The 55,871-nt window shown below is 67.6% G+C and carries 51 protein-coding genes and 3 tRNA genes (1 of these 54 running past the window's edge); 21 read left to right on the top strand and 33 right to left on the bottom strand.

Features of this window, described 5'->3' with window-relative positions; all coding sequences use genetic code 11:
* From FB478_RS17545 to FB478_RS17530, 4 genes are all read right to left on the bottom strand, one after another.
* Window positions 1–1,170, bottom strand: the 5' portion of a protein-coding gene (locus tag FB478_RS17545; RefSeq protein WP_018771706.1) for a glycoside hydrolase family 68 protein. The gene continues 426 nt to the left of window position 1, outside the view; only the first 1,170 of its 1,596 coding nucleotides appear in the window; it begins with the start codon at window positions 1,168–1,170; its stop codon lies off the left edge, out of view.
* A gap of 693 nt (window positions 1,171–1,863) precedes the next feature.
* Window positions 1,864–1,939, bottom strand: a tRNA-Phe gene (locus FB478_RS17540).
* A 48-nt stretch (window positions 1,940–1,987) separates the two neighbouring features.
* Window positions 1,988–2,061 (bottom strand) — tRNA-Asp (locus FB478_RS17535).
* Window positions 2,062–2,152: 91 nt separating this feature from the next.
* Window positions 2,153–2,225: transfer RNA gene (locus FB478_RS17530), tRNA-Glu, on the bottom strand.
* A gap of 164 nt (window positions 2,226–2,389) precedes the next feature.
* Between FB478_RS17530 and FB478_RS17525 the strand changes: the two genes are divergently transcribed.
* From FB478_RS17525 to FB478_RS17505, 5 genes are all read left to right on the top strand, one after another.
* On the top strand, window positions 2,390–3,406 hold the full coding sequence (locus FB478_RS17525; RefSeq protein WP_018771707.1) for a PHP domain-containing protein: 1,017 nt from the start codon (window positions 2,390–2,392) through the stop codon (window positions 3,404–3,406).
* Between the two features lie 89 nt (window positions 3,407–3,495).
* Window positions 3,496–4,470 carry a DMT family transporter gene (locus FB478_RS17520; RefSeq protein WP_261377438.1) on the top strand — a complete coding sequence of 325 codons (975 nt, stop codon included), beginning with the start codon at window positions 3,496–3,498 and terminating at the stop codon, window positions 4,468–4,470.
* Window positions 4,471–4,479: 9 nt separating this feature from the next.
* Window positions 4,480–4,908: a metallopeptidase family protein gene (locus FB478_RS17515; protein ID WP_018771709.1), complete on the top strand. Its 429-nt coding sequence runs from the start codon at window positions 4,480–4,482 to the stop codon at window positions 4,906–4,908.
* A 10-nt stretch (window positions 4,909–4,918) separates the two neighbouring features.
* A complete protein-coding gene (locus tag FB478_RS17510; protein ID WP_134165195.1) occupies window positions 4,919–5,839 on the top strand; it encodes a cation diffusion facilitator family transporter in 921 nt (306 codons plus the stop codon).
* Between the two features lie 192 nt (window positions 5,840–6,031).
* Entirely contained in the window at window positions 6,032–7,534 is a 1,503-nt protein-coding gene (locus FB478_RS17505; protein ID WP_186447831.1) for a C40 family peptidase, read from the top strand.
* Between the two features lie 66 nt (window positions 7,535–7,600).
* On the opposite strand, the gene FB478_RS17500 is transcribed toward FB478_RS17505, so the two are convergent.
* The 5 genes from FB478_RS17500 to FB478_RS17480 form a co-directional block, all read right to left on the bottom strand.
* A complete protein-coding gene (locus FB478_RS17500; RefSeq protein WP_134165196.1) occupies window positions 7,601–8,485 on the bottom strand; it encodes an ABC transporter permease in 885 nt (294 codons plus the stop codon).
* A complete protein-coding gene (locus FB478_RS17495; protein WP_261377437.1) occupies window positions 8,475–9,530 on the bottom strand; it encodes an ABC transporter ATP-binding protein in 1,056 nt (351 codons plus the stop codon). Before FB478_RS17495 ends, FB478_RS17500 begins: the two co-directional genes overlap by 11 nt.
* Window positions 9,531–9,575: 45 nt before the next feature.
* Window positions 9,576–10,691 (bottom strand): hypothetical protein, encoded by a 1,116-nt coding sequence (locus FB478_RS17490; protein ID WP_144601247.1) that lies wholly within the window; start codon window positions 10,689–10,691, stop codon window positions 9,576–9,578.
* A gap of 60 nt (window positions 10,692–10,751) precedes the next feature.
* Window positions 10,752–13,595 carry a PEP/pyruvate-binding domain-containing protein gene (locus FB478_RS17485; protein WP_144601204.1) on the bottom strand — a complete coding sequence of 948 codons (2,844 nt, stop codon included), beginning with the start codon at window positions 13,593–13,595 and terminating at the stop codon, window positions 10,752–10,754.
* A gap of 63 nt (window positions 13,596–13,658) precedes the next feature.
* A complete protein-coding gene (locus tag FB478_RS17480; protein ID WP_056392273.1) occupies window positions 13,659–14,699 on the bottom strand; it encodes a universal stress protein in 1,041 nt (346 codons plus the stop codon).
* A gap of 428 nt (window positions 14,700–15,127) precedes the next feature.
* Between FB478_RS17480 and FB478_RS17475 the strand changes: the two genes are divergently transcribed.
* Entirely contained in the window at window positions 15,128–15,766 is a 639-nt protein-coding gene (locus tag FB478_RS17475) for an NAD(P)-binding protein (RefSeq protein WP_018771717.1), read from the top strand.
* Window positions 15,767–15,815: 49 nt separating this feature from the next.
* Here the strand turns inward: FB478_RS17475 and FB478_RS17470 are convergent, their stop codons facing one another.
* Entirely contained in the window at window positions 15,816–16,469 is a 654-nt protein-coding gene (locus FB478_RS17470; RefSeq protein ID WP_018771718.1) for a copper resistance CopC family protein, read from the bottom strand.
* A gap of 111 nt (window positions 16,470–16,580) precedes the next feature.
* Here FB478_RS17470 and FB478_RS17465 point away from each other — a divergent pair, with 111 nt between their 5' ends.
* Window positions 16,581–18,020, top strand: a complete 1,440-nt coding sequence (locus FB478_RS17465; RefSeq protein ID WP_056392274.1) for an NCS2 family permease — start codon at window positions 16,581–16,583, stop codon at window positions 18,018–18,020.
* A gap of 32 nt (window positions 18,021–18,052) precedes the next feature.
* Here the strand turns inward: FB478_RS17465 and FB478_RS17460 are convergent, their stop codons facing one another.
* Window positions 18,053–19,357 (bottom strand): sodium:proton antiporter, encoded by a 1,305-nt coding sequence (locus FB478_RS17460; protein ID WP_018771720.1) that lies wholly within the window; start codon window positions 19,355–19,357, stop codon window positions 18,053–18,055.
* 229 nt (window positions 19,358–19,586) lie between these two features.
* Here FB478_RS17460 and hutG point away from each other — a divergent pair, with 229 nt between their 5' ends.
* Window positions 19,587–20,576, top strand: coding sequence for a formimidoylglutamase (gene hutG / locus FB478_RS17455; RefSeq protein WP_144601203.1), 990 nt, complete (start codon window positions 19,587–19,589; stop codon window positions 20,574–20,576).
* Between the two features lie 19 nt (window positions 20,577–20,595).
* Here the strand turns inward: hutG and FB478_RS17450 are convergent, their stop codons facing one another.
* Complete coding sequence (locus FB478_RS17450; RefSeq protein WP_018771722.1) at window positions 20,596–21,264, bottom strand: response regulator; 669 nt, start codon at window positions 21,262–21,264, stop codon at window positions 20,596–20,598.
* Window positions 21,261–22,841, bottom strand: a complete 1,581-nt coding sequence (locus FB478_RS17445) for a sensor histidine kinase (protein WP_144601246.1) — start codon at window positions 22,839–22,841, stop codon at window positions 21,261–21,263. The genes FB478_RS17450 and FB478_RS17445 overlap by 4 nt, the downstream gene beginning before the upstream one ends.
* Window positions 22,842–23,150: 309 nt before the next feature.
* Between FB478_RS17445 and FB478_RS17440 the strand changes: the two genes are divergently transcribed.
* Genes FB478_RS17440 through FB478_RS17425 form a run of 4 tightly spaced genes read left to right on the top strand, consistent with a single transcriptional unit; the run spans window position 23,151 to window position 26,653 of the window.
* Complete coding sequence (locus FB478_RS17440) at window positions 23,151–24,161, top strand: tripartite tricarboxylate transporter substrate binding protein (RefSeq protein ID WP_018771724.1); 1,011 nt, start codon at window positions 23,151–23,153, stop codon at window positions 24,159–24,161.
* The gene (locus FB478_RS17435) at window positions 24,158–24,661 is read left to right on the top strand and encodes a tripartite tricarboxylate transporter TctB family protein (RefSeq protein ID WP_144601202.1); all 504 of its coding nucleotides are present in this window, start codon (window positions 24,158–24,160) and stop codon (window positions 24,659–24,661) included. The genes FB478_RS17440 and FB478_RS17435 overlap by 4 nt, the downstream gene beginning before the upstream one ends.
* Complete coding sequence (locus FB478_RS17430) at window positions 24,662–26,200, top strand: tripartite tricarboxylate transporter permease (protein WP_018771726.1); 1,539 nt, start codon at window positions 24,662–24,664, stop codon at window positions 26,198–26,200. It begins immediately after the preceding gene.
* 57 nt (window positions 26,201–26,257) lie between these two features.
* A complete protein-coding gene (locus FB478_RS17425) occupies window positions 26,258–26,653 on the top strand; it encodes a universal stress protein (RefSeq protein ID WP_018771727.1) in 396 nt (131 codons plus the stop codon).
* A 2-nt stretch (window positions 26,654–26,655) separates the two neighbouring features.
* Here FB478_RS17425 and FB478_RS17420 read toward each other — a convergent pair whose 3' ends face one another.
* Window positions 26,656–27,537: a fumarylacetoacetate hydrolase family protein gene (locus tag FB478_RS17420; RefSeq protein ID WP_144601201.1), complete on the bottom strand. Its 882-nt coding sequence runs from the start codon at window positions 27,535–27,537 to the stop codon at window positions 26,656–26,658.
* Window positions 27,538–27,743: 206 nt separating this feature from the next.
* On the opposite strand from FB478_RS17420, the gene FB478_RS17415 reads away from it, so the two are divergent.
* On the top strand, window positions 27,744–28,004 hold the full coding sequence (locus FB478_RS17415; protein WP_144601200.1) for a hypothetical protein: 261 nt from the start codon (window positions 27,744–27,746) through the stop codon (window positions 28,002–28,004).
* A gap of 70 nt (window positions 28,005–28,074) precedes the next feature.
* Here FB478_RS17415 and FB478_RS17410 read toward each other — a convergent pair whose 3' ends face one another.
* The 4 genes from FB478_RS17410 to FB478_RS17395 form a co-directional block, all read right to left on the bottom strand.
* The gene (locus FB478_RS17410; protein ID WP_018771730.1) at window positions 28,075–28,320 is read right to left on the bottom strand and encodes a hypothetical protein; all 246 of its coding nucleotides are present in this window, start codon (window positions 28,318–28,320) and stop codon (window positions 28,075–28,077) included.
* A gap of 162 nt (window positions 28,321–28,482) precedes the next feature.
* A complete protein-coding gene (hutH, locus tag FB478_RS17405) occupies window positions 28,483–30,075 on the bottom strand; it encodes a histidine ammonia-lyase (protein WP_056392285.1) in 1,593 nt (530 codons plus the stop codon).
* 3 nt (window positions 30,076–30,078) lie between these two features.
* Complete coding sequence (gene hutU, locus FB478_RS17400; RefSeq protein WP_144601199.1) at window positions 30,079–31,776, bottom strand: urocanate hydratase; 1,698 nt, start codon at window positions 31,774–31,776, stop codon at window positions 30,079–30,081.
* A gap of 139 nt (window positions 31,777–31,915) precedes the next feature.
* Entirely contained in the window at window positions 31,916–32,758 is an 843-nt protein-coding gene (locus FB478_RS17395; RefSeq protein ID WP_018771733.1) for an IclR family transcriptional regulator, read from the bottom strand.
* A gap of 334 nt (window positions 32,759–33,092) precedes the next feature.
* On the opposite strand from FB478_RS17395, the gene FB478_RS17390 reads away from it, so the two are divergent.
* Window positions 33,093–34,580, top strand: coding sequence for an amino acid permease (locus tag FB478_RS17390; protein WP_186447830.1), 1,488 nt, complete (start codon window positions 33,093–33,095; stop codon window positions 34,578–34,580).
* Between the two features lie 48 nt (window positions 34,581–34,628).
* Complete coding sequence (locus FB478_RS17385) at window positions 34,629–35,264, top strand: LysE family translocator (RefSeq protein ID WP_144601198.1); 636 nt, start codon at window positions 34,629–34,631, stop codon at window positions 35,262–35,264.
* A 144-nt stretch (window positions 35,265–35,408) separates the two neighbouring features.
* Here FB478_RS17385 and FB478_RS17380 read toward each other — a convergent pair whose 3' ends face one another.
* Entirely contained in the window at window positions 35,409–36,272 is an 864-nt protein-coding gene (locus FB478_RS17380; protein WP_018772207.1) for an SDR family oxidoreductase, read from the bottom strand.
* Window positions 36,273–36,411: 139 nt separating this feature from the next.
* Between FB478_RS17380 and FB478_RS17375 the strand changes: the two genes are divergently transcribed.
* Window positions 36,412–36,798, top strand: a complete 387-nt coding sequence (locus tag FB478_RS17375; protein ID WP_018772206.1) for a helix-turn-helix domain-containing protein — start codon at window positions 36,412–36,414, stop codon at window positions 36,796–36,798.
* A gap of 166 nt (window positions 36,799–36,964) precedes the next feature.
* Window positions 36,965–37,231 carry a hypothetical protein gene (locus FB478_RS17370; protein ID WP_018772205.1) on the top strand — a complete coding sequence of 89 codons (267 nt, stop codon included), beginning with the start codon at window positions 36,965–36,967 and terminating at the stop codon, window positions 37,229–37,231.
* A gap of 22 nt (window positions 37,232–37,253) precedes the next feature.
* Here the strand turns inward: FB478_RS17370 and FB478_RS17365 are convergent, their stop codons facing one another.
* Together FB478_RS17365 and FB478_RS17360 are read right to left on the bottom strand one after the other, a co-directional pair.
* Window positions 37,254–38,003: a 3-hydroxybutyrate dehydrogenase gene (locus FB478_RS17365; RefSeq protein WP_018772204.1), complete on the bottom strand. Its 750-nt coding sequence runs from the start codon at window positions 38,001–38,003 to the stop codon at window positions 37,254–37,256.
* A gap of 63 nt (window positions 38,004–38,066) precedes the next feature.
* The gene (locus FB478_RS17360) at window positions 38,067–39,446 is read right to left on the bottom strand and encodes an MFS transporter (protein ID WP_018772203.1); all 1,380 of its coding nucleotides are present in this window, start codon (window positions 39,444–39,446) and stop codon (window positions 38,067–38,069) included.
* A 127-nt stretch (window positions 39,447–39,573) separates the two neighbouring features.
* On the opposite strand from FB478_RS17360, the gene FB478_RS17355 reads away from it, so the two are divergent.
* A complete protein-coding gene (locus tag FB478_RS17355; RefSeq protein ID WP_018772202.1) occupies window positions 39,574–40,470 on the top strand; it encodes a LysR family transcriptional regulator in 897 nt (298 codons plus the stop codon).
* Here the strand turns inward: FB478_RS17355 and FB478_RS17350 are convergent.
* The 11 genes from FB478_RS17350 to FB478_RS17300 form a co-directional block, all read right to left on the bottom strand.
* Window positions 40,467–41,378, bottom strand: a complete 912-nt coding sequence (locus tag FB478_RS17350; protein WP_018772201.1) for a spermidine synthase — start codon at window positions 41,376–41,378, stop codon at window positions 40,467–40,469. The genes FB478_RS17355 and FB478_RS17350 overlap by 4 nt on opposite strands.
* A 32-nt stretch (window positions 41,379–41,410) precedes the next feature.
* Entirely contained in the window at window positions 41,411–42,943 is a 1,533-nt protein-coding gene (gene rfaE2 / locus FB478_RS17345; protein ID WP_144601197.1) for a D-glycero-beta-D-manno-heptose 1-phosphate adenylyltransferase, read from the bottom strand.
* Window positions 42,940–44,400 (bottom strand): aldehyde dehydrogenase, encoded by a 1,461-nt coding sequence (locus tag FB478_RS17340; RefSeq protein WP_144601196.1) that lies wholly within the window; start codon window positions 44,398–44,400, stop codon window positions 42,940–42,942. The genes rfaE2 (FB478_RS17345) and FB478_RS17340 overlap by 4 nt, the downstream gene beginning before the upstream one ends.
* 95 nt (window positions 44,401–44,495) lie before the next feature.
* Window positions 44,496–45,212, bottom strand: a complete 717-nt coding sequence (locus FB478_RS17335) for an SDR family oxidoreductase (RefSeq protein ID WP_142069206.1) — start codon at window positions 45,210–45,212, stop codon at window positions 44,496–44,498.
* Window positions 45,213–45,256: 44 nt separating this feature from the next.
* Entirely contained in the window at window positions 45,257–46,672 is a 1,416-nt protein-coding gene (rfaE2, locus tag FB478_RS17330) for a D-glycero-beta-D-manno-heptose 1-phosphate adenylyltransferase (RefSeq protein ID WP_144601195.1), read from the bottom strand.
* Window positions 46,669–47,379, bottom strand: coding sequence for an SIS domain-containing protein (locus FB478_RS17325; RefSeq protein WP_134165211.1), 711 nt, complete (start codon window positions 47,377–47,379; stop codon window positions 46,669–46,671). Before FB478_RS17325 ends, rfaE2 (FB478_RS17330) begins: the two co-directional genes overlap by 4 nt.
* Window positions 47,376–48,641 carry a glycosyltransferase gene (locus tag FB478_RS17320; protein WP_018772195.1) on the bottom strand — a complete coding sequence of 422 codons (1,266 nt, stop codon included), beginning with the start codon at window positions 48,639–48,641 and terminating at the stop codon, window positions 47,376–47,378. Before FB478_RS17320 ends, FB478_RS17325 begins: the two co-directional genes overlap by 4 nt.
* A complete protein-coding gene (locus FB478_RS17315; protein WP_144601194.1) occupies window positions 48,638–49,672 on the bottom strand; it encodes a glycosyltransferase in 1,035 nt (344 codons plus the stop codon). Before FB478_RS17315 ends, FB478_RS17320 begins: the two co-directional genes overlap by 4 nt.
* Window positions 49,669–50,757, bottom strand: coding sequence for a glycosyltransferase family 9 protein (locus tag FB478_RS17310; RefSeq protein ID WP_018772193.1), 1,089 nt, complete (start codon window positions 50,755–50,757; stop codon window positions 49,669–49,671). The genes FB478_RS17315 and FB478_RS17310 overlap by 4 nt, the downstream gene beginning before the upstream one ends.
* Entirely contained in the window at window positions 50,757–51,293 is a 537-nt protein-coding gene (locus FB478_RS17305) for an HAD-IIIA family hydrolase (RefSeq protein WP_018772192.1), read from the bottom strand. Before FB478_RS17305 ends, FB478_RS17310 begins: the two co-directional genes overlap by 1 nt.
* 229 nt (window positions 51,294–51,522) lie before the next feature.
* Window positions 51,523–52,470 carry a sigma-70 family RNA polymerase sigma factor gene (locus tag FB478_RS17300; protein ID WP_144601193.1) on the bottom strand — a complete coding sequence of 316 codons (948 nt, stop codon included), beginning with the start codon at window positions 52,468–52,470 and terminating at the stop codon, window positions 51,523–51,525.
* Between the two features lie 151 nt (window positions 52,471–52,621).
* Between FB478_RS17300 and FB478_RS17295 the strand changes: the two genes are divergently transcribed.
* A complete protein-coding gene (locus FB478_RS17295) occupies window positions 52,622–53,662 on the top strand; it encodes an NAD-dependent epimerase/dehydratase family protein (protein ID WP_056392297.1) in 1,041 nt (346 codons plus the stop codon).
* A 56-nt stretch (window positions 53,663–53,718) separates the two neighbouring features.
* Here FB478_RS17295 and FB478_RS17290 read toward each other — a convergent pair whose 3' ends face one another.
* Complete coding sequence (locus FB478_RS17290; RefSeq protein ID WP_144601192.1) at window positions 53,719–54,435, bottom strand: hypothetical protein; 717 nt, start codon at window positions 54,433–54,435, stop codon at window positions 53,719–53,721.
* Between the two features lie 187 nt (window positions 54,436–54,622).
* On the opposite strand from FB478_RS17290, the gene FB478_RS17285 reads away from it, so the two are divergent.
* Both FB478_RS17285 and FB478_RS17280 read left to right on the top strand, forming a co-directional pair.
* Window positions 54,623–55,612, top strand: a complete 990-nt coding sequence (locus FB478_RS17285; protein ID WP_134165217.1) for a hypothetical protein — start codon at window positions 54,623–54,625, stop codon at window positions 55,610–55,612.
* A partial coding sequence (locus tag FB478_RS17280; protein WP_186447829.1) for a phage holin family protein occupies window positions 55,612–55,871 on the top strand: 260 nt, incomplete at its 3' end. The genes FB478_RS17285 and FB478_RS17280, both read left to right, overlap by 1 nt.

Here is a 55,871-nt window from a genome sequence, read left to right as displayed (position 1 = left end):
CTTGTTCTTGCCGTTTTCATTCTGGATGAAGATCTGCGGACGTTCCGTCTGGTCGTTGACGCAGTTGGCCGAAAGGATCGGCGGCAGGAAGGACCACTTGGTGAGGTCCTTGTTGTCGGCTACAGCCAGGCCCACATTGGCGGTCTGGTAGTTTGCGCCGCTGTTCTGAACGTCGCCGACGCTTTCTGCCTGGGGGTCGCCCGGCTGGTAGCCGAGGTCCTCACCCTTGCACTGGTAATCGCCGCGGGTGCCGGCGGTGTTGCCTTCGAAGACCATGAAGGTCTTTCCCGGGTGGGCGGGGTCGGCGAAGGTGTACGGGTCCCGGAACGCGAAGCCCGGGTTCTGCGCCTTGGTCTGGTACATCTTTCCGTCCGGTTCCAGCAGCTTGGTGTGCTCGAAGCCGTCGAAGCTGACGCCGTTCTTGTCAGCGTGGATGTTGCCCAGGGCCTTGGCGATGGCGGCGTCAGGAGCGATCCCGCCGCCACCCGCGTTCCGCTCGGCCACGTCGTGGAAGGTGGTGGCGGTGTAGAAGACGTTGACGTGGTCGCCCTGCATGAGGCGGGTGGAGCCGGACCATTCGGTGTTGCCGATGGAGGTGTTGTCCAGGAAAAGGTGGCCACCGTAGTTCCACTTGTCCTTGGCGGGGTCGGCGTTGGTCTTGCGGAAGAAGTAGCCGATCCGGGCGTTCCAGTGGCGCTGGTCGAAGCCGTAGCCGGCGTGGCGGTCGGCAACAAGGGAGAAGATGACGTCCCAGCCCTTGTAGCTGATCTGGTTGGCGTTTTCATCTGTCAGGGACCAGGTGTCCCAGACCCAGACGTCGTCATTCATGGCGGGGAAATCCTGGGGGATCTCCGGCATGGTGACGTCGGGACTCATGGAGTTCTGGCCGGGAGCCACCGTGGGATCGCTCTGCGCCATGATCTGCTTGGCGTCTGCGCGGGTCCACTTGGAGGTGAAGTCCGACGCCGGGTCGAAGGCCTCCTGCGTGTGCTCGGTGGGGAGGGCGAAACCGGGAGTGGGGGCCGGCAGCTGCCCGACCGTCGGCGGGTCCGACGGCTCGTTGGCTTGGGCAGAGGGGACGGCCAGGAAGGCCGAGGCAGCAACGGCTGCGGCCAGTGCTGCGGCGGCAGGGCGCCACCGCAGCAGCCGGTGTTGGGGGTGCTTGTGCATTTCTTGCTCTTCTCGCGGAGTTGTAACTGTTCGTGGAAGACGGGCATGTGCCCATGACCCCGAAAACAACCGCGGCCCGGTAACACCTCAGGCGTCGCCGGGGACGCCGTTGTGCTGGGGGGATCAGGACCTGGGTGGGGCCCTGCGGCCGATGGAAAGCATGCTTTCCCTCCGCCGCGCTCCACGCTAGAACGGGCGCCGGATGCAGTTCAAACCCTGTTTCACAGCCCAAAAACGGCTACCGCCGAGTAGGGTGCAAGCGCTTACGCAAGCCAACGCGCGCGCGTGCCACATCGGTTTGGCAATAATCAAATGTTTCAGGGCGGCTCGATTTTTTCCTGGCAAGACAAGCGATTTGTTGCGCAGGCCACGCCGCCGCAGGCCGCTCGTCCTGGTGGCGCCGGGCACGCACGATCCCTAAAGGCCGGCCCACCTGAGCATGACGCGCACATTCGCCGGCGCCGCCCATATTCCGTATCGATACGCAAATGTGGGCTGCGCAGGCGACCAAGGGTGTCGGTTTCGATTTTGCGTGTCGATGCCGCGGTTGGTGCGCCGGAGGTGAGGCGGGCGCCGGACAGTTGCTCCGGGGCCATCCACCTGGACAAGGGCACGGAACGCACTTGAAGAGCGGCTGGCCAATGGCGGTTAAGTGAAGAAAAGCACCAGTTCCGAAGAACTGATGCTTCCCAGTGGTGGCTCCGACCGGCGTCGATCCGGTGACCTTTCGATTTTCAGTCGAACGCTCTACCAACTGAGCTACAGAGCCTAGGTGACTAGTCACCATGACAGCCGGAATTTCTTCCAACAATCAGAGCGACCCTGACGGGACTTGAACCCGCGACCTCCGCCGTGACAGGGCGGCGCGCTAACCAACTGCGCTACAGGGCCTTGCGTTTCTTGCTTTCACAGTATCTCTACCGCTTTTTTCAAGGCTTCCAGCCTACCAGACTTTTTTTGCCTGTTTGACCAGTTCCTTGCGTACCCCCAACGGGATTCGAACCCGTGCCGCCGCCGTGAAAGGGCGGTGTCCTAGGCCGCTAGACGATGGGGGCCAGAACCCGTTCGGAACAAAATAAAAGGCGTCAAGCGAGGCTTTCCGTCTTTGTCCTTTGCGTTTCTCCGAACTGGACTCTAAAACTATAGGGCCTCCGCAGGAATTATCCAAAATCGGCGAAAAGCCGCGCCGTTGGGCCGCCGCACGGGTCAAGATGGACGGATGGATGCCGTCGCAGCGCTCAATGAGATTGCTTTCTGGCTGGAGCGCGGACGCGCCGCCACCTTCAAGGTCCAGGCCTTCCGCAAAGCGGCGGCGGCCATCAGCCCCCTTGGCCCTGAGGAAGTAGCCACGCGGGCCCGGACCGGCCGGCTCAAGTCCATGAAGGGCATCGGCGACCGGACCTACGCGGTGATCCGGCAGGCGGTGGACGGCGAGGTTCCCGACTACCTGGCCGACCTCCGGGAGAAGGGCGCCCAGCCGCTGGCCTCCGGTGGGACGGAAATCCGTGGGGCATTGAGGGGCGACCTGCACAGCCACAGCGAATGGTCCGACGGCGGCTCCCCCATTGAGCTGATGGTGGCGGCAGCGGAGGTGCTGGGCCGGGAGTACCTGGCATTGACCGACCACTCCCCCAACCTCACCATCGCCAACGGGCTGTCGGCCGGGCGCCTGCTGGACCAGCTGGACGTGGTGGCAGCGATCAACAGCAACGGCGGGAACACCCGGCTGCTGACCGGGATCGAAGTGGACATCCTGGAGTCCGGCCAGCTGGACCAGGAGCCTGGGCTGCTGGACCGCCTGGACATTGTGGTGGCGAGCGTTCATTCGAAGCTGCGCGCGGACAGGAAGACCATGACCGCCCGGATGCTCGGCGGCATCCAGGACCCGCACACCAACGTCCTGGGCCACTGCACCGGGCGGCTGGTGGAGGGCACCCGCGGAACCCGGCCGCCGTCGGAATTCGACGCCGCGGAAGTGTTCGCCGCGTGCGCGGAGCACAACGTGGCCGTCGAGATCAATTCCCGCCCGGAACGGCAGGACCCGCCCGATGCGCTGATCCAGTTGGCGCTGGATGCAGGCTGCCTGTTCTCGATCGACAGCGACGCGCACGCACCAGGGCAGCTGGATTTCCTGCAGTACGGTGCCGAGCGGGCCGCCCGCAACAACGTGCCTGCCGAGCGGATCATCACCACCTGGCCGGCGGACAAACTGCTGGCCTGGGCCGGTTCGAAGTAGGCCCTGGAAGGCACAGGCACGGTTACCACCGCTGCCGACATGGCCGATTTCCGCCAGCCCGGCGTCCGTTCCGGCCGTACATTTGTCCCATGCCGCCAACCAGCCCCGCCCATGAACCCCTGGCGTCCGCCACTGCAGCAGGAAAGCCCGTGAAGGCCCTCGGCGTGGCGGCCATGGTGGTCACGGTGGTCCTGTGGGCCTCAGCGTTCGTGGGCATCCGGGCCATCGGCCCCCACTTCTCCCCCGGCCCGCTGACCCTGGGCAGGCTGGCGATTGCCGCCGTCGTGCTGGCCTTCCTGGTGGTGCCGCAACTGCTCAGGAGCCGGATGCTGCCGCGGGGACGGGAATGGCTGCCCATCCTCGCCTATGGCGTGATGTGGTTTGGTGGCTACAACGTGGCGCTGAACGCCGCCGAGCACATCCTTGATGCCGGCACCAGCGCCCTGCTGATCAACGTCAACCCCATCCTGGTGGCCATCATGGCCGGCATCTTCCTCAAGGAAGGCTTCCCGCGCTGGCTGCTCATCGGCAGCACCGTGGCTTTCGCCGGCGTCGCATTGATCGCCCTCGGCTCCGGACAGCCACGGACGGGGGAAAGTTCGACGGCGGAACTGGCCGGGGTGGCGCTTTGCCTCCTTGCCGCGGTGCTCGCCGCAGTCAGCGTCATCATCCAGAAGCCGGTGGTGCGGAAGTTCCCGGCGGCGCAGGCAACCTGGTTTGGCATCGTGGTGGGGGCAGTGTGCTGCCTGCCGTTCGCCGGGCAGTTGGTGTCCGAGGTGCAGGCGGCTCCGCCGCAGGCCACGCTGGGGCTGGTGTATCTGGGGGTGTTCCCCACCGCCATCGCCTTCACCACCTGGGCGTACGCATTGTCACTGGTGGACGCCGGGAAGCTGGCCGCCACCACATACCTGGTCCCCGGCACCACGGTCTTCATCTCCTGGCTGCTGCTTGGTGAAATCCCCTCGGCGTTGGGACTGGTGGGTGGGCTGGTATGCCTGGTGGGGGTGGGGCTCACCCGGCGGCGGAGCCGGGTCCACGGCGGCCCGCGGCCGCTTCGGCGCTAGAGTCGGGGTATGCCAGCCAGCCTTCCGCCGGGACTGCCCATCATTCCCGACGGCCCGCACGAACCGCCGGAATTCACCATGTCCCCTGACGAGTTCGAGGCAGCCGTCCAGGATGCCCTGGACAGCATTCCGGACAGGCTGGCCCGGGCCATGGACAACGTGGCCGTCTTCATCGACGACGACTACGTGCCGGGGCCGGGGGAAGATCCGGACACCGTGCTGCTGGGACTGTACGAAGGGGTTCCGCTGACGGAACGCGATTCCTGGTGGGACGCCGGTTCGCTGCCGGACCGGATCACCATTTTCCGCGAACCCATCCTGGAGATCTGCGGTTCCAGGGACGATGTGATCCACGAGGTGGCCGTAACGGTGGTGCATGAGATCGCCCACCACTTCGGGATTTCCGATGACCGGCTGCATGAGCTGGGCTGGGGCTAGCCTTGTAAGCATGGGACACGACCACAGCCACAGCCATGGGATCACCGCCACGGGGCGGCACCGGAAACGCCTTGTGGCCGTCCTGGGAATCACGCTTGGCGTGGTGGTCATCCAGATCATCGGGGCTGTGCTGTCCGGATCGCTGTCCCTGCTCGCCGATGCGGGACATATGCTCTCGGACGCGGCAGGTGTCACCATCGCGCTCCTGGCCTCCTGGATTGCGGGCCGCCCGGCGAGCAACCAGCGGACGTACGGCTACCAGCGCGCTGAGGTCCTGGCCGCCCTCGCCAATGCGCTGATCCTGATCGTGATCTCCGTGGTCATCTTCACGGAGGCGGTCCGCCGGTTCGGTGCGCCGCCGGAAGTGCAGACGGACATCATGCTGTTTGCCGCCGTCCTCGGTGCGGTGGCCAACCTGGTGTCGCTCGTGATCCTGCGCACGGCACAGGATGAGAGCCTGAACATCCGCGGCGCCTACCTGGAAGTCCTTGGCGACCTCCTTGGTTCCGTGGCCGTCATCATCGCGGCCGCAGTGATCATGCTGACCGGCTTCCAGGCGGCGGACACCATTGCCTCCGTCCTGATCGCACTGATGATCCTGCCGCGGGCGTGGAGCCTGCTGCGCGATGTGGTGGACGTCCTCCTGGAAGCCAGTCCCAAAGGGGTGGAGGTGCAGATGATCCGCGAGCACATCCTTTCGGTGGCCGGTGTGACGGATGTGCATGACATCCACATTTGGACCATCACGTCCGGCGTCCCCGTCTTCTCTGCCCACGTCGTGGTGGAGGACGGAGTGCTCAATGCCCGCGGCGCCGACCAGTTGCTGGACAAGCTCATCACCTGCCTGGGCTCCCACTTCGATACCGACCACTGCACCTTCCAGCTGGAACCTGCCAGCCACTCCGAGCATGAGGCGCACCAGCACGCCTGACCCCGGCCGACCACGACACACCGGACAAAAACCGCCCCTAATGACACTGTTGTGGTTTATGTTATTGATGTGACTGCTGTTGCTAATGTGCAGGGGGTCACGTAACCTCGGACTGCTGGGGGCAGCTGAGGGGCATCGTCGTGCCGCATCCAGAACCTCACTCCCGGCCTTAACGTTGCGAGGTCTCTGCAGATGGCTTTATCCGGATCCGGCCGCAGGACGGCCGTGCTGTGCGCCGCCGTCGTCCTTTTTGCATCCGCGGCAACGCCGGCAGCCGCTGTACCGGCGCCGTCCGCTCCACTGGCCGTTCCGGCGTCGCCTGACATCCCTTCGCCGGAGGACATTGCCGCGGCTAAGGCCAGTGAGGCCGCCACGGCGGACCAGGTCGGCGCCATCGAGCGCATCCTTGCCGACGCGTCCGCAGCCCAGCAGGCAGCCTTTGCCGTGGCCATGCAGGCCAACAACTCGTACAGCGAGGCACTGGTGGAGCTGCAGCAAAGGACCGAAGCGGCATCCGTTGCATCAGCCAAAGCCTCGTCCGCCCGTGAACAGCAGGACAAGACCCGGAAGCAGGTTGGGCAGCTTGCCGGGGACCTGTACCGCAACGGCGGCCTGAACCCGACCCTCGGAACCATTGCCAGCGGCAGCGAGAGCCTGCAGCAGGCAGCCACGCTCGAGGCCCTCTCGGCCAGCCGCAGCCGGGCCTTCGAAGCGGCGGACACCGCGGCCACCGCCTACCGGTCCCTGACGGCAGCTGCCGACGACGCCACCAAAGCCGCAGACGACGCAGCGAAGACCGCTGAACAACGGAAGTCCCAGGCGGAACAGGCCAATGCCGCGCAGGCCAAGGCCGTGGCCGACGCGAAAGCGCAGCGGACCATCCTGGTGGACCAGTTGGCGCAGCTCCGCAACACCACTGTGGCCCTTGAATCGGCCCGCGTGGATGCCCTGGAACGGCAGCGTGAAGAGGCGCGGCTTGCCGCCCTGTCCGCCGCCGCAGACAAGGCCGCCCAGGAAAAAGCTGCGCAAAACACCGCCCAAAACCAGGCAGCACAGAATCAGGCAGCTGGCCAGACAGCGAACCAGGCAGCGAACCAGAACAGCCGCGGGCAGGAACTGGCCCCGGCAGCGCCTGCCCCGGCTGCTCCCGCCCCCGCCGCCCCTGCGCCTGCCCCGGCTGCACCCGCCCCCGTTCCTGCTCCGGTTGCCCCCGCACCCGCCCCTGCCGCACCAGCACCAGCACCCGCACCCGCACCCGCTGCACCGGCACCCGCACCCGCTGCGCCGGCACCTGCACCGGCGCCTGCCCCTGCCACCGGCTCGGGCACCTACGAGGCAGCCATCACCGTCGCTTTGGGAAAGGTGGGCGCGCCGTACTTCTACCAGTGGGGCGGTACCGGTCCCTACGGCTTTGACTGCTCCGGGCTGGTGCAGAACGCCTTCGCCGCAGCCGGCAAGTACCTCCCCCGCACAGCTTCACAGCAATATGCCGCCGCGCCGGTCCACGTCCCCATTTCGCAGGCCCGTCGCGGCGACCTGCTGGTCTGGGGGTCGGCACCGAACTTCTACCACGTGGCCATCTACCTCGGGAATGGCCAGGTGGTGCAGGCACTCAACCCGCAGGAAGGCATCACCGTTTCCACCATCAGCTCCATGGTGGGGATGGACCTCTATCCCTACGCGGCCCGCTACTAGGCGGCACGGATGAATTGTGCGGTTGAACGGTGCGGTTGACTTCCACGGATAGATTGCTTGACTGCCTCAGCTCAGGATGTCCTTGGTGACGAACCGGCCATAGGCGAGCGCCCCGAACACTGCCACATACCCGGCCTGCAGGAGCGCATTGCTGGCAAAGGAATCCCACACTAACGGCTGGCGCAACATGTCACCGAAACCAAGCCAGTAGTGGCTGAAGAGCCAGGGGTGCAGCCACTCCAGCTGCGGAAGCTGGTCAAGGACCTGCGAGACCACCGAGACCACCACGGTGGCGGCCATCGCTCCCACCGGCACCACTGTCAGCGTGGACAGGAAAAGCCCGATCGCCGAAAGGCCGGCGAGTGACACCGCCAGGTAGGCAGCGATCAGCACGATGCGCAGGGCAGCTTCGGACGGCTGGACCACCCCGCCGGACAACAGTGTCACGGGACCCACCGGGAAAAGTGCCGCGCCAATGGCAGCGCCGGCAAGACCGACGGTCAACGGGGCCACGATGCAGAAGGCCAGCGCGCCCGCGTACTTGACCAGGAGGAGCCTGACCCGCCCGGCCGGTGCCACCAACAGGTACCGGAGGGTGCCCAGGTTCGCCTCCCCGGCGATCGTATCCCCCGCCACCACACCTACCGCGAGCGGCATGAACAGCGGCACGGAAACCAGCATGGCGGTGAAGGCCACAAACAGGCCGTTCTGGGTGATCCGGTCAAGGAAGGCGGGTCCCCGCCCGGGCGGGACCGCGGAAGAGACCTTCACGGCAACGGCAATCAGGACCGGAATGGCAGCGAGCGCCAGGAGCAGCGCCCAGGTCCGCCGGCGCCCGAACAGGACCTTGAGCTCCGACCCCAACAGGGACAGCCCGGAACTGCGCGGCACTGCGGCCGGCCGGGCTGTTCCGGCAGCCTCCGGTAGATCCGCGGGAACACTACTGGGCAACGTCGAATCCTTCCCCCGTGAGGGCAACAAAGCGGTCCTCAAGGCTTTCACGCTCGACGGCGAATCCCCGGACCCGGACGCCGGCCTGGACCAGGTGCGCCACGACGTCCTCGGGAAGCACCGCGGGCGGCTGGGCACCATCCGCCATGGCCGCAACGATCGTCTCGCCGTCCGGCCGCGCCCGCGCGGGTTGAGCGGGTCGGGGTTCAGTGGGTCCGGGTTCAGCTTGTCGGGGTTCAGTGGGTCCGGGTTCAGCTTGTCGGGGTTCAGCGTGTCCAGGTTCCGGTACCAGCCCCAGCCGCGCCAGGACCTGCCGGGCCGCACCGCCGTCGGGCGTTACCAGCCGGAGCCGGGTGCTGCCGGCCTGCCGCAGCTCAGCCAGGGGCCCCTGTGCCACGAGCTTTCCTGCGCTCATGACGGCAGCGTGGGTGCACATCTGGTCCACCTCGGCCAGCAGGTGGCTGGACACGAAAACGGTGGTGCCCTCATGCGCCAGCGACCGCACCAGGTTCCGGACTTCCCGCGTCCCCTGCGGGTCCAGCCCGTTGGTGGGTTCGTCCAGTACCAGCAGGTCCCGTGGCGACAGCAAGGCGTTGGCGATGCCCAGCCGCTGCTTCATGCCCAGGGAGTACGCGTGCACCCGTTTGCCGGCGGCGTGCTCCAGGCCCACGCGCTCCAGCGCCCGCTGCACCCTCGCTTTGCGTGTGGCGGGCACGGTGTGCGGGCCCGCGGCGTCGAGCCGGTGCAGGTTGGCGGCGCCGGACAGAAAAGGGTAGAAGGCGGGGCCTTCCACCAGGGCGCCCACGCGCGGCAACACATTATGGAGCTTGCCGGGCATCTCCTGGCCCAGCAGGTGAACCGTCCCCGCGGATGCGGCCGCCAGGCCGAGCAGCATCCGGATGGTGGTGGTCTTGCCGGAGCCGTTGGGCCCCAGGAAGCCGAAGACACTCCCGTGCGGGACGGCCAGGTCCACGCTGTCGACGGCGGCCTGCCGACCAAAGTGCTTGCTGAGTCCCCGGGTCTCGATCGCCAACCCCGCGCTCACCGGGCCGGCCCCCGTCCGGCCAACACTCCCCCGTCCACCCAACACTTATTGGGCCGCTGCTGCTGCGGCCTGCAGCCGCTCCGGCGGCACCATTCCTGCGAAGATCCGGCCGTCGTCCGTGACCAGGACGTTGAGCAGGGCGGTGGAGAGCAGCCGGCCGCCGGGGACGGCAACGGCGGCCTGGGACAGCAGCGGGTCCTGCAGCAGCGACTCGGCAGCGGCAGCAGACCCACGCGCCGTGCCCACCACGGTCTCCCATCCGGCGCCGGTTACGGAAACGTCTTTAGTGGCACCGGGATGCATGCCGTCGGGGCTGTGCATGTCTGCGGGCTCATGGGGCTTGTCCGGAACGGGAAGTTCCTTGACCGTGCTGCCCGGAGGCGGGGTAAAGGTGAAGACGGACTGGTCAGGAGCCTCCAGCGAAAGGCTGGTGAACCCGGAACGGAACGCCGGGGTGTCCGCTCCGCGTGCGGTCACCTGCACGGACAGGGGCATGCCGTTTTCACCGTCGACGGCGATGGCCACCTTACCCACCAGGGTCGCGTCGGTGCGCGGCTCAATCAGCAGGTTGTAGGCAGCCCGTCCTGCGACGGAAACGTCCGGCCCCACCGAAACGGCCGTGGTCGGTTCAACCTTGGACAGGAAGCGTTGTGCCAGGTCGCCTGGCGTCGGCATCCCACCTGCCCACTGATGGTCCTTCGCCCGGGATGGATCCTGGGCATGCTCCGGCAGGGTCAAGTGTGCGGCTGTGTTGTCCTTCGACGAATAGACCCAGACGTCGCTGCCGTGGCGGACCACGTCACGTTCAGCCAGTTGGTCCATCACCTGCACGCGGGCGTTGTCCTTGCCGTCCAGGTAGACGCGCGCGGTGTGCTTGCCGGACAGCAGCTCAATCACGGATGCGGCACTCCCCGCGGCCGCGGGACCGGATGGTTTCCCGGTGGCGGGCAGCTCCGGAAGCCCCAGGTCGGCGGACTGCTCCACTGTCCCTGAGAACGTGTGCACCTGGTGGCTTGCCGCCAACTCCAGGACCTGCGCCGGCGTCTTGGCCGGAAGTGGGTTGCTGGCACCGGCCGGAAGGGAGCCGGCCAACGCGCCCGCAGCGATCGCCAGCGGAGCCGCGACGGCGGGCAGCCACCGCAGCCATGCCCGGCGGTTCATTGTGCTGTTTCGTTGCGACGGTCCGCTGGAATCCAGCGTGTTGGAGCCCATAGGTAAAGACTACGCCGGTGCAGGTGGATCGGTGTCACCCGCAGCGCCCCCATCCTGCTGCCGGCCGGGCCGTTCCGGCACTACGGTGCCCGCACCGCCGTCGACCGTTATTTGTTGGCCGGTCCTGATCAGCCCGGTAGCGTCCGCGACTCCGACCACCGCAGGTATCCCGTACTCCCTGGCCACAACTGCGCCGTGGGAATTGGCTCCGCCCATTTCCATCACCAGCCCGCCCGCAGTGAGGAACAGCGGCGTCCAGCCGGGGTCCGTGGAAGGGGCAACCAGGATTTCGCCCGGCTCAAGCCGGGCTCCCACGGGATCCAGGATGACGCGCGCGGCAGCGGTCACTGTTCCTGCCGAGGCTGCGCTGCCTGTCAGCATTCCTTCCATGGTGACGCCGACGGCGGTGCGCACCGCTTCGGGTTCGGTTCCATCCGAGAGCAGAACCCGGGGAATATGGCGGCGCCTGAGCTCCTGGGCGTAATCCTCGCGGCGGCCGGCCACGAGTGCGCGAAAGTCCTGGACGGGCGCTCCGCCGTCGGCGTCCACGGACAAGGCCTGCCTGGTTTCAACCAGGTCCAGGAAGAACACGTCGTCCTGCTGTTCGATGACGCCCGCCCGGGCCAGCTCCCCGCCCACCAGCAGCAGTTGCCGGCGGACTTCCCCGAGGCCGGTCACCAGCTGGTACTTTGGCAGCTCGCGCAGGCCGGCGAACAGCCGTGCCCTGTGCAGCGCGGCACGCACCAGCCTTCCCCGGATCCTGCCGCGGGCGGCGGCGCGGGCAACGAGCCGGTCCACCTGCGTTTCCGCGTCCTCCACGGCCTTGCTGAACTGTGCGTCAGGCGCCAGGGCCGGGTCCTCGAGCCTGAGGTAATTGGCGAGGATGCCCAGGATGTGTGCCGGCTCTTCGGACCATCGCGGCAGTCCAACGTCGATTTCGCCCACTGCCCGGTGGCCGTACTCGTCCAGGAACCGGGTGAGGCCCGCATCGAGGCGTGCGGGCAGCTGTCCGGCCTGGTACGCGGCTGCCAGGACGGTGGGATCGCCGGCCATGAGTTCGGTTCGTGATTGAACGTCTTCCCGGATTTCCTTGGCAAGGTGCCACAGCTCCAGGTCCATTTCGGTGGTGATGTTGTTGGGCAGGCCACGGATCACGGGCTGCAGCTCAGCCCAGGCATTGCCACCCAGCAGTCTTCCCGCAACGCCGAGCATGGCGAACCCCAGGGCGGGAAGGGGAAGAATTGCCGGAACAATCGGGAACAGGCGCTGCCCAAGGAGGGATTCGGCGTGGTCAAGGCGTGCCGGCGCGCCGGCACCGTCTTCGGAGCCCAGGGATGCCTCGAAGTCGCGCGTGAAGCGGTCCAGCCGCCGGAGCGCTGCCCGGGGCCGGACCAGCGCCCGGAGAAGCGTGGCGGGAACCTTGGCGCGGGCTGCGACGGGAACGATGTGATGCAGCAGCCCGAAAGGCGTCCTCGTGGTCACCGAAAAGGCGGGATCGTCGAACAGTTGCCGCATGACCGTTGCTGTCCGGGCCTCCATGATGTCGAAGACGCGGGGTACAAGGCGCCGGCCCACGGTGCTGCGGATGGGAGTGGTGAAGTCGACGTAGATCCGCTGCCCGGCCTCGGCATAGGGCGACGGTCCGCCACGGGGGTCCGGAACAGGGAAGCCTGCAGCCTGGGCGATGGAGGAGGCGACGAGCCGCAGCGCCGCAAGGCCCATGGGCGTCAGCGGGCGGGTAAGCCCCTGGGCCAGGCTGAAACAGAGATACGCCCTGGTACCGCTTGCGGCGGGGCTGCCGTGGGGGACCCTGCCCGCGGCACCGTTGCTCTCCGGGACGGGGTAGAGGGTGGTGATCGGCCTGGACTGGGTGAGCCACAGGGCCCCGGTACGGTCGATGGCCCACTCGGTGTCCTGCGGGGCGCCGAAATGATCCTCGGCCTCGAGGCCAAGGCGCGCCAGTCCAGCCAGTTGGCTGTCCGTCAGGCAGGCAGCATTGCTGGTTGCGGGAACCTTCAGGGTTTGCGTCCCGCCACCGGGAAGGGGGCGTACCGCCACGCCCTTATCTCCCAGTTTCCGTTCCAGGACCCTTCCGGTCAGGGCGTCCACCACGAAGTGGTCCGGATTGACGGCGCCTGAGACGACGGCCTCGCCCAGGCCGGGACTGGCATCGATAACGATCTGCCGCCTGCGGCCGGTCAGGGGGTTCGCCGTGAACATGACGCCGGCAGCGTCCGCGTCCACCATCCGCTGGACCACCACCGCGAGCGCAACGCCGGCCGGATCGATCCCCAGGCTTGCCCGGTAGGCGGTTGCCCGGTCCGTCCACAGCGACGCCCAGCAGTTGCGGACGGCCTCAAGCAGGGCAGGCACTCCGACGACGTTGAGGTAGGTGTCCTGCTGCCCGGCGAAGCTGGCGAATGGCAGGTCTTCTGCGGTGGCCGAGGACCTGACCGCTACCGGAACATCGGGTCCCAGGGCCGCGTACGCCTGTCCCACCTCGCGGGAAACCGCCGCCGGAAGCGGAAGTGCCAGGATCGCGGCACGGGCTGTTTCAGCCAGCCCTGCCACGTCATGCGGTTCCGTAACGCCGGACCGGGCGGCGTCCCCCAGGGTGGCATAAACCCCGGCCAGCGCGGGAGGCAGGGAGTCGGGGGCGCCGGTTGCCTGCCGGTATGCAGCGGTAGTGAGGCAGAAACCCTCCGGGACCGGCAACCCTGCGGACAACAGCTCTCCAAGGTTGGCTGCCTTGCCACCCGCCAAGCCCAGCATTCCGGCGTCGAGCCGGCGCAGGTCCAGCACCAGCCCGGCGTCCGTGCTGGTGCCGACTTTTGACAGCCCTGGCTGCTCCATGTCCCAGATGCCTTATCCGAGCGGCGGTATTCCGGGGATGCCTTGCTGTTTGTCCGGTGCCGGCTAGGCGGCGTCGCCGAGGATCGGACCGAACCGCGCACGGTCCGCCAGGCGGGGGTCTTCCCGGTCCGGGACCACCATGACCGGGCCCTTTGCATGGTGCAGGACGCCATCGGACGTTGAGCCCAGAAGCATTCCGGTGAAGCCCCCGCGGCCGCGGGTACCCACCACCACCAGTTCCACGTGCCGGCTTTCCTCCACGAGCACGTCCACCGGCGAACCGTCCTTCAGCTCGTAGTCAGCCCGCAGGTGCGGGTAGTGGCTGCGGAGCCACGCCATGCCGGCCTCCAGGGTGACCCGGATATCGTCAAACAATGCCTTCCGGTCCATGGGTGCGGGAACCCAGGCCAGGGAACCGCTGTACTGGGGGACGGCACAGATCACGCGGAGCGAGGCACCCAGCCGTTCGGCCTGGTCGGCTGCTTCGAGGACGGCAACGCGTGCCTGCTCGGAGCCATCGACGCCGACCACCACCACGTTCTCCACCAGCCGGTGGCCGGACTTGGCCTGCTCCGCCTTGACGCGGCGGTCCTCGGTGGTTTCACCGAGCCGGTCCGAACAGAACAAGGGGACCGTCACGGTGGGGCATTTTGCATGGGCAGGCAGGGCACTGCTGACCGATCCCAGGAGGCGGCCCACGAAGCCGCCGCGGCCGCGGGTGCCCACCACCAGGAGTTCCGCGGTTTCGGAGATTTCCAGCAGGACTCCTGCTGCGTCGCCGTTCTCTACGGAGGAACTGACATCAATGTCGTAAGCGGAAACCTTTTCAACAGCCTGCTTGGCGATGGCCTCGGCACCTTCACGGATGACGGAATCGTCCACCGTGGCATAGCCTCCGTCCAGTCCGGACGCGGCGAAGATCGGCACGGAATAGGCGGTGACGATATGGAGCGGACGACGGCGGCGCTGGGCTTCCCGCGCGGCCCACACCAAGGCGCACTGGCCATGGTCCGAACCGTCCACGCCCACCACGATGCCGTGGGGAGCGGGTGACGCACCACCACCGTCCCGGGCCTGGTCCGGGTGCAACTCTCGTGAGCCCATGGGGGCCGCCTCCTCGCGATACGCCTGATGTTGCGGCTATTCTGCCAGAAAACGGACCACTCCCCGTGCATCCCGGCCCCCAGCGGCACCGGCAGGAAAAGGGCCGTTCCCGATTCCCACTATTCTCCGTCCCCCAGGGCTTAGCAAGCCTGTTCAGGGGCAGGTAGGCCGGGTTATCCACAGGCCCTCCGGAGCGGCTGGGAAAGCGCCTTCATGTCATCAGAAACGTTTTCCTCATTGGGCTATCCACGACCGCATTTGTTCTGTAGTCTTCAGGACATTGTTGGTCCGGGACGCCAACCGCAACTTCCTGCGCGCACTGTCCCGGGCCATGCGCTGCGGCCGTACTTGGGGGTAACGGGACGCGGGCCGGCGAGGACGCCGGCACCTGCCGAAAGCTTCGAAGGAGGGAAACTGTAGTGTCAAGCATGCCTGGGGATGCCCAGACCGAACAGACCACCACTGTCATCATTGGCACGGGCCTGTCCGGGCTTGCCGTGGCCGCAGAACTGCGCCGCCACCGCGTGGCCTCCATTGTGGTGGACGGGCTGGACATCCTCGGCGCCGGGCAACCCGCAAACACGTCATCGCTGCAGCGCTGCGACGCGGCGGACAGCGACACCCTCCGGGAGCGCAACGAGATCCTGCGCCATTTGCGCAATTACGCCACAAGCCACAGCGTGGACGTCCGGAACACAACCCGCGCGGTCCAGCTGACCATGCTCCAGGGACCCGGGCACGGCGCCGCCCCGCAATGGCAGGTGCACACCCCCACCGGCATCCTGGTGGCCGACCACATCGTCCTGACCAGGTGCGCCCACAGCCAGCTGCGACGCATGCTCAACGACTTCGGGATCGCCGTAGGCCGGAACGTGGCAGCGGCCATGCGGGCCATTGGCATCTACCTGGTGGGAGTGGGTGAGCTGATCACGCCGTCGCCCAAGGAAGTACTGCGCCAGGCCAAGACGGTGGGCCAGGCCATCTCCGCCAAGGTCAATCCGGGCAGTGGCCACCCATCCGGCGGCGCCTTCCCGGCAACGGGCAGCTTTGCGGTGCTGACCTGCTGACAGCCCTGCCCGCCGCCAGGCCGGAACCGGCCGGCACCCCCGGGCCGGGCTACCCCCGGCCGTCCTCCCCGGCATCCATGCCGTCCCCGTCATCCCCGTCGCCTGTGAGCCGGCGCCGGGCCAGGACGCCGAGGGCCACCAGCAGCCCCACGGCAACGGCCGCAAAAATCACGATGCTCCACTGGAAGGGCTCGCCGGCATTGGCAGGCACGGACGGCTCCTCCGTAACCCCGGGCTGTGCTGTACCCATTCCCGGAACTGCACCCGCCGCCGTCGGACTGGCCGGGCCCGCCGTTGCGGACGGGTCGCCTGTGGCCGCGGTGAAAGTGAATGTGCCCTCAATGGGGTGCGAGTCCGAACTGACCACGCGCCATGCCACGGTGTACTTCCCCGCGGGGCCGCCTGGCCGAAGCTTTTGGGTGGCCACGTTGTCCACGATCTGCACGGACCCCTCAGCCCATTCGGTACCGCCGGCGTCCTTGACCGAGAACGACGAGCCGATGCCCAGCGGCTTGTTGCTGAAGGTCACCGAAACCTCGCCGGGCGGCGCCGGCAGCGCCGCACCCTGGGCCGGGCTGGTGGACTCTGCGGCATCATGGGCGCTGGCCGGGCCCGCCAGGCCCAGCATCGCGGCGGCGAGGACAACGGAGAGGACGAAGAAACCGGGCACAAAGCCCAGCAGTCGGCGGCGGACGTGGCGCATGTTTGGGCTGCTCCTTGTGTTGGCTTCCTTACAGACTAGGCGCATTTGCCGGCCCATTCCCTGCCGCCCCCTTAGGATGCAGGTATCCCCACACACTTCCCCGGAGGACTAATGCTTAAGCAAGGCTCTGCCCTGGACCGGTATTTCAGGGTCACCGAGCGCGGTTCCAACCTTTCCCGCGAGATCCGCGGCGGGTTCGCCACCTTCTTCGCCATGAGCTACATCGTGGTGCTGAACCCGCTGATCCTGTCCGGTCCGGACTCGAACGGCACCACACTGGGCTTCACCGCCGTGGCCGCCGTGACCGCGTTCGTGGCAGGCATCCTGACCATCCTGATGGGCGCCTGGGGCCGGCACCCCTTCGCGCTGGCCACCGGCCTCGGCGTGAATGCCTTCGTGGCCGTCACCGTGGCCACAAACCCGGAACTCAGCTGGCCGGACATGATGGGCCTGGTGGTCCTCTCCGGCGTCACCATGCTGATCCTGGTCCTCACCGGCTTCCGGACCGCCGTCTTCAAGGCCGTGCCGGACGGCCTCAAGACGGCAATCGTGGTGGGCATCGGCCTGTTCATCGCCCTGATCGGGCTGGTCAACGCCGGATTCGTGCGGCGCATTCCGGACGTTGCAGGCACCACGGTGCCCGTTGGCCTTGGCTTCGAAGGCAAGCTGCTGGGCTGGCCCACGGCCGTGTTCGTTTTCGGCCTGATCCTGACCATCGCCCTTGTGGTGCGCAAGATCAAGGGCGCCATCCTGATCGGCATCATCACCTCCACCGTGCTGTCCGTGATCCTTGAGACAACCCTGCACATCGGACCCAGCTTCGACGGCAAGAACTTCAACCCCCAGGGCTGGTCCCTGGTGGCGCCGGCGTTCTCCGGCTGGGCCGCCCCTGACCTGTCCCTGATCGGCAAGGCCAATCCCTTCGGCGCCTTCGAACACCTCGGCTTCGTGGCCGCCACCCTGCTGGCCTTCGTAATCCTGCTCAGCATCTTCTTCGACGCCATGGGCACCATGGTGGGCCTGGCCAACGAGGCCGGGACGGTGGACGAGCACGGCAACATTCCCGACGTCGACCGCGTGCTCCAGGTGGACGCACTCGGCGCCATCATCGGCGGCGGCGCTTCCGTCTCCTCCAACCAGATCTATGTCGAGGCCGGCGCCGGCATCGGCGAAGGCGCCCGCACCGGTATCGCCTCGGTGGTCACCGGCCTGCTGTTCCTGGTAGCCATGTTCTTCACCCCGCTGATCAACCTGGTGCCGTTCGAGGCCGTGGCCCCGGCGCTGGTAGTGGTGGGCTTCATGATGGTGTCCCAGGTGGGCAAGATCGACTGGCAGGACTGGGGCATCGCCATCCCGGCGTTCCTGACGTTCACCCTGATGCCGTTCACCTACTCCATCGCCAACGGCCTGGGCGCAGGCTTCATCGCGTACGTCCTGATCCGCACCGTCCAGGGACGGGTCAAGGACATCCACCCGCTGATGTGGGCCGTGGCCGCGGCGTTCGCACTGTTCTTCGCCATCGGGCCCATCGAGGCCGCACTGGGCATGTAGCTAGACCCCTGTATAGCTGCACAGGCATGCAGCTATACAGGGGTGTTCGGCGCGAGTCCCTCGTCGCCGGACACCGCCAGCGCCTTCCTTTCGCGCAGCCGGTCCAGCCGGTTCATGAGGGGCGAGGTGGTGGCGCCATGGATCACGATGGACAGCGCCACCACCAGCCCGATGAAGGACCAGAGCCAGTGTGCCTGGTCCGTGAAGTGGCCTTCGCCCAGCGCAAAGGCCAGGTAGTACACCGACCCGATGCCGCGGATGCCAAAGAAGGAGAGCGCCACGCGTTCCCGCGGCCCGGTCTTGCCGCCCAGCAGGCCCAGCCAGCCGGCAAGCGGCCGGACCACCAGCAGGAATGCCAGCGCCACCAGCACTTCCACCAAGCCAATCCCTTCAAGCAGCCCACGGGCGATTGCACCGCCGAGCAGGACCAGGATCACCACCGTCAGGAGCCGTTCCAGCTGCTCCACGTAGGAGTGCAGCACCCGGTGGTAGCCGTGGGTGCGTTCAGCTGCGCGGATGGTCACGGCGCAGACGAAGACCGCGATGAATCCGTAGCCCGCCACCATCTGCGTCAGCCCATAGGCCAGGAACGTCGCCGCCAGGGCGACGAACCCCTCGGAGTGGTTGGACAGCCTGAAGCTCTCCGCATGGGCGGAGAAGAAGACCCTTGCCAGCAGCTTGCCGGTAAGGAAGCCCACCAGCAGCCCGATGGCCAGCCGCCACAGCACGTCCAGCCCGAACCATTCGCCAAACCAGGCAGTTGGGCTTGCCCCGGCGACGCTGATGGCAATGGCCAGGTACACGAACGGGAAAGCCAGCCCGTCGTTCAGCCCGGCTTCCGAGGTGAGTCCGAACCGGACCTCATCCTCCTTGTCGGTATGGCCATCCTGGTCGGCGGGCTCGCCCACCTGGACTTCGGACGCGAGGACCGGGTCCGTGGGGGCGAGGCTGGCGGCCACCAGCAGGGCCGCGCCCAGCCCCAGGCCCAGGAACCACATGCCCAGCAGCGTCAACCCCAGGATGCACAACGGCATGGCGATGCCCAGGAGCCGCCACGTGGTGGACCAGCGCTTGCGTCCCACCGGCCGGTCCAGGGCCAGTCCGGCGCCCATCAGCGAAATGATCACGCAGACCTCCGCAAGGTGCATGACAAAATCGCCGTGCTCCACCGGGTTGGGGTCCGGCAGCGATGGAATCAGCGCGAACGCCCCCATCCCGGCACCAAGGAAAACCATGGGCATGGACAGCGGCATGTCGCGCAGCAGCTTGGGCAGGACCGCGGCGATGAAGACGGCGATGCCTGCCGCGGCAAAGAGGATGTCTGGGGCTTCGAACATGGGGAAGGCTCTCCAGCCTGGAATGGTTGCGTGGATCCGGAAGCGGACACGTCACGCTTCGATGGGGCGGACTGCTCTCACCATAACCCCTGCGCCCGGCATATCCCCGGCGCAGTAAGAAGTCCGGGTACCTGGAAGCCGGGTCCTGGAGTTAGGGGGTTCTTGGATCCCGGACAGCACGACGGCGGCGTTGCTGGTTTTCGTGCCCCGCATGCGGTGAGCTTGAGTCATGTCCCTCCAGCTCCCCGCCGTCGATGTCCCGCCCCAGCCCTGGACCGGGAGGTTCGACGGCGACGCTCCCGGCCACCGCCGATGGTGGCAGGCAGTTGACACGCTGGACAGCACCACGGCGGGTGCGGGGGACGGGATGGGCGCGCCGGGTACGGGGGGTACGGCGACCGGCAGGCCCGTGGCCCTGCTGGGCTTCGCCAGCGACGAGGGAGTGCGCCGGAACAAGGGGCGCACCGGAGCGTCCGCCGCCCCCGCAGCCTTGCGGAAGGCGCTGGGCCCGCTCGCTTTCCACCTCGACCGGACGGTGGCTGACCTCGGCGACGTGGCGGTGCCGGGGGAAGACCTGGAAGCCGGGCAGGAACGGCTTGGCCGCGCAGTGGCGGCCCTGCTGGACGCCGGCCACCAGACCGTTGTCCTGGGCGGCGGCCACGAAACCGCCTACGCGAGCTACCTCGGCGTCAGCGCCTCGTCGGCGGTCCGCAACGGGCAGCGGCTTGGTGTCCTGAACCTTGACGCCCACTTCGACCTCCGCGACGAGCCGGTGCCCAGTTCCGGGACCCCGTTCCTGCAGATGGCCCATGCGGAAGCGGACGCCGGGCGGGAATTCCGCTACGCCGTCGTGGGCATCTCGGAGCCGAACAACACCCGGGTCCTGTTCGACACCGCCCGGACGCTGGGCGTTCGGTACCTGCTGGACGAGGACTGCGACGCAGAGAGGGTGCGGGACTTCGTGGACGCCTTCCTGGCGGACATCGACGTGCTGTACCTGACCATCGACCTGGATGTGCTGCCCGCGGCCGTGGCGCCCGGGGTGAGCGCGCCCGCGGCCTACGGCGTGCCGCTGCCTGTTATTGCCGCCGTGTGCCGGCAGGTGGCGCGGAGCGGGAAGCTCCTGCACCTGGACGTTGCGGAGCTGAACCCGGCCTTCGATATCGACGGCCGGACCGCCAAAACCGCAGCGCGGCTGGTGGACACGCTGCTGCGCTGAAAGACGCCGCAGCCCGGAATCAGGCTCCCTTCAGGACGTACCGGCGCTCCGGCCGTCCCACGCCGTACTTGAGCCGCACCTCAAGGGTGCCTTCGTCGTGCAGGTATTCCAGGTAGCGGCGGGCGCTGACGCGGGAAGTGCCCAGTTCCTGGGCCACTTCTGCGGCTGACACGTCACCGGCGGCAGCGTTCAATGCCGCCTCCACCAGCTTCAGGGTCTCGATGCTGCAGCCCTTGGGGAGCGGACGTTCGGCGCGGTCCAGGCCGAACACCCGGTTGACGTCCGACTGCTCGGCCACGTCCTTGGACGCGTCAAGGCCTTGGTAGGCATTGCGGTAGTGCTCCAGCCGCTCCTGCAGGTCCGTCTGCGAAAAAGGCTTGATCAGGTAATGGACAATGCCGCCCCGGAGCGCCTTCCGCACGGTCTCCACCTCCCGTGCGGCACTGATGACCAGCACGTCCAGCTCCGGTGCCACCGCTCGCAGGCGCTGCATCAGGTCAAGGCCATTGATGTCCGGAAGGTGGATGTCCAGCAGCACCAGGTCCGGCTGGAGCCGTTCGGTTTCCGCCACGGCCTGGGCCCCGGTGTGTGCCGCACCCACCACGGCGAAGCCCGGCGTGCGCTGGATGAAGCCGGCATGCACCTTGGCCACCATGAAGTCGTCATCGACGATCAGGACCTTGATCATGGCTGGGTACTCCCTCGTTTCAGCACGGCGGTAAAGACAGCCCCATTATCGTTGGCCACCGCCAGGTTCCCGCCACTGCGGCGGCACACCACCCGGGACAGCGCCAGCCCGAAACCGCGGCTGCCGGCCGGGCCCGGTTCCTTGGTAGTGAAGCCCTGGCGGAAGATGTGGTCCGTGGAGCTGCCGGGAACGCCGGGACCATTGTCCCGCACCGTCACCACGACGTCTTTCCCTGCCTTGCCCTCCACCCGCACCGTGACGGCTCCCTGCGGAAGCCCGGTGACGGCGTCGAACGCGTTGTCCACCAGGTTCCCCACCACGGTGGTGAGGTCCCGGGACAACTCGTCATCAACGGGGTCCAGCACGGAGTCGGGGTGCAGCTGCAGGGCCACGCCCCGTTCGGTGGCGAGGCTGGACTTGGCGATCAGCAGGGCAGCGAGCGCGGGATCCTTGATCCGGCCGGTCACTTCGTCATTGAGCCGGGTCCGGTCCACGGTGGCACCGTTGACGAACTGGACCACGGAGTCGTACTCGCCGATCTGGATCAGGCCGGAAATGACGTGCAGCTGGTTGGCGAACTCGTGCGCCTGGGCCCGCAGGGTGTCCGTGGCAGTGCGGGTGGTGCCGAGTTCCTGCTCCAGTTCGGAGAGTTCCGTGCGGTCGCGAAGGGTTGTGACCGAGCCGATGACCCGGCCGCGGGACTGGATGGGCACCCGGTTCATCACCACCAGCCGGTCCCCCACCAGCACCAGCTGGTCCGGCCCGGGCTGGTCCCGGGTGAGGACTTCCTTGAGGGCGGGTTCGACGGCGAGGCCCGCCACGCGTTTGCCCACGCAGTCGGGCGGGAGTCCGAGCAGGGCGCGGGCGCTGTGGTTGGCCACCGTGATCCGATCGTGCAGGTCCAGCGCAACCACACCCTCCTTGAGGCCGTGCAGCATGGCTTCGCGGTTCTCCACCAGGCTGGTGATTTCGCTGGGTTCCATGCCGAGAGTCTGCCGTTTGACCCGCCGCGAGAGCAGCAAGGAGCCGGCAATGCCCAGGACGCTGGCGACGCCCAGGTACGTGAGGAGGTTGGGGACGGCGTCGCCCAGCCGCTCGAGCACGGTGGGATAGTTGCGGCTGATGGAGGCGATCCCGATCATGCGGCCGGTATCGTCCAGGACCGGGACGTGGGCGGAGAGGAGCGGGGCCGGCGTGCCGCCCACCACTCCGGTCCAGGCCCTGCCTTCCATCACCCGGCTGGCGCCGAGCTCCAGCGGCCCGCCCAGCAGGCTGGGGTCCGAGGACGCCACCACGGTGCGGTCCAGTTTCGCGAGCGCGACCCGGGAGGAGCCCGAGACGATCCGGACGGATTCCGCCACCGACGGCAGGACGGCCCCGCCGCGCGGTTCGGCGTCCGGGAGGAGTTCGCGCACCACGGGGTTGCCGCCCAGGGCTTCCGCGGCCGACAGGGCACGCCTGCCTTCGATCCGTTCGAAGGCGGCCGCGGACTGGGCCAGGGAGATGGCCACCACGCCCACCAGGACGGCCAGGACAATGAGCAACTGCAGCAGAAGGTACTGCCCCGCGAGGGACATTCCTCGTCGTCGAGTCACAATGGTCTTCCTGGAGTTGCTGGTTGGGCCGGGAGTTGTCCGGCGGGTTTGGCTGGCCCCTTATGCGCGCAGCAGCGCGGGCCCAGGGCCGGGGTTGGTACCGGGAACTATATCCCAAAGCCCGCGGCCGGGCCGTTGTGGGGGTTTGGAAACGTGAACGCAATGAACACAACTTTCTCTGCGTACACAAGAGTGATCGGCGTCACGGCCGCCCCTAGCATCGGAACCACAAGGCATCGGAACCGCAAGGCAGCCGATGCCGGTCAGATTTGTTCGAGAGAAGAGGAACACATGCGCCAGATCCGCGCATTGCGAATTGCCGCCGTTGCAGCCGGCATCGCCCTGATGGCCACCGGTTGCGGTGCCACCAGCAAGAGCTCCACCGGTTCGGAAAGCTCCGGCGCCGCCGCCGGACCCATCACCGGCCTGCAGATCATGGTTCCCAACACCCCCGGCGGCGGTTACGACACCACCGCCCGCGCCGCCGCGAAGGTCCTCGACGACGAGAAGATCTCCACCAACACCGAGGTCTTCAACCTCGCAGGGGCCGGCGGCACGGTGGGCCTGGCCCGCGTGGTCAACGAGAAGGGCAACGGCGATCTTGCCATGCTCATGGGCCTGGGCGTTGTCGGCGCCAGCTACACCAACAAGTCCGAGTCCAAGCTGACCGACACCACCCCGCTGGCCCGGCTGATCGAAGAGCCCGGCGCCATCATGGTCAGCAAGGACTCCCCGTACAAGACCATCGATGACCTGGTGAAGGCCTGGAAAGCCGATCCCGGTTCCATCGCCGTGGGCGGCGGCTCCTCCCCCGGCGGCCCGGACCACCTGCTGCCCATGCAGCTGGCCGGGGCCGTGGGCATCGACGCCACCAAGGTCAACTACGTTGCCTACGACGGCGGCGGCGACCTCCTGCCCGCAATCCTGGGCAACAAGCTGGGCTTCGCCGCTTCCGGCGCCGGCGAGTACCTGAAGCAGATCGAATCCGGCGAGGTCCGGGTCCTGGCCACCAGCGGCGAGAAGCGCCTGGACGGCGTGGACGCACCCACGCTCAAGGAATCCAACATCGACCTGGTGTTCACCAACTGGCGCGGCGTCGTGGCCCCTCCGGGAATCAGCGACAAGGACAAGGCATCCCTGATCGCAGCCCTGGAAAAGATGCACGGCACGGCCGGCTGGAAGGAAGCGCTGAAGACCCACAGCTGGACCGATGCCTTCATCACCGGTGACCAGTTCAAGACCTTCCTCACCGAGCAGGACAAGCGGGTGGCGGACGTCCTCACCAAGCTTGGGTTGGCGTGACCTCCCTGACCACAGGCCTCAAAGGCCGCTCCGAGCTGGGAGTTGCACTCCTGCTCGGGGCGGCCGGCGTCCTGGTCTTCCTGGATGCCAACGGCCTGGTAACCCCGTATTCGAAGTCCGACCCGGTGGGTCCCAAAACCATTCCGTTCATCGTGGCCGGAATGCTGGTGGTCTGCGCCGTGCTGCTGGCCGTCAACGTCCTGCGCGGCGGCAAGGGCGAGGCTGAGGGCGGCGAGGACGTCGACCTCACGCACCCCGCCGACTGGAAGACCGTCCTGCCGCTGGCCGGCGCGTTCATCCTGAACATCCTGCTGATCGACTGGGCCGGCTGGGTGATCTCCGGAACCGTCCTGTTCTGGGGCAGCGTCCTGGCCCTCGGCAGCCGCCGCTACGTCCGGGACGGCGCGATCTCCGTGGCCCTGTCCCTGTTGACCTTCTACGGCTTCTACCTCGGCCTGGGCATCGCGCTGCCGGCCGGCCTCCTGGAAGGAATCCTCTAAATGGACGTCTGGTCCTCCCTGATGGACGGCTTCGCCACCGCCCTGACCCCCATGAATTTCCTGTACGCCGTCATCGGCGTCGTCCTGGGCACCGCCGTCGGTGTCCTCCCCGGCCTGGGCCCGGCCATGACCGTTGCCCTGCTGCTCCCCGTCACCTATGCCCTGGAACCCACCAGCGCCTTCATCATGTTCGCCGGCATCTACTACGGCGGCATGTACGGCGGTTCCACCACCTCGATCCTCCTCAACACTCCCGGCGAATCGTCCTCCGTGGTCACCGCCATCGAGGGCAACAAGATGGCCAAGGCGGGCAGGGCGGCGCAGGCGCTTGCGACGGCGGCCATCGGCTCGTTCGTCGCCGGCACCATCGGCACGGCGCTGCTGGCCGTCTGCGCGCCGATCGTGGTGAAGTTCGCAGTGAGCCTTGGTGCACCCAGCTACTTCGCCATCATGGTCTTGGCGCTGTTGGCGGTCACGGCCGTACTCGGTTCGTCGCGCTTGCGCGGCTTTGCTTCCCTGGGCCTGGGCCTGGCCATTGGTCTTGTGGGCATGGACTCCGTGACCGGCCAGCGCCGCCTCACCTTCGGCCAGCCGCTCCTGGCGGACGGCCTGGACATCGTGGTGGTGGCCGTGGCCATCTTCGCCGTGGGAGAGGCCCTCTGGGTGGCCGCGCACCTGCGCCGTACCCCCCTGCATGCCATTCCCGTGGGCCAGCCCTGGATGGGCAAGTCCGACTGGAAGCGCTCCTGGAAGCCCTGGCTGCGGGGGACCGCCTTTGGCTTCCCGTTCGGCGCACTGCCGGCAGGCGGCGCCGAGATCCCAACCTTCCTCTCCTATGTCACGGAAAAGCGCCTCAGCAAACACCCCGAAGAGTTCGGCAAGGGTGCCATCGAGGGCGTTGCCGGTCCGGAAGCAGCCAACAACGCGGCGGCCGCCGGCACCCTGACCCCCATGCTGGCACTGGGCCTGCCCACCAACGCCACCGCCGCCGTCATGCTCGCGGCCTTCACCAGCTACGGCATCCAGCCGGGCCCGCAGCTTTTCGAAAGCCAAGGGCCCCTTGTGTGGGCGCTGATCGCCAGCCTCTTCATTGGCAACCTGCTGCTCCTGCTGATTAACCTCCCGCTGGCACCGATGTGGGCGAAACTCCTGCAGCTGCCCCGCCCCTACCTGTATGCCGGCATCCTGTTCTTCGCCACGCTGGGCGCCTACTCGGTGAACCTGCAGGCGTTCGACCTGGTGATCCTGCTGGTCCTGGGCGCACTGGGCTTCATGATGCGGCGCTTCGGGCTTCCCGTCCTGCCGCTGATCCTCGGCGTGATCCTGGGTCCGCGGATCGAAGGGCAGCTCCGCAAGACCCTGCAGCTGAGCGCGGGTGACCCGGCAGGGCTCTTCAGCGAGCCGATCGCCGTCGGGATCTATGTCATCATTGGCCTCATCCTGCTCTGGCCCTTTGCCTACAAGCTGTACCGGCGCAGCCGTCCGGACCGCAGGCCGCTGGTTCCCGCCAATTCGGGCGCAGCTGACTACAGCGACTGAGCAGGCCCGCCCCGTCGCCAGATCCCACTACCCGCATCGAGCAGAAAAGGAGACTCCATGACCGTCGTTGTGGGATACGTCCCCACCCCCGAGGGCGAAGCCGCCCTCACCCAGGCCATCACCGAGGCCAGGAAGAGCAACAGCACCCTGGTGCTGATCAACTCCTCAAAGGGCGAAGCACCGGTGGACAACCGCTTTGCGCAGGACGGCGACATCCAGGACATCGAGAAGCGGCTGGCCGGCCAGGGCATCGAGTACCTGATCAAGCGGCCCGTCCGCGGCCATGATGCCGCGGCCGAGGTGCTGGACGCCGCGGAGGAGCACAACGCCGAACTGATCGTGATCGGCCTGCGCCGCCGCACCCCGGTGGGCAAGCTGATCATGGGCAGCACATCCCAGCGCATCCTGCTGGAGGCGGACTGCCCGGTCCTGGCGGTAAAAGCGGGCCAGTAACCCTAGGCTCTGACGGCCGCCCGTGCCCGGAACAACTCCTGGCGCTGGCGGCCCAGGCCGTCCACCTCTACCTCCACCACGTCGCCCGGCTGGAGGTAGGGGAAACGGCCGCTGAGGGCCACACCCTGCGGCGTCCCGGTCAGGATCACGTCACCCGGTTCAAGCCGCATGTACTGGCTGCAGTGGTGGACCAGTGTGGGCGCATCAAAGATGAGCTCCGACGACGACGAATCCTGGCGCGGCTCACCATTCACCCAGCTGCGCAGCCGCAGGTTGCCGCCGTCGATCTCCCCCGCCGGAACCAGCCAGGGGCCCAGGGGCGTGGACCCGGGAAGGGATTTCCCCTTGGTCCATTGCCCCGCCGCTCCCGGCAACTGGTATTCCCGCTCGGAGAAGTCGTTGGCGGTCACATAGCCGGCAATGCACTTGGACGCCTCTTCGACGGACCCGAGGTAGCTGGCTTCGCTGCCGATCACGATGCCCAGTTCCACTTCCCAGTCATATTGGGTGGAGTGCGGCGGAAGCGGGGCGGGGTCGCAGGGTCCGGTGACGGTGTTGCTGGGCTTGAGGAAGACGACGGGAACCGTTGGCGGTTCGGCACCCGATTCGGCGGCATGGGCGGCGTAGTTCATCCCGACGCCCACCACCGAACCGGGCCGGGCCACGGGGGAACCAACCCGAAGCGCAGCGGCGCCCGCCAAAACCGGCAGTTCCCCGGCCTCCAGTGCATCCCGCACCCTGTCCAGTCCGCCCCCGGCAAGGAACTCCCCGTCCACGTCGGCGGTAAGGGGCAACAGGCTGAAATACCGGTCGATGCCGTCCGCCGGGGAAACCAGGACCGCAGGCTGCTCGCTGCCGCTTTCGCCCAGGCGCATGATCTTCATACCGAATTCTCCTCAAGCCGTATCGATCGGGTGCTTCCAGGGCCCCCGGGCCCCGAGATCCATGGTCGTTGATTCGCTGCGATCCGCGAACAAAAGCCTTTGTGACTGCACATCCAGCGCCCGAAAGGACAGTCATCTGACATCTAACCGGAGCAGTCGGTAGAATGGTTGAGCCATCTTGGCACGAAACACAGAAAGTGCAGTACATGACTACAGCCACATTGGAGCGGATCCCCACCGCCGCCAAGCCCACCGAAGGACCTGCTTTGCGGTCCATCAGCCTGGAGTTCTCCAGCGCCAGCGAGGTCCACGCAGGACTGGAAGAGGCGGTGGCCGAACTGATTGGGGTGGCAGCGAAGGATGCCGAGTGCGGCATCCGCGTCACCAGGCTGCACCCGGGAAGCTACACGGTAGCCCTGGACGCATCAGTACCTTTCGGCGAAACGTACGAGTCCTTCGCGGTCTGACCACGCCTACAAAAAATCCCCGCACGCCATACGGCAGTGCGGGGATTTTTTATTGCTGCTTGCGGGACTGCTAGCCGCGGCGGACCTCCACGCCGTCGGACTTCAGGAAAAGCTGCTTCTCCGCGGGGCCTGACGGACCGGCCGGAACCAGCCAAAGGACGTTGCCGCTTTGGGACACCTCTTCCACCTCCCCGGCTGCCACCACATGCGCATGCTTGATGATCTCGACGCGGTCCCCGGCCTTGAGGGCCTTCCAGTTGGATACCGCGGCGGAATGGGCATTGCGCCTGGACAGGACTGCCCCACGTGCTTTCATTTGAACTTCTACCCCTTTGTATCGTTCTGCTGCCACAGCTTCTTTGATGTGACTTTCACTACATCTTCAGTTCTACTACACTCCCGGCGCCACGGTGGGCCGTGGCGCCGGAAATTCCACCTTTCGGACGGACGGTCAGTAGGCGCTGAAGATTCTTCGGTATCAGGCGAGCGGCCCGACGGCGGATTCGGCTGCCCGGAGCACGTCACCTGAGGCGACCAGGCGGTCAGCCGCTTCCAGTTCCGGCGACAGGAACCGGTCCGTCCCCGGCCCCTCCACCACCCCGCGGAGCGCGGCCACGACAGCGGTACCCGCGGGCCCCGGCGTCAGGACCCCGCCCGAGAGCTGCGAGCGGATGTCCAGCGCCCGCGCCGAGGTCACCAGTTCGATGGCCAGGACGCGGCGGAGGTTTTCCACCGCCTTGCGCAGCTTGCGTGCCGCATGCCAGCCCATGGAGACATGGTCCTCCTGCATGGCGGAGCTCGGAATCGAGTCCACGGAGGCCGGAACGGCAAGCCGCTTGTTGTCCGAAACCAGGCCGGCCTGGGTGTACTGGGCGATCATCAGCCCGGAGTCCACGCCGGGGTCAGCGGCGAGGAAGGCGGGCAGGCCATGCGACCGGGCAGGATCCAGCATGCGGTCGGTCCGGCGTTCAGCGATGGAGCTGAGGTCGGCGACGGCGATGGCCAGGTAGTCCAGGACGTATGCCACAGGCGCGCCGTGGAAGTTGCCGTTGGAGCTCACACGCCCGTCGGGAAGGACCACGGGGTTGTCGATGGCTGCCGCCAGCTCCCGGGTGGCCACCAATTCGGCGTGGTCAACGGTGTCCCGGACGGCACCGGCAACCTGGGGGGCGCAGCGCAGCGAGTAGGCGTCCTGCACCCGGGAGTCCCCCACCCGGTGCGACGCCACGATGGGAGAGTCCGACAGCACGCGGAGCATGTTGTCCGCGCTTGCCGCCTGGCCCGGGTGGGGCCGCAGCGCGGCGTGCAGTTCGGGCAGGAATACCTGGTCGGTGCCCAGCAGCGCCTCGACGCTGAGGGCGGCGGTGATGTCCGCCGTCGACAGCAATTGGCGAAGATCGGCGATGGCCATCAGGAGCATGCCCAGCATGCCCTCGGTGCCGTTGACCAGGGCCAGGCCCTCCTTTTCGGCGAGGGTGACGGGCTCGATGCCGTGTTCTGCCAGCAGCTCAGCGACAGGCCGCTCTCCCCGCCCGCCGTAAGTCACGCCGTCGGGCCCTTCCGCTTCCCCTTCGCCCATCAGGACCAGGGCGCAGTGGGACAGTGGCGCCAGGTCACCGGAGCAGCCCAGCGAGCCGAACTCGCGGACCACGGGGGTGATGCCGGCGTTGAGGACGTCCACCATGGTCTGCAGGACCACGGGGCGGACGCCGGTGCGGCCGGAGGCGAGGGTCTTGGCGCGCAGGAACATGATGCCGCGGACCACTTCCCGCTCCACGGCCGGCCCCATGCCCGCAGCGTGGCTCCGGATGAGGGACTTCTGCAGCTGGGTGCGCAGTTCATTCGGGATGTGGCGGTTGGCCAGGGCACCGAACCCGGTGGAGATGCCGTAGGCGGGGACGTCGCTGGCGGCGAGGTCATCGATGTGGGCGCGCACCTTGGCGACGGTTTCCAGGGCGTCCGGCGCGATGGTCACCTTCGCGCCGTGGCGTGCGACGGCGAGCAGATCCCCGGGCGTGACGCCGACGGACCCGAGGGTGACGGTCAGCGGTTCGTGTGTCGTAACAGTCATTTTCTACTTGCCTTCATTCATGGGGATGCGGACGCCGCGTTCCCTGGCGACGTCGAGGGCGCGTTCGTAGCCGGCGTCGGCGTGGCGGATGACGCCCATGCCGGGGTCGTTGGTGAGGAGGCGCTCGAGTTTCTGCGCGGCGAGGTCGGTGCCGTCGGCGACGGAAACCTGCCCGGCGTGGATGGAGCGGCCGATGCCCACACCGCCGCCGTGGTGCAGGGACACCCAGGTGGCGCCGGAGGCAGTGTTGAGCAGGGCGTTCAGCATTGGCCAGTCGGCGATGGCATCGGAGCCGTCCGCCATGGCCTCCGTTTCGCGGTACGGGGAGGCGACGGAGCCCGAATCCAGGTGGTCGCGCCCGATCACGATGGGAGCCTTGACCTTGCCGTCCTTGACGAGCTGGTTGAAGAGCAGGCCGGCCTTGGCGCGTTCACCGTAGCCGAGCCAGCAGATGCGCGCCGGCAGGCCCTCGAACTCGACCCGTTCCTGGGCGGCGTCAATCCAGCGGTGCAGGTGCTTGTTCTCCGGGAAGAGCTCCTTGATGGCTTCGTCCGTCACCCGGATGTCTTCCGGGTCACCGGACAGGGCGACCCAGCGGAACGGGCCAAGCCCTTCGCAGAACAGGGGCCGGATGTAGGCGGGGACGAAGCCGGGGAACTCGAAGGCCCGGGCGTAACCACCCTTGCGGGCTTCGTCGCGGATGGAGTTGCCGTAGTCGAACACCTCGGCGCCGGCGTCCTGGAATTCCACCATGGCCTGGACGTGCCGGGCCATGGATGCCTGGGCCTTCTTGGTGAACCCTTCAGGATCAGCCTCTGCCTCGCGGTGCCACTCGTCCACGGAAATGCCTTCGGGCAGGTAGGACAGGGGATCGTGGGCGGAGGTCTGGTCGGTGACGATGTCCACGGTGAGTTCGCCGGCCTTGTGGCGGCGCAGGATCTCGGGGAAGACTTCGGCGGCGTTGCCCACGTAGCCCACGGACCAGCCGCGGCGTTCCTCCTTGGCCTTGATCACCTTGGCGATGGCGGCGTCGAGGTCGGTTTCCACCTCGTCCAGGTAGCGTTTGCCGGCCCGCCTGCGCAGGCGGGTTTCGTCGACGTCGACAATCAGGCAGGCGCCCTCGTTCAGGGTGACGGCGAGCGGCTGGGCGCCGCCCATGCCGCCGCAGCCGCCGGTGAGGGTCAGCGTGCCGGCGAGCGTGCCGTTTTCGTCCCCTGTGAGTTTGCGGGCGATCGCGGCAAAGGTCTCGAAGGTGCCCTGCAGGATGCCCTGGGTGCCGATGTAGATCCATGAACCGGCCGTCATCTGGCCGTACATCATGAGGCCCTCGGCCTCGAGCCGGCGGAATTCGGGCCAGGTTGCCCAGTCGCCGACGAGGTTGGAGTTGGCCAGCAGCACGCGCGGGGCCCACTCGTTGGTACGGAAGACGCCCACCGGCTTTCCGGACTGGACCAGCAGGGTCTCGTCCTTTTCCATGGTCTCCAGGGTGCGGGTGATGGCATCGAACGCTGCCCAGGAGCGGACGGCGCGGCCAGTGCCGCCGTAGACCACCAGGTCGTCCGGGCGCTCGGCGACCTCGGGATCCAGGTTGTTCATCAGCATGCGCAGCGGCGCTTCGGTCTGCCAGGACTTGGCGGTGAGCTCGGTGCCGCGGGCTGCTTTGACCGGGCGGGCCCCGGTGGTGAAATCGGCGGGTGCCATGATGGGCTCCTTTTCTTGGTGTCTGAGGTTTCGAAGAAGTTCTGTATCAACTAAAGCCCTTTGAGGATGGGCTTCACAGCGGTTTTAGCGGGGTGCTGTCCGGTATTTCAGACCAGCGCCGTCAGTTGTTTGGCTGCGCTCATTTGACCGGGCGGCCGTGGATGCGGACCGAGAGTTCGTCGGCTACTTTCTGCACCCGGGCCGCCAGTACCGGCCACTCGTCAGCAGGCAGTTTGTCCTCCAGGAAGGTGACCGCGACGGCCGCGGTAGGCCACCCCAAATGGTCGGTGACCGCGGCGGCAATGGAGCCGAAGCCAGGGGTCACCTCGCCGTGTTCGGTGGCGTAGCCCCGCTGGCGGACCTGGTCCAGGTGCGAGGACAGGGCGGAGTACTTCATGATGGCCCCCTCCACCTCGTGCCGCGCAGTGAAGGCAGCAGCGTTGGGGTACAGGGCGCGCACCTGGGATTTGGGCAGGGCGGCAAGGATGGCCCGGCCGCTGGCAGTGAGGTGGCTGGGAAGCCTGACACCGACGTCGGTGACCAGGGACGGGCGGTTCTTGGCCCGCTCCTCCACGATGTACAGGACGTCGCGGCCGTGCAGGACGGCGAGGTGGGCGCTCTCGCCAATCGCGTCCACCAGCGAGGCAAGCAGTGGGCGGCCCAACCGGGACAGCGGCTCCTGGCGCGAGTACGCGGAGCTGAGCTCGAAAGCGCTGATGCCCAGCCCGTAGCGCTGTTCCTCGTGCAAATGGAGGACGAAGCCATTGGCCTCCATCACCCCCAGCAGGTGGTAGACGCTGGAGCGGGGCAGGTCCAGGCTGGACGCGATCTGCGACGCCGCCATGGGGCCACGCCGCGAAGCCAACAGCTTGAGGATGCGCAGGGTGTTTTCTGCGGCAGGAACTTTTGACGTTGCCTTGACGGATGCCCGGGGCGCCTGGTTCCCGGCGCCCCCTGTTTCGGCGCTTAGTGCAGTGCTCATCGGCTGGAAGGGTCTTTCTGGCTAGCTCTGTCCGGTATCCCGTACTTAAGCTTGCGCCCCTTGAGGTGGCACTGGAACCCCGTTCGGACTCACCGTGTCTGGAATACCGGACATTCGCTCCGTCGTACGCCTTATCGACACGCATATCCCTTTTCGCGCCCTGAATATCCGGCGCGAAAAGTAAGATGCGCAGCGCCAAATGATATCCGCAGCGAAAGGGCGCCGCGGACAGTCTGAAATGAAAGACAGCAACCCGCCGTGAGCCTCATCACGGTGCCTGCGAAAATGGTCTGCTGGTTAGCGGCTCCCCTCCCAATGACGAGAAGGTATTTGCATGCAACCAGCTCCAACCCCAACCCGGACCGAAACCGCGGCGGAAACGCACAAGCCAACTGCCGGCGTGGGGCATGTCCTCAACCGCGGGCTGAACGTCCGGCACATCCGCTTCATGGCGCTGGGCTCGGCGATCGGCACCGGCCTCTTCTATGGCTCAGCCTCCGCCATCCAGAAAGCCGGGCCGGCAGTTCTGCTGGCCTACATCATCGGCGGCGCAGCCGTGTTCATGGTGATGCGCGCCTTGGGCGAAATGGCCGTGCGGCACCCGGTATCGGGTTCCTTCAGCCAGTACGCGAGCCGGTACCTCGGCCCCCTCGCCGGCTTCGTGACCGGCTGGACGTACGTTTTCGAGATGGCCATCGTGGCGATCGCCGACGTCACGGCCTTCAGCATCTATATGGGCTTCTGGTTCCCGCAGGTGGACCGCTGGATCTGGATCCTGGCCGTCATCTGCTTCCTCGCCGCGCTGAACCTGCTCAGCGTCAAGGTCTTCGGAGAACTTGAGTTCTGGTTCTCGCTGATCAAGGTGGCGGCCATCATCGCCATGATCGCGGGCGGCGCTGCACTGATCGTGTTCGGCTTCCAGGGCGACGGCACTGCCGTGGCTCCGGGACTGGGCAACCTCGTTGACCATGGCGGATTGTTCCCCAACGGCTTCGAAGGCCTCCTGGCATCGTTCGCCGTGGTGATGTTCGCGTTCGGCGGCATCGAGACCCTGGGCATCACGGCCGGCGAGGCGGCTGACCCCAAAAAGGTCATCCCAAAGGCCGTGAACACTGTGCCCGTGCGCGTGCTGCTGTTCTACGTCCTCACGCTCGGAGTCCTGATGAGCCTCTTCCCGTGGGACCAGGTGGGCACCAGTGGCAGCCCGTTCGTGCAGATCTTCAGCGGCCTGGGCATCCCGGCGGCACCGCACATCCTGAACGCCGTGGTGATCACGGCCGCGCTTTCAGCCATCAACAGCGATATCTTCGGCGCCGGACGCATCCTTTTCGGGCTTTCCAGCCAGGGCCATGCACCGGCCGCCTTCGGCAAGGTCTCCCGGCACGGCGTCCCGTGGATGACCGTGGTCATGATGGCGGGAATCCTCCTGGTGGGAGTGGTCCTCAATGCCGTTATTCCGGAGGATGTGTTCCTGGTGATTGCCTCGATTGCCACCTTCGCCACCGTTTGGGTCTGGGTGATGATCCTCGCGTCCCATGTTGCAATGAAGCGGGAAATCGCCCGCGGGGGCCTGCCGGCGTCGGAATTCCCGTCGCCGTGGTGGCCCGCCGCCTCCGTCCTGACCATCGCTTTCATGGTGCTGGTGATCGCCATCCTGGGCGCGTTCGAGGACACCCGGATCGCCCTGTACGTGGGCGCGGCATGGCTGGGACTGCTGGTGATGGCCTACCGCCTGTGGATCAAGGGTGTCGGCCGACGCCGGGCCCACCTTGAGGACGAGACCTCGCCGCTGCCGGTGGTCGGGGCAGGCACGGGCAGCTAAGCCGGAAACAGCCGGCTGCGGACGCCCGTACCGGAGCTACAATCAGCCATGGTTCCAATGTCCAACCTGGTGGCATTCGCCCTGGCGTCCGTAATCCTGATCGCCGTCCCGGGCCCCAGCGTGCTGTTCGTCATTGGACGTTCCCTCGCGCTGGGGTGGCGCGGCGGCGTCCTTACCGTCCTGGGAAATGCCACGGGCCAGTTGGTCCAGGTCATCGCCGTGGCCCTTGGCGTGGGTGTGGTGGTGGCCGAGTCCGTGCTTCTTTTCAGCATCGTGAAGCTGGCAGGTGCCGCTTACCTGGTTTTCCTGGGGATCCGGACCATTGTCCGCCGGGGGCACGGTTCCCGGCGGCTTGCGCCGCCGCCGGCCTCCACTCCGTGGACGTTGGTGCGCCAGGGGGCGGTGGTGGGCGCCACGAACCCGAAGTCGGTGGTGTTCTTCGTGGCGATCCTGCCCCAGTTCGTGGACTACCCTGCCGGCAACATTCCGTTCCAGCTTGCACTGCTGGGTGCTGTCTTCCTGCTGATCGCGTTGGTCTCGGACAGCGTGTGGGCGATCGCGGCGGGGTGGGCGCGGCTGTGGTTCGTCCGCTCACCGCGGCGCGTCCCCGCGGTGGAGGCGGTCGGCGGGGCAATGATGATCGACCTCGGCGGAACGCTGGCCCTAACCGGATCCAAAACCTAGGACTCCACCTGCCCTGGCAGCAGTACTGAAGCAAGAAGTGCCCGGTCCCCGAACGGACCGGGCACTTCCATGTTCTGCTCTGTAAGACCGGCGCCTGTCAGGCCACTGCCCCGTCAGTCCAATGCCTCGTTTGGCCGGCGCTCCCTAGCCCGCAGCAGCGGCGGCCCGTACCGCCTGGCCGAGGGACGTCGTCGGGCGCCCGATCAGCCTGCGCAGGTCGCCGGTGCTGACCAGGAGATCGCCGCGCGCAATGCCCAGGTCCGAATCAGCCAGGATCCCGGCAAAAGCCTCGGGAACACCCACACCGGTGAGCAGGCCAACGTAATCCTCGGTGGGCAGGTTGTTGTAGCGGACGGGTTTTCCGGTGGCTGCAGTGATCTCGGACGCCAGGTCCGCCATGCTGAAGGCCTCGTCGCCGCCCAGCTCGTAGACCTTGCCGGCCTGGCCATCGGCCACCAGGACCGCTGCTGCGGCGTGGGCGTAGTCGGCCCGTGCGGCCCCGCTGACCTTGCCCTCTCCGGCACTGCCCGCGAGCGCTCCCTGGGCCAGGGTGCCCGGCAGCTGTTCCGTGTAGTTCTCCAGGTACCAGCCGTTGCGCAGCAGGACGAAGGGGACGCCGGATTCGCGCAGCAGCGCCTCCGTGGCCTTGTGCTCATCCGCCAGCAGCATGCCCGTGGTGTCCGCATTGGCGATGCTGGTGTAGGCCAGCAGCTCCACGCCTTCGGCCTTTGCGGCGTTGATCACGGTGCGGTGCTGTTCCACCCGCCGGCCCACTTCGCTGCCGGAAATCAGCAGCACCCGCCGGGCGCCCTTGAGTGCTTCGGCCACGGAACCAGGGTCGGCATAGTCCATGTGCTGCACGCGTACCCCGCGCGCGGAAAAGTCTGCGAGCTTCTCCACCGACCGGCCGGCGGCCACGATATCCGCGGCGGGTACGCCCCTCTCCAGGAGGGCTTCAAGAACGTGGCGGCCCAACTGTCCGGTGGCGCCTGTAACAACAATGCTCACGGTGGTTCCTTTCGGGAGTTTTTCTCTGTCAGAGGGCACAACCATGGCCAGTCGGCAGAACTTCCCAACAGAGAGTACGCACTTTGAAGTAAGGTACTAACCCAAAAGTTAGGTACCAGGCTTTGGGTAAGCTGAAGGCATGGAAACAGCACCTCACGCGTCGCCCCTCCCGCAGGCCTTTGCCGACGGCGTATTCCCCGCCGGGTGCCCCAGCCGGACCCTGCTGGACCACATCACCAGCAAATGGGGAGTCCTGATCCTGCTTTCCCTGTCCGAGGGTGAGCAGCGCTGGAGTGATTTGCGGCGGCGGGCCGAGGGAATCAGCGAGAAGATGCTGGCCCAGACATTGAAGACCCTGGAGCGTGATGGCCTGGTCAGCAGGAACGCCCAGCCGGTCATTCCGCCCCGCGTGGATTACAGCCTCACGGAGCGGGGCTACGAATTGAGCGCTCTCCTGGTGCCTTTGGTTGCGTGGGCATTCGACAACGCCGAGGACATCATCAACGGAGCCGGCCTGGGCAGGTAATGCCCCCTCAGAACTTGAGTACCTGTTACTGATGTTGCTGATGTGATTAGCGCCTAGCGTGGGCGTACGGTGGCGGCCGGAATGGGAGGACCATCCTCCGCTGGGAGCGTTCGGCCAACCAGCACCGTTAGCGGGCGGCAGGCTGCCGCCTGGAGGAGTTGGTCACATGGCCAGGGACGACTACGCACAGGATTTTTCCCGCCTGGGCCAGCCCGTCAGCGTGGGTGAAGCGCTGGGACAGGTCCTGGGACTGATGCTGGAGGCCTTCAGTCCGCGGTCCCCTTACCGGGTGGGTGACACCGTCATAGGCGACGACCCCTTCAGCGGCAGGCGCGAAGGGGTCGTCGTGTGGCGGGACCGGCGTTCGGTGGGGGTGAAGACGACCTACGGCGTCTTCTTCTTCGACCACCGGCTGGTCAAACCCCTGGAATAGGAGGCGCGGGGCCGGACGGGTGCTACCGCGCGGACCAGCCCCCATCCATGGTGTAGCTGGCGCCGGTGACCATTCCGGCGTCCGCGGAAGCCAGCCAGGCCACCAGGGACGCCACTTCTTCCGGCTCCACCAGGCGCTTGATGGCCGCCTCGGTGAGCATCACCTTGGCCAGGACCTCGGATTCGGGGATGCCGTGAACCTTGGCCTGGTCGGCGATCTGCGACTCCACCAGGGGCGTGCGCACGTAGCCGGGGTTGATGCAGTTGGACGTGACCCCGTGAGCCCCGCCTTCCAGCGCCGTCACCTTGCTCAGCCCTTCCAGGCCATGCTTGGCGGAAACGTAGGCGCTCTTGAACGGGGAGGCCCGGATCCCGTGCACCGACGAGAGGTTGATGATGCGGCCGAAGTTGTTCGCGTACATGTGTGGCAGCGCCGCCCGGATCAGCAGGAAGGGCGCCTCCAGCATGAGGGTGATGAGCCGGCGGAAATCTGCCGGCTCAAAGTCCTCGATGGGGCTGATGCGCTGGATACCGGCATTGTTCACCAGGATGTCGCAGTCCAGGCTGAGGGTGGCCAGGGCGTCAACGTCCAGCAGGTCCACGCCCCACGCGGTGCCGCCCACCTCATCGGCGAGCGTCGCCGCCGCGGCGGCGTCGACGTCGGCCACCACCACTTTCGCTCCCCGCGCGGCAAGTGCGCGCACGCACGCCGCCCCGATTCCGCTGGCACCGCCGGTGACCAGCGCCTTGCGTCCATTCAACGTGTCCTCCATTGCAGTTCTCCTTTTGTGCGCCTACGCGGTCCAGCGGGTTCCATCGGTCCAATCGTGGCCAGGTCAGCCGTGCGTGGGGCTGAGCAGTCCCTCGCGGGCGGCGTCTTCCTTGTCCACGTCTTCCAGGGCAATGCCCTTGGTTTCCTTCAGGCTCAGGACGGCCACGGTTGTGATGGCGCAGGCCACCACCAGGTAGATGGCGGTGGGCACCCATGAGCCGGTGTCCTTGAGCCACTGGGTGGCCAGCAGCGGCGCCAGGGAGCCGGCGAAGATGGACGTGACCTGGGAACCCAGGGAGGCTCCGGAGTACCGCATGCGGGTGGGGAACATCTCGGCCATGATGGCCGGCTGGCCGGCGTACATGAGGCCGTGCAGGCACAGTCCGATGGTCACCGCCAGGACAATCACCACGGCGTTCCGGGTGTCGAACATGGGGAAGGCGAAGAACGGCCAGGTGGCACCCAGGATGGCTCCGGCGAGGTAGACCGGCTTGCGGCCGATCCGGTCCGCCAGGCGGCCGTACTGCGGGATGATGGCGAAGTGGATGACGTGCGCGATCAGCAGTGCCAGCAGCAGTGATGACGTGTCGTACTTGTGCACGCTCTTGAGGTAGACAATCGCGAAGCTGACCACCAGGTAGTACATGATGTTCTCCGCGAACCGGAGGCCCATGGCCTGGAAGATGCCCTTGGGGTACTTGCGGACCACCTCGAACACGCCGTAGCTGACGGCCTGTTCCTTTTCCACCAGTTCCTTGGCTTCGAGGAAGATGGGGGATTCACTGACGTGGGTACGGATGTAGTAGCCCACGAAGACGATCACGGCCGAGAGCCAGAAGGCCACGCGCCAGCCCCAGCCAAGGAAAGCCTCGCTGCTGAGGGTGGTGGACATGATGTACAGCACCAGGGTGGCCAGCAGGTTGCCCACCGGGACGGCGGCCTGGGGCCAGCTGGACCAGAAGGCGCGGGTCTTGTTGGGGCTGTGTTCTGCCACGAGGAGGACTGCTCCGCCCCATTCGCCGCCCAGCGCGAAGCCCTGGATGAACCGCAGGGCCACCAGCAGTGCGGGGGCCAGGTACCCGATGTCGGCGAAGCCGGGGAGGCAGCCCATCAGGAACGTGGAGACGCCGATGATCACGATGGTGAGCTGCAGCGTGGGCTTGCGGCCCAGCTTGTCACCGATCTGGCCGAACACGATGCCGCCCAGCGGGCGTGCAATGAAGCCCACGGCGTAGGTGAGGAAGGCCTGGATGATCCCGTCGAGCTCGTTTCCGGTGGCGGGGAAGAAGTACTTGCCGAAGACCAGGGTGGCGGCGGTGGCGTAGAGGAAGAACTCGTACCACTCCACCACCGTCCCCACCATGGAGGCCGCGACGATCTTCTTCAGTCCTGATCCTTTGGGTGCATGCCCGGCCTCGTTGGCGGGGCGCTGCTCTACGCTCATGGTTTCTCCTAGTGTCCACATTGACACGCGCTGTGATCTCCAGCACAAGTGACTCAGATGAGTATTGCTGCACAAACCAGGCACTTCAATGCCCAAAGCGGCACGAAACATGTGCACAATTGCAGATATGAATGCGAACCCCGATGACCTGCTGGTCCTCCTGGCAGTGTCCCGCTCGGCCAGGTTCACGACGGCGGCCCAGGCCCTGGGCTTGAACCACACCACGGTGTCCCGCAGGATCGCCGCCCTTGAGAAAGCGCTCGGCGGCCGGGTATTGTCCCGGGCAGCAGGCGGCTGGGAACTGACGGAGCTCGGCGAACGGGCCGTGCGGGCAGCGGAACAGGTGGAAGCGGTGCTGGGCACGCTGGGACCGGCAGGCCAGGCACCCGACCCGATTACCGGCGTCGTACGCATGACCGCCACCGATGGCTTCAGCGCCTACATTGCAGCCCCAGCGGTGGCGCGCCTGCGCCGGGACCATCCGGGCCTCAGCGTGGAAGTGGTGACCATGACGCGCCGTGCCCTGCAGCAGCGGTCCGGCCTGGACATCGAGGTGGTGGTGGGCGAGCCGCAGGTGCACCGGGCGGAGGCCATCCGGCTGGGTGAATACCGGCTGGGAATGTACGCGTCCCGCGCCTACCTGGCGGAGCACGGGACACCGGCCACCGTGGCTGAACTCAACGGGCACCCGCTGGTGTATTTCGTGGATTCAATGCTGCAGGTGGATGACCTTGACGCGCCGCGGCGGCTGGTTCCGGCCATGCGCGACGGCCTCACCTCCACCAACGTGTTCGTGCACGTGGAGGCAACCCGGGCCGGGGCGGGGGTCGGGTTCCTGCCGTGCTTCATGGCGGACCTGCACGATGACCTGGTCCGGCTGCTGCCCGACGAGATCGGCGAACTGCTCCCCTACTGGCTGGTCCTGCGCCCGGATTCGCTGCGCCGGCCCGCGGTTGCCGCGGTGGTGCAGGCCCTCCGGGAACGGATGGCGGATTACCGCGAAGCGCTCCTGGGCCGGGCTTAGGCTTCCGGGGGCGCCGGCGGGTCGTGGCGGACTGCCGCTCCGGCGGCGAACGCCCGGACCTGGGCGTCGTCCCAGAGGTGGGCCGGGACGGCTCCGCCCAGGAGCCTGCGCCGCAGCTGTGGGTCGTCCACGATGGGCGAGTCGCTGCCGGCCATCACCATGTTTCCGTAGCGCCGGCCCTTCAGCATGGCGGGGTCGGCAATGATCACCGTGTGCCGGAAGGCTGCCGCAATGGTGGCCGCGTCCTCCCGCGCATTCCGGAGGTCGGGGGCATCGCCGGAGTTGGCCACGTACAGGCCGCCCGGGGCCAGGACCCGTTTGACGTGCGCATTGAATTCGGCGGTGGTCAGCGGGCGCGGGGTGTGGGCGCCGGCGAAGACGTCGCGGATGATGAAGTCCCGGGTGCCGGCCGTCAGGGTCTCCGTCACGGCGCGGGCCTCCCCTACCCGGATCCGGAGCAAAGGCGCCTTGGGAAGGTCGAACCAGTTGCGGACATGCTCCGCGAGCTTGCCGTCCAGTTCCACCACCACCTGGCGGGCGTCCGGGTAGGCTGCGGCGAAGTAGCGGGCCATGGAGCAGGCGCCGCCGCCCAGGTGCAGCCCGCGCAGCTTTGCCGACGATGCGTCCGACGGCGGCCAGCGGGATTCAATGAGCGCCGCCATCCACCGCATGTACTCGAAGTCCAAAAACAGGGGATCGGCGAGGTCGATGTGCGAGCTCATGACCCCGTTGATCTTCAGGAGCCAGCCCGTGGAGTTGTCCTGGTCCGCCACCAGCTCGCAGTCACCGGTATCGATGTAGTAGACACCCTCCACCGGACCACTCTGGCGGGAGCCCGCAGGCACCTCCACCACGCCTGCAACCGCACGGATGCTGTTCCGGCCCCCTGACCTTCCGCGTTTTGCCATTACCCGTGCCACGCTTCAGTCATGCTTCAACCTTAGTTGGTAGGCACTGCGCCTTCACCGTCGCGGATCCGTTTCACCACGGCGGTGGTGGACCGTTCAGCCACGTAATCAAGAATGGCGATCCGGCCGCCGTACTCTTCCACCGCCGGGGTCTCCTCCAGCATTTCCGGCGTGTAGTCCCCGCCCTTGGCATAGACTTCGGGCCGGAGCCGGCGGATCAGCGGGGTGGCCGTGGGGGTATCGAACACTGTCACATAGTCCACGCAGCTCAGGGCCGCCACCACGGCTGCACGGTCCGCCATGGTGTTGATGGGCCTGCCGGGGCCCTTGAGCCGGCGCACCGAATCATCACTGTTCAGTGCCACCACCAGGATGTCGCCCAGCTGTTTCGCCTGGTTGAGGTACCTGGTGTGGCCGCTGTGCAGCACATCGAAGCAGCCGTTGGTCAGCACGATCCGCTGGCCCTGGGCGCGGTGTATTTCCATCTGCCGTTCCAGTTCGTCCGCACTCAGGGCGGTATCGGCGAAGGCCTCCAGGTACCGGCTGAGCTGGGCGGTGCTGCACACAGACGTGCCGGGCTGGTGGACCACCACGTCGGCGGCCGACTGGGCCAGGTCCAGGCTGGCGGTCAGCGGCAGCCCGGCGGCACGGGCAAGCGTCAGGGCCGCCACGAAGGTGTCCCCTGCCCCGGATGCCTGCTTCTCCGCGGCGGGCCGGGCCCACGTCCGGTGCCGCACGCCGTCGGGCATCAACAGCACGGTTCCGTCCCGGTCCAGGGTGACCACCACGGCCCGGGCGCCGGTTGCCTGAAGCAGGGCCGCGGACTCCGCGGACACCGCCTCCACCCGCGCCTGCCCTTCCGGCAGTTTCCGGTCCAGGAGCCGGGCGGTTTCCTGCGCGTTCGGGGTCACCAGGTCGGGCTGCAGGGCAGCCCAGGGGCGCGGATCATGGGCGTCGACCACCACAAGCGGACGGTTTTCGCCGGCGGTGTCAGGTCCCAGGACGCGCGCCAGTTCCGTGCGGACAGGGTCCGCCACCACGCCGGTCCCGTAGTCGCACACCAGCACGGCGTCCTGGCGTTCGACGGCGGCACTCACCGAGGCGGCGAGCGCGGCCAGGGCGTCGGCCGGGACAGCGCCGCCCGAGTCGTCGAGGCGCAGCATCACCTGGCCGCCGCTGCTGATCCGGATCTTGGTGGTGGTGACCATGTCCGGGTGGGTGTGCAGGTGCCGGACGTCGATGCCGGCGGCGGCAAGCTGCGCACGGAGGTCCTCGCCGGCGTCGTCCGAGCCGATGATTCCGGCTACCGAGACCTTTGCTCCCAGGGCGGCCAGGTTCATGGCGGTGTTGGCCGCGCCGCCCGGGACCGATTCGCGGGACTGGATGTCCACCACGGGGGCGGGCGCTTCCCGGCAGAGCCGTTCGATGCTGCCGCTCCACCAGCCGTCGAGCATCACGTCGCCGATGACCAGGATGGAGGGTTGTTCCGCGGCGAGCCGGCCGGGGAGCCAGTCGGACAGTGCCCGCTGGGTGGACAGGTCGATGGATTCCGGGGACGCGTTCACGGCAGGTCCCGGTCGTCAGTGTTGATGATGGTATCCGGGCCGTCGCCGGAACCGGCCGCCGGCGGGGCCGCGATGTGCACCACCTTGACCTGGCTGAACTCGTCCAGGAGCTCTGGCCCGTAGCCGAACCCGGCCCCGCTCTCGCCGCGCGGCTGGGCTGCTCCGCCGGGGGCGCCGCCGAACACCTCGTTGACCTTCACCGTTCCCACGGGCAGCGCAGCCACCGCCTGCTGGATGTGCGCGATGTTGCTGCTTAGGACGGTGGCCGCCAATCCATACCTGCCGCTGCACGCCAGGCGCAAGCCGTCGTCGAACGTGTCCACCACCTGCACCGGAGCCACGGGGCCGAACGTTTCCTCCGCCATCACCTGCATGCTTTCGGTGCAGCCGAGCAGGACGGTGGCCGGGTAGAAGGAACCCGGGCCGGCCGGGAGGGCACCGCCCTCCACCGCGCGGGCGCCCTGGGCCAGGGCCTCGGCGACGTGGGCGTGGACGGCGTCGCGCATCCGCAGGTCCACCAGCGGCGCCACGCTGCCGCTGCTGTTCCGGAGCGCTGCCTCGGCCTCCAGGGCCTTGCAGAACTCGGCGGCAATGTCCCTATGGACGTAGATCCGTTCCACGGAGGTGCAGATCTGGCCGCTGTTGCTGAAGGCTCCGATGGCTGCCTGCTGGGCAGCCCACCCGGGATCCACGTCGCGGTCCACCAGCAGGGGGTCGTTGCCACCGTTTTCCCTGATGACGTGGGCGCCGGTAAGGGCTCCGGCCTGGGCAATGCGGGCGCCTGAGGCGCTGGATCCCACGTGGGCTATGACGTCCACGGCGGCCTGCGACAGCGCCGCTCCCACCCCTGCGCCACCGGAGAGGGTCTGGAATACCCCGGCAGGGAAGGCCGGCGCCAGCACTTCGCCCAGCGCCTCCCCAAGCCGCGGGCACCGCTCGCTGGGTTTGTGGATGACCGTGTTGCCCGTGGCCAGCGCGGCGCCGATCAGCCCGCAGGCAACGGCAACCGGATCGTTCCAGGGGGTCAGCAGGACGGCCACGCCGCGCGGTTCGGCCAGCGTGTAGTCGGTGGCCAGCCGGTTGCCGCGGAGGCTGTGGCCACGGTGGACCGGGCCAAGTTCCGCATACTGCTCCAGGGTGGAAACCCCGGCGGCGATGCCGGCCAGGGCCTCATCCTCCGGCCGGCCGGTTTCGCTGGCGTTCAGCCCCGCGAGCTCCCGCGCGGCTGCATCAAGGGCTTTGGCGGCTGCCCGGAGCGCGGCGCCCCGTTCGGCCGGTGCGGTTGCGGCCCACGCTGCTGCACCGCTGCGGGCCAAACCCACGGCGTGGTTGATGGCCTCGGGCGCCGCTTCGGGCACCGTCCAAAGCACTTCACCGGTTCGCGGGTCCTGGATGGTGATGCCGGAGCCCTGGACTGTCTCATGGCCTGCGGATGTTTCGGTGGCTGTGGTGGGCATGGTGTTCCTCCCGCCTTTCCGTGCTGGATGTGTCGGTGCTGGATATGTCGCTTGTGCAAACTGCGGATGGCAGCGTAGTTGTGGCCGGCGGCGGCTTAGGGCCAGGAGCCCTCTTCCTCGTGGCAGATCAGCATCTCGCGCACCTCGCAGCCGGTGGGCTGGTTGAGTGCGAACAGGATGGCCTGCGCGGTGTTGGCGGGGTCGTTGAGCCGGGAGTCGTCCTGCGGCTTGTACTGCTCGGTGCGGTCGTCGAAGAACCGGGTCTTCATGCCGCCGGGGATCATGGTGGTGACGCCGATTTCGCCGCCGGTTTCCGCGGCCAGTGCGTGGCTGAACCCCACCACGCCGAACTTCGAGGCGCAGTACGCGGTGGCATCAGCCACGGCGCGCTTGCCCAGGGTGGATGCCACGGTCACTACGCGGCCGTGGGTTTCCTTGAGGTAGGGCAGGGCGGCGCGGACCACGGAAACGGTGCCCATCAGGTTGACGCCGATGACCTTTTCCCACTCGTTGGCTTCGACGTCGGCGAGCTTGCCGCAGCGGTCGATTCCGGCGGCGGTGACTACGGCGTCCAGGCCGCCCAGGGTTTCGGCGGCTTCCAGGACAGCCTTCTCCACGGCAGCGCGGTCAGCGACGTCCACTTCGAACGCCTTCACCCCGGAGACGCTGCTGATGTCGCGGTCCAGGACCACCGGGGTGCCACCTGAGCGGAGGACGGCGTCGACGACGGCGGCCCCCAGTCCGGAGGCACCTCCGGTGACCAGGACGCGGCCGGGGTTGGTGGATGCGGTTGCAGTTGGTTCTGCTGTCATGGTGTTCCTTTCAATGGGGAAAACAAGTCGATGGGCAGGGAGGTTCAGCTGACCTTGGCGAGTGCGTCCGCCAGGCCGGTGGTGGAGCGGGCCGGGTGGAAAGGGACGGTGAGGCAGCGGCCGCCCCAGCTTTCCACCAGGTCCGTCTCGGGCAGGCGGGCGCCCTTGTAGTCGCCGCCCTTGACCCAGATGTCCGGACGCAGACGGTCCAGGACGGCTTCCGGTGTGTCCTCGTCGAAGACCATCACGGCGTCCACGCATTCCATCGCCAGGAGCAGCTCGGCCCGGTCATGATGGCCGATGATGGGACGCTCCGGCCCCTTGAGCCGGCGCACCGAGTCGTCGGAGTTGAGGCACACGATCAGGCAGTCCCCCAGCTCCCGGGCTGCGGTGAGTGACCGGACGTGGCCGGCGTGGATCAGGTCGAAGCAGCCGCCGGTGGCAACCACTTTTCCGCCGTTTTCACGGACCGAACGGGCCAGGAGCAGTGGTTCGGTGGTACGCCGGCCGGGCGCCTGAGCCGGCCCGCGATGTCCGGGGGCGGCATCTTCCCCACCGGCATCGGGCAGGGCCGACACTCCTCCGGCGGCCAGGAAATCGGCGGCGTCATGGACCGCCAGGGCCGCCGCATCCGGCAGGTCGCGGCCGGCCAGGAGGTGCACCGCCAGGCTGGCTGCCAGCCGGTCGCCTGCCCCGCAGGGATCGCCGGCCTCCACCCTCGGCGCGGGAACGGAACGGGCGGCGGTACCGCCCCGCTGCAGCAGCACGGCCCCTTCCTCGCCTTTGGTCACCAGCACCGCCTGGCTGCGCCAGCGTTCCAGCAGGACCCCTGCCACGGCTGCGGCTGGGTCTGCGGAATCCGCCTGGGCGGAGCCCTTCCCCGGACCGGACTGCACCGCCTTGGTGGCCTCGGAGATATTCGGGGTCACCACGGTTACGCCTGGCACCGGATCGGGCCCCGAGGGATGCGGGTCCCAGATGACCGGCACCCTGTCCGCGAGCCGGGCCAGCACGTCGCGCAGCTGCGGGTTGGCTGCCAGTCCCCTGCCGTAGTCCGCCACGATCACCACGCCGGCTTTTTCCACGGCGCGGAGCATGGCGGGGCTGACCTCCGGGACCGGCGTCTTTTCACAGCCCTGGTCGAAGCGGACCACCGGATGGGAACCCGCCCGGACCCGGGTCTTGACGGGCGAGGGATAGCTGCTGCTGCCCGCGACGAGCCGCACGCCGGCCAGCTGCGCACGCAACTGGCTGCCGGCGTCGTCGTTGCCAAGGACCGTCACCAGCGTGACGGGCCAGCCGTCCTGGGCCAGCATGCGCGCCACCAGGCCTGCGCCGCCGGCGCGGCGGCGGACAGCCGAAACGTCCACCACGGGAACAGGGGCGTCCGGGCTGAGCCGGGTGGCCTCACCGGAAAGGTCGACGTCCAGCATCACGTCCCCCACGACGACGATCCTCATGGCCGGCCACCTCTGGGGAACCCTGGGACCACTGACGGGGTGTGCCGGGCAACCTCAAGGTCGAAGGCCCGGCACACGGCATGCAGGGCGATCAGGTGCCCTTCCTGGGCGTTGGCGTTCAGGGCGTCGATCATGACGGCCTGGTCGCAGACGTCCGCCAGCGGGTTGGGGCCGGAGCCGGTGAGCGCCCAGGTGGTCACGTTGAGCCGGGAGGCCGCTTCCGCGGCGCGCAGCAGGTTGGGGCTCTTGCCGCTGGTGGACAGCAGCATCAGCACGTCACCGGAGCGGCCATGCGCGCGGACCTGCCGGGAAAAGACTTCGTCGTACCCGTAGTCGTTGGCGATGGCGGTGACCGCCGATGACTCCGCGTGCAGGGAAATGGCGGAGAACGGGACCCGCTCGCTGTCGAACCGGCCCACCAGTTCGGCGGTGAGGTGTTGCGCCTCCGCGGCTGAGCCGCCGTTGCCCGCGGCCAGGAGCCGCTGGCCGCGCAGCAGGCGCTGTGCCAGCTCCACGCCCCAGGCAGCCAGCCGGCCCGACTGGCTGCGGAGCGAATCAAGCGCCGGAATGACGTTGTCCAGGTGGGTGCGGACGGCCTCGGCGCTGGCGGCATCCACGAACGTGGCGCCCGGGAGCACAGCGGGCAGGGCCGGTACTGCGGTCAGGGTACGGAGGTCTGCTTCACGCAGGGACGATTCAGCAGTCACAGGGCGGCTCCTTCCATCGGTACGATCCCGGCCGAAACGCTGGCCGGGGCACCGGCCATGGCCAGCTGGTATGCCTTTTCGGTTTCCGCTGCCACCCGGTCCCAGGAGTAACGGGTGCGCGCGCGCCGCTCCCCGGCCTGGCCGAGCTTCGTCCTGAGGGCGGGGTTTTCCAGCAGCAGTGACAGTGCCGAGGCAATGGCTTCAGGGTCCCGCGGCGGGACGTGCAGGCCGGTGGTGTGGTCAACCACCGTGTCCCGGAGGCCGCCAACCGCTGCTGCCACCACCGGAATGCCGCATGCCATGGCTTCCAGCGGCACGATGCCAAACGGTTCATACCAGGGTGCGCACACCACGGCATCGGCACTGCGGAAGATGCCGGGCATCTCCGCGCGGGACACCTGCCCCTGCAGGGTCACGTGTTCAGACACGCCCAGCCCGGCGGCGAGGTCCAGCAGGCGCCGGATTTCAGGGTCGGCGTGCATCACGTTCGTGTCGCCGCCCCCGCCCACGATCAGGAGTTCGACGTCGTCGAATCCCGCCGCCTTGAGGTACGGGAGCGCACGGATCACCAGGTCCACACCCTTGCGTGGCACCAGCCGCCCCACAGACAGGATCCGGTAGCGGCGCTTCCTGGCTGCCACCGGCCCCTCTGCAGAGAAGAAGCCCAGGTCCACGCCGCAGGGTGCAATGGAGATCTTGCCGGTGGCGATACCCATGGCCTTGAGCTCGAAAACTTCGTCTGAGCAGGTGGCGATGATCCGGTCGGCAGCTCGTCCCACGCCGGGTTCCAGCCAGCGGCGTGCCTCCGGGCTGGTGTCCTCCGCGCCCTGGTGCCTCCGCTTGACGGTGCCCAGCGCATGGAACGTTTGCAGCATGGGCACGCGGTATCCGGCATCGGGCCGCCTGGCCGCCTCCAGGGCTGCCAGGCCGGACATCCAGAAGTGGCCGTGCACCACATCCGGCGGCCGATGCCCCCAGTCCCTGGCCACGCCGTCCGCGAGGTCGCCCATGTAGGGCAGCAGCTGGTCCTTGGGCACGTGGCGGGCGGGCCCGGCGTCCACGTGGACCACTTCGAACCGGCGCCCCACCCGGACCCGTGCGGGAAGCTCCGTTGCGTCCCTGCGGGTGTAGACGGTGACGTGGTGGCCGCGCTTGGCAAGGGCCTCGGACAGCGCGGCAACGTGTACGTTCTGCCCGCCTGCATCCACCCCGCCCAGTGCCGCCAGCGGACTGGCGTGTTCAGAAATCATGGCGATCTTCATGGTGTCTTCCTCTCCCGCGCCGGAACGAGGATCCGCTCGTCCGGCCGCTCATTAACGGGGTGCCGCGGATGGTTCCGCAGATCCGCCAGGAGCTCATCCCAGCGGTCCTGGAACTTGCCCAGGCCGTAACGCTCGAGTGCCGCCTCCCGGGCGGCAACTCCCCGCCGTCGGGCTTCATCAGGATTGGCCACCAGCCGCACCGCGCAACGGAGCAGCTCGTCGACGTCGGCCGAGACCACGCCGGCTTCCTGCGGCACGGCACGTGGGGCCTCGGTGGTGGCAAGCACCACCACCGGCATGCCCAGGTGCATGGCTTCCAGGAGGGACAGCCCCAGCGAGGTCCAGCGCATGGGATGGACGTAGACCCGGCAGCGGGCAAGTTCCCGGTGCAGGTCCCGGGTCTTCAGGTCGCCCCGGGACGTCACGCGTGAAGCCTCGATTCCGGTGGCTGCCGCCAGGCCCTCTGTCTTCATGCCGAACACCTGCAGCGGCGCCACCGACGCGAAGGCCGGCAGCAGGTCGGTTCCTGTGACCCGGCCGCGGCGGACCGGTTCGTTGACCACTACCCCCAGTTCTGGCAGTTCACCGGTATAGAGCTGGCCAGGGTCCGGGATTCCGTGCTCGATCACCGTGGTGGGAGCGGAGCCGTTGTCCCAGGCCAGGCGGTTGAAGTGGGTGACGTGGACCACCGGGATGCTGGTTTGGTCCGCAAGCGGGTGGCTGGTGTTCGGGAAGTTGCCTTTGGGCGTGTTGTGCTCCACGAACACGGCCGGAAGGTCGACGCCGGGCATCCGGCCCAGGGTTCGGACCACCTCATCGATCTCTTCCGGGCGTTGGAGGACGACGGCGTCCACGGCGTCAGGGTGGAGCGTCGCCAGGTCCACCTCCCGCACTGATTCCGGCCAGTCCCTGCCGGCGCGGCCCAGGCCCCACGCGCCGCCTCCGGGCAGGACGGGAAGCAGGTACTCGTGGCGGCCGCGGACAAAGGCGTCCGTCCAGGAACCGTGGACATGCCAGAGCAGGATTCTCATCTGTTGCGGGCCTTTCTACGGGTGCTGACATGGGTGCTGAAGGAGCTCACTCCGCTGATCAGGCGTTCCACCGCTGCCACCACTTCCTCCGGCGATACGGAGTCGAGGCAGGGGTGGCCCGGGACGGGGCAAAGCCGGGCGCGGGACATACGGCAGGGTGCGTTCTGGTCCCCGAGGAGTTCCAGGGGCACGCCATAGGGCGCCCACCGGATGGCCGGGACCACAGGGGAAAACAGGCACGCCACGGGTGTGCCCACCGAAGCTGCCAGGTGGGCCGGTCCGGTGTTCCCGCTGACCACCGCATCGGCTCCGGCCATGACGGCGGCCATGGTGGGCAGGTCGGTGCGCCCGCCGAGGTCCACCGCAGAGGGGCCGGCCACCGTGGCGGTCAGCGACTCCTCGCCGGGTCCGCCGGTCACCACCACCCGGTACCCGGCACCCTGGAGGAGTTCGACGGCGGCGGCATGGTGCAGCGGGGGCCACGCCCTGGCGGGAACAGCGGCTCCGGGGTGGACCACAACGTACGGTTCGTCACCCACCAGGCCCGTCACGTCCGGACCGGACTTCACGCGCAGCTTCCCGTCATCGCCCGCGGGGAGCCGGAAACCTGCGGCCTCGGCAATGCCCAGTGCCCGCTCCGCCTCGGGCTGGTCTTCGGGGAAGTCCTCCCCCGGCTTGAGGCGGACATCCAGCAAGGAGCCGGCGTAGTCAGTGGAGGCGCCGGTGATGCGTTCCACTCCTGCCAGCCGCAGCAACAGGGCCAGCGGCAGCGGCGACTGATGGAAGGACGTGAGGATGACTGCTTCGGTGATCCGGGAATTGCGGACATACTCGATCAGCCGGTCGGCGTGCGGCCCGGTCATCCCGGGCGCCGGGTTCATAATCCAGGGACTGTCCCAGCTGTACACCTCAGCGGCGCCAGGGAGCATCGCGGCCGCAGCTTCACCCTGCCTGCCGCACAGCATCACCACGTGGTTGGTGCTGCCGCCGTACTGGGCACGGCCGTTGGCTACCGCCCGCACGGCCGGACCTGCCAGCAGGACATCGCCCATGCTGTCCAGCCGGGCCACCAGGACGCGCCCCATCAGGGCGTCCCCTGCAGCAGGCCGACGGCGGACGCCAGGTCGGAAGCAACCAGCCGCGCCGCAGCCACCTCCTCGGCACGGGTCACGGGGGTGGGAACCAGGACTCCGGTGGCGCCGGCCGCTTCGGCAGCACCGACGTCGGCGCCAATGTCCCCAATCAGGGCGGCCTCCGAGGCATGGATGCCAAGTTTGCGGCAGGCGCTGTGGACCATCCCCGGAGCGGGTTTCCGGCATGTACAGCCGTCCTGCTCCGCGTGGGGGCAGACTTCCCACACGTCAAAAGGTCCCAGCAGTTCTTCCACCCGGGCGTTGACTCTTGCCACGTCCCCGGCCGAGATCAGGCCGCGGGCAATGCCCGACTGGTTACTGATCACGCCGGTGGCGATACCCTCCGCCCGCAGGCTGTCCAGCACGGCCTTGGCGCCGGGCATTGGCCGTACTTTGCCGGGGTCCCCGTTGTAGGGCACATCGATCACCAAGGTTCCGTCCCGGTCGAACAGGACAGCGCGGAGCTTGGATCTTTCAGAGCTTCCCATGACCAAACAGTTCCCTCCTGCTGATGCTCCTAAACAGGGCCACGGCCTCTTTCAGCCGCAGGAGCGTGTTTCCTTTCGGCGGCTGAACAGGCAAGATAGGATGCCTGTTGCTGCAGGCACTCCCTCCGGGGCGCTTCGCAGCCCCTCCCGGCAGCCGGCGATGATGTGCTTCCGCGGCCGCCACCCGCCGTCGTCCGTTGACTGCGCGGGTCCGGTCGAAGGCCGGGCTTTACCTGGTCCCCGCACCGCCGAAGCGGCGGCCGGCGCCTGCGCCGGTGTGCCCGTTCCGGGCACGGCGGAAAGGCGCGGGGTGGTTGGCTGTCCGGCCTGCCGGCACAACCCGGGATGAGGTCCCGTTGCCGGCGGCATCCTCCGGCGCGCCGAACTGGGCGCCGGCCTCCAGGCGCCGCTGCAGTTCCACCAGCACCTTGGCCAAACGGCGGGACACCTGCATCTGGGACATCCCCAACCGCTTCCCCAGCTGCACCTGCGTCTCCTCACAGAAGTAGCGCCGGTACAAAAGCTCCCGGTCCGAGTCATCCAGGTCCTGCATGGCGTCCCGCAGGCAGGCGAGTTCCTCAAGCCGTTCCAGGGGCGTCTCGGGGCTTGCCAGGACGTCGCCGATGGACGGGGCATCCGAGTTGGGGTTCGCGGCGTCAAGGGAGTCCGGGTGCATGCTGCTGGATGCCGAGATGGCCTCCTGCACCTCAGCCGGGTCGCTTCCCAATTCGCTGGCCAGTTCGGCGACGCTGGGATTCCGGCCCAGGGATTGGGTCAGTTCCGGCTCTGCACGGAACAGCCGCGTCCTCAGGTCCTGGATGTGGCGTGGCGGGCGCACAACCCAGGTCCGGTCGCGGAGATACCTCTTGAGTTCGCCCGTGATGGTGGGCGCGGCGTAGGCCGGAAAGCTATCGCCCTTGGCCTGGTCAAAGCCGCGGGCCGCTTTGACCAGGCCAAGGTAGGCCACCTGGTTCAGGTCTGCCCGCTCCCGGCCGCGGGCCTCAAAACGGGCGGCCAAAGCCTCGGCGAGGTCCAGGTACCGGAGGACCAGTTCGTTTTCAAACGTTTCCCGCAGCCGTCCTGAGGTTGCGGGAGGAGTGGGTTGTTGTGCCGGTTCGGGCTGTTGGCAGCGGACAGGGGCAGCGTCCACGGCAAATGCGGCGAAGGATTCGGGCATGAGTGTTGGTTTCCCTCGGTCTGGTTCCGAAAGCCTGCGGCAAGACTTAGAAGCAGCAAATCATAAGGTTGCTTATAAAACAATGCTTCTCCGCTGTAGGCTCGTCCTGAAGGGCCCGCAACCAGTCCAAGCGTGCAAAGGAGTCGTTGGCATGCGCATTGCCATCACCGGGGCCAGCGGAAACGCGGGAACAGCACTGCTGCGCAACCTGCAGGGCCACGTCGCCCGAAAGCCCGGGAGCCTGCAGTTGGTTGGCATCAGCCGGAGGGTGCCTGACACGTCCCGGGACCCCTACGGCGGCGTGCAGTGGCACAGCCTGGACGTGGGCCTGGAACAGGACAGGCCGCTGCTCGAGAAGGCGCTCGAAGGGGTTGATTCCGTCGTCCACCTGGCGTGGCAGATCCAGCCGAACCGCGATTTGCCCCTCCTGCACCGCACCAATGTCACAGGCACCAGGAATGTCCTCGACGCTGCCGGAAAGATGGGCGTCAAACAGGTTGTCTGCGCCTCGTCCGTCGGCGCCTACAGCAAGGCGGACAAAGACCGGCGCAGGGACGAGTCCTGGCCCGCCACCGGGATGGCCGGATCGCATTACAGCCGCCACAAAGCCGAGCAGGAAAAGCTCCTTGACCAGTTCGCCGCCGCTGAACCGGAGATTTCAGTCGCCAGGCTGCGGCCGGCCCTCATCTTTCAGGGAAACGCAGGGAGTGAAATTGGCAGGTACTTCCTGGGAAGGGTTCTTTCGCAGCTCGTACCCCGCAAACCCTGGGTTCCATTGCTGCCGGTCCCGGACAACCTGGTCTTCCAGGCCGTGCACGCGGACGACGTGGCAGAGGCCTACTGGCGGGTGGTGGACCAGCGGGCCAGCGGAGCCTTCAACATCGCCGCCGAGCCGGTTTTGACCCCGCAGGAACTGGGCCGCATCCTGGGCGCCAAGAGGATCCTCCCCATCCCCATGCGGCTGCTTCACGCCGTGGTGGACTTGACGTGGCGGGCACGTATCCAGCCCACGGATTCCGGGTGGGTGGAGATGGCGGCGGGCGCGCCCATCATGGACACCAGCCGCGCACAACGGATCCTGGGGTGGGAACCACGGGTGTCATCAATAGACGCCGTCAAGGAAGTCCTCGCGGGCATGGGAACGGGGGAAGGCGTTGGCCCTTCCCCCGCTCTCAAGCCGCGGCGGCCCTAGCGCTTAAGACCCCGGGCTCAACCACTGCGGCCGCCGCCTGCGGCCGCTTGCGGGCCTTAGATACGCGGGTTTTCCCTGCCGCGCGCATCACGTCCCGTGGGGGTGTCTGGATTTTCCGAACTAGTTGGATTTTCCGAAGTGCCCGTATTTCCCGGGGTGCCAGTCTCATCGCGATGACGCCTCCGCTCGGATTCGGCGCCAGTCATGCCCACCGGCATATCCGACTCGTTTCCGCCGTCAATCGTGCCGCGGCTGCCGCGGCCGTCATGTGGCAGGTCGGCATGTCGGCCCTCCACGTATCCCGCGTCCCCGCCCGTAGCCCGGCCGGCACCAGCGTCGGCAGGTCCACGCCCGTCATGGCCGGCATTCCCGTATTCCGCCTGGCGGCCGTCTGGGCCCGCCGCCTGGTCCCGCCGGCCATCCCGGCCGACGTCGGGATCGAGCTCGTCCGCCTTCCGGGTGTGGCTGGCTACGTCGCCGCGCAGGGCCTGCGCCTCATGGGCCCGCTGCTCGGCTTCCTGCCGAAGGCGCGCCGCGTCGACCTGTGCCTGTTCGGCGTCGGCGCGTGCCCGAGTGGCCTTGGCTTCCCTCTCGCGGGCGTCGATTTCCATGTTCTCGGCTTCACGCCGGATCTCTGCCGCCTTTTCCCGGTGCTCCTGGTCCCGCTTCTGCTGGAGGGCCTTCCGGCGCTTTCCGCCGGCCAAAAGGAGCACCACGATCAGTGCAATGACAACGATGGCAACTATCACCCAAACCCATGGAGCTGTATCCATGTTTCCCACCACTTTCCACTTCGTTGTGACCGGGCAGGCCCTCGCCATTCCGGCTGACATTTTTGGAACGGTTATAACTCGCTTAGCAAGGGTACTTACTTTTTATTAGTAACCATGCTTATCATTTTACGGCCAGTATTGCTGGTTCTTGATCAACAACCGGCCTTCTTGGAAAGAGAGAGCGAAGATGACAGAGAACCAATGGCCCGAGGACCCCGCTTACACGACTCCTCCGGGCAGCACAGGAATCCCCGGTGAACGGGAGGCCACCACCTTCCCGTCAACCGCCAGCCCATACGCGGGCGAGGCCGGAACCGGCTACCCCACCACCGGTGACACCTCTGCGTCCTCGCGCAAAGACGCTGCCAAGGAAGAAGCAGCCGATGTGGCCCGGACCGCTGCCGGATCCGCCCAGAATGTAGCGGAGACCGCCAAGGGCGAGGCCGCGAATGTGGCCCACGAGGCCAAGCTCAATGCCCAGGACCTGCTTCACCAGGCCAAGTCGGGCCTGACCACCCAGGCCGGTACGCAGCAGCAGAAGGCCGCCGAGGGCATCCGCAACATTTCCAGCCAACTGCACAGCATGGCCAGCGCCCCGGACCAGCAGGGCATGGCCAGCGACCTTGTCCGGCAGGCAGCCGAGCGGACCTCCTCCATCGCGTCCTGGCTGGAGAACCGGGAACCCGGCGACCTCCTGACCGAGGTCCAGCGGTACGCCCGCAACAATCCCGGCACGTTCCTGCTCCTCGCCGCCGGTGCCGGTGTCCTTGCCGGACGCCTCACCCGCGGCCTCACCGCAGGCGCGCCAGACACTTCATCCACTTCTGCCGGCACCAGGACATCCGGCCTGTCCGGCCAGTACTCCGGCACCCCCTACGGTGGCCAGTACAACCAGACAACCCCCGTTGCCGGCGGGACCGTTCCTCCGCCTCCGGTCCAGCTCCCCGGCCCGGCCACCACTACGGCCGGTTACGACGGCGGCGCCCCCGGCAGCAGCTATCCGGAGGCAGCGGGGCCGGCCAGCGGCCTGGACAGCCCGCAGCTGGTGGAAGAACCGTGGTCCGGTAACCAGCTCTCGGACGATCCGCTGCGTGACCGCGCACTCGCCGACGATCCCATGGCAAACGACCCCCTCACGCAGGACCGCACCCGGGGCGGCCAGACGGGTGGCCTGTAATGAGTAGCCAGATTCCGGAAATGCCGCCGAGTGCGGCGCATGTGAAAGCGGACAACGCGTCCCTGGGCGAGCTGCTGGGCGACGTAACCCGGGACCTGTCCACCCTGATGCGCCAGGAAGTAGAACTGGCCAAGGCCGAACTCAAACAATCCACCTCCCGCGCAGGGAAAGGCGCCGGCATGCTCGCCGGCGCCGGCGTCGGCGGACACTTCGTCCTGCTCTTCCTCTCCCTGGCCCTGATGTGGGCCCTGGGCGCCAT

The sequence above is a fragment of the Arthrobacter sp. AG367 genome (genome assembly GCF_007828995.1).
Taxonomy (GTDB): domain Bacteria; phylum Actinomycetota; class Actinomycetes; order Actinomycetales; family Micrococcaceae; genus Arthrobacter.
Note: the sequence above shows the minus strand (reverse complement) of the source record. Positions and strands in the feature narration are given on the sequence as shown.

Excerpts from the sequence above, each read along its gene's own strand:
- FB478_RS17525 (WP_018771707.1), top strand. The coding sequence starts at position 2,390 with ATGGATGCCGTCGCAGCGCTCAATGAGATTGCTTTCTGGCTGGAGCGC.
- FB478_RS17520 (WP_261377438.1), top strand. The coding sequence starts at position 3,496 with ATGCCGCCAACCAGCCCCGCCCATGAACCCCTGGCGTCCGCCACTGCA.
- FB478_RS17515 (WP_018771709.1), top strand. The coding sequence starts at position 4,480 with ATGCCAGCCAGCCTTCCGCCGGGACTGCCCATCATTCCCGACGGCCCG.
- FB478_RS17510 (WP_134165195.1), top strand. The coding sequence starts at position 4,919 with ATGGGACACGACCACAGCCACAGCCATGGGATCACCGCCACGGGGCGG.
- FB478_RS17505 (WP_186447831.1), top strand. The coding sequence starts at position 6,032 with ATGGCTTTATCCGGATCCGGCCGCAGGACGGCCGTGCTGTGCGCCGCC.
- FB478_RS17490 (WP_144601247.1), bottom strand. The coding sequence starts at position 10,691 with ATGAACCGCCGGGCATGGCTGCGGTGGCTGCCCGCCGTCGCGGCTCCG.
- FB478_RS17485 (WP_144601204.1), bottom strand. The coding sequence starts at position 13,595 with ATGGAGCAGCCAGGGCTGTCAAAAGTCGGCACCAGCACGGACGCCGGG.
- FB478_RS17480 (WP_056392273.1), bottom strand. The coding sequence starts at position 14,699 with ATGGGCTCACGAGAGTTGCACCCGGACCAGGCCCGGGACGGTGGTGGT.
- FB478_RS17475 (WP_018771717.1), top strand. The coding sequence starts at position 15,128 with ATGCCTGGGGATGCCCAGACCGAACAGACCACCACTGTCATCATTGGC.
- FB478_RS17470 (WP_018771718.1), bottom strand. The coding sequence starts at position 16,469 with ATGCGCCACGTCCGCCGCCGACTGCTGGGCTTTGTGCCCGGTTTCTTC.
- FB478_RS17465 (WP_056392274.1), top strand. The coding sequence starts at position 16,581 with ATGCTTAAGCAAGGCTCTGCCCTGGACCGGTATTTCAGGGTCACCGAG.
- FB478_RS17460 (WP_018771720.1), bottom strand. The coding sequence starts at position 19,357 with ATGTTCGAAGCCCCAGACATCCTCTTTGCCGCGGCAGGCATCGCCGTC.
- hutG (WP_144601203.1), top strand. The coding sequence starts at position 19,587 with ATGTCCCTCCAGCTCCCCGCCGTCGATGTCCCGCCCCAGCCCTGGACC.
- FB478_RS17450 (WP_018771722.1), bottom strand. The coding sequence starts at position 21,264 with ATGATCAAGGTCCTGATCGTCGATGACGACTTCATGGTGGCCAAGGTG.
- FB478_RS17445 (WP_144601246.1), bottom strand. The coding sequence starts at position 22,841 with ATGTCCCTCGCGGGGCAGTACCTTCTGCTGCAGTTGCTCATTGTCCTG.
- FB478_RS17440 (WP_018771724.1), top strand. The coding sequence starts at position 23,151 with ATGCGCCAGATCCGCGCATTGCGAATTGCCGCCGTTGCAGCCGGCATC.
- FB478_RS17430 (WP_018771726.1), top strand. The coding sequence starts at position 24,662 with ATGGACGTCTGGTCCTCCCTGATGGACGGCTTCGCCACCGCCCTGACC.
- FB478_RS17425 (WP_018771727.1), top strand. The coding sequence starts at position 26,258 with ATGACCGTCGTTGTGGGATACGTCCCCACCCCCGAGGGCGAAGCCGCC.
- FB478_RS17420 (WP_144601201.1), bottom strand. The coding sequence starts at position 27,537 with ATGAAGATCATGCGCCTGGGCGAAAGCGGCAGCGAGCAGCCTGCGGTC.
- FB478_RS17415 (WP_144601200.1), top strand. The coding sequence starts at position 27,744 with ATGACTACAGCCACATTGGAGCGGATCCCCACCGCCGCCAAGCCCACC.
- FB478_RS17410 (WP_018771730.1), bottom strand. The coding sequence starts at position 28,320 with ATGAAAGCACGTGGGGCAGTCCTGTCCAGGCGCAATGCCCATTCCGCC.
- hutH (WP_056392285.1), bottom strand. The coding sequence starts at position 30,075 with ATGACTGTTACGACACACGAACCGCTGACCGTCACCCTCGGGTCCGTC.
- hutU (WP_144601199.1), bottom strand. The coding sequence starts at position 31,776 with ATGGCACCCGCCGATTTCACCACCGGGGCCCGCCCGGTCAAAGCAGCC.
- FB478_RS17395 (WP_018771733.1), bottom strand. The coding sequence starts at position 32,758 with ATGAGCACTGCACTAAGCGCCGAAACAGGGGGCGCCGGGAACCAGGCG.
- FB478_RS17390 (WP_186447830.1), top strand. The coding sequence starts at position 33,093 with ATGCAACCAGCTCCAACCCCAACCCGGACCGAAACCGCGGCGGAAACG.
- FB478_RS17385 (WP_144601198.1), top strand. The coding sequence starts at position 34,629 with ATGGTTCCAATGTCCAACCTGGTGGCATTCGCCCTGGCGTCCGTAATC.
- FB478_RS17375 (WP_018772206.1), top strand. The coding sequence starts at position 36,412 with ATGGAAACAGCACCTCACGCGTCGCCCCTCCCGCAGGCCTTTGCCGAC.
- FB478_RS17370 (WP_018772205.1), top strand. The coding sequence starts at position 36,965 with ATGGCCAGGGACGACTACGCACAGGATTTTTCCCGCCTGGGCCAGCCC.
- FB478_RS17365 (WP_018772204.1), bottom strand. The coding sequence starts at position 38,003 with ATGGAGGACACGTTGAATGGACGCAAGGCGCTGGTCACCGGCGGTGCC.
- FB478_RS17360 (WP_018772203.1), bottom strand. The coding sequence starts at position 39,446 with ATGAGCGTAGAGCAGCGCCCCGCCAACGAGGCCGGGCATGCACCCAAA.
- FB478_RS17355 (WP_018772202.1), top strand. The coding sequence starts at position 39,574 with ATGAATGCGAACCCCGATGACCTGCTGGTCCTCCTGGCAGTGTCCCGC.
- FB478_RS17350 (WP_018772201.1), bottom strand. The coding sequence starts at position 41,378 with ATGGCAAAACGCGGAAGGTCAGGGGGCCGGAACAGCATCCGTGCGGTT.
- FB478_RS17340 (WP_144601196.1), bottom strand. The coding sequence starts at position 44,400 with ATGCCCACCACAGCCACCGAAACATCCGCAGGCCATGAGACAGTCCAG.
- FB478_RS17335 (WP_142069206.1), bottom strand. The coding sequence starts at position 45,212 with ATGACAGCAGAACCAACTGCAACCGCATCCACCAACCCCGGCCGCGTC.
- rfaE2 (WP_144601195.1), bottom strand. The coding sequence starts at position 46,672 with ATGAGGATCGTCGTCGTGGGGGACGTGATGCTGGACGTCGACCTTTCC.
- FB478_RS17320 (WP_018772195.1), bottom strand. The coding sequence starts at position 48,641 with ATGAAGATCGCCATGATTTCTGAACACGCCAGTCCGCTGGCGGCACTG.
- FB478_RS17315 (WP_144601194.1), bottom strand. The coding sequence starts at position 49,672 with ATGAGAATCCTGCTCTGGCATGTCCACGGTTCCTGGACGGACGCCTTT.
- FB478_RS17310 (WP_018772193.1), bottom strand. The coding sequence starts at position 50,757 with ATGGGGCGCGTCCTGGTGGCCCGGCTGGACAGCATGGGCGATGTCCTG.
- FB478_RS17305 (WP_018772192.1), bottom strand. The coding sequence starts at position 51,293 with ATGGGAAGCTCTGAAAGATCCAAGCTCCGCGCTGTCCTGTTCGACCGG.
- FB478_RS17300 (WP_144601193.1), bottom strand. The coding sequence starts at position 52,470 with ATGCCCGAATCCTTCGCCGCATTTGCCGTGGACGCTGCCCCTGTCCGC.
- FB478_RS17295 (WP_056392297.1), top strand. The coding sequence starts at position 52,622 with ATGCGCATTGCCATCACCGGGGCCAGCGGAAACGCGGGAACAGCACTG.
- FB478_RS17290 (WP_144601192.1), bottom strand. The coding sequence starts at position 54,435 with ATGGATACAGCTCCATGGGTTTGGGTGATAGTTGCCATCGTTGTCATT.
- FB478_RS17285 (WP_134165217.1), top strand. The coding sequence starts at position 54,623 with ATGACAGAGAACCAATGGCCCGAGGACCCCGCTTACACGACTCCTCCG.